62 protein-coding genes (1 of these 62 cut by a window edge) are annotated in these 55,045 nt (G+C 53.7%); 18 read left to right on the top strand and 44 right to left on the bottom strand.

Annotated features, from left to right (window positions below; all coding sequences use genetic code 11):
- Positions 1-546, top strand: the 3' end of a protein-coding gene (gene pbpC, locus BTE54_RS07600) for a penicillin-binding protein 1C (RefSeq protein ID WP_198939102.1). 1,533 nt of this gene lie to the left of the window's left edge; only the last 546 of its 2,079 coding nucleotides appear in the window; its start codon lies off the left edge, out of view; it ends in the stop codon at positions 544-546.
- 125 nt (positions 547-671) lie between these two features.
- On the opposite strand, the gene BTE54_RS07595 is transcribed toward pbpC, so the two are convergent.
- Positions 672-968: a hypothetical protein gene (locus BTE54_RS07595; protein WP_078052013.1), complete on the bottom strand. Its 297-nt coding sequence runs from the start codon at positions 966-968 to the stop codon at positions 672-674.
- Between the two features lie 455 nt (positions 969-1,423).
- Between BTE54_RS07595 and BTE54_RS24615 the strand changes: the two genes are divergently transcribed.
- Both BTE54_RS24615 and BTE54_RS07590 read left to right on the top strand, forming a co-directional pair.
- On the top strand, positions 1,424-1,801 hold the full coding sequence (locus BTE54_RS24615; protein ID WP_143240701.1) for a hypothetical protein: 378 nt from the start codon (positions 1,424-1,426) through the stop codon (positions 1,799-1,801).
- Positions 1,802-1,841: 40 nt separating this feature from the next.
- Positions 1,842-2,306: a lysozyme gene (locus tag BTE54_RS07590; RefSeq protein WP_078052012.1), complete on the top strand. Its 465-nt coding sequence runs from the start codon at positions 1,842-1,844 to the stop codon at positions 2,304-2,306.
- Positions 2,307-2,325: 19 nt separating this feature from the next.
- Here BTE54_RS07590 and BTE54_RS07585 read toward each other — a convergent pair whose 3' ends face one another.
- The 8 genes from BTE54_RS07585 to BTE54_RS07555 form a co-directional block, all read right to left on the bottom strand.
- Positions 2,326-2,703, bottom strand: coding sequence for a hypothetical protein (locus BTE54_RS07585; RefSeq protein WP_078052011.1), 378 nt, complete (start codon positions 2,701-2,703; stop codon positions 2,326-2,328).
- A gap of 47 nt (positions 2,704-2,750) precedes the next feature.
- Entirely contained in the window at positions 2,751-3,200 is a 450-nt protein-coding gene (locus BTE54_RS07580) for a hypothetical protein (RefSeq protein WP_078052212.1), read from the bottom strand.
- Positions 3,201-3,301: 101 nt separating this feature from the next.
- Positions 3,302-4,624, bottom strand: coding sequence for a hypothetical protein (locus tag BTE54_RS24610; protein ID WP_143240700.1), 1,323 nt, complete (start codon positions 4,622-4,624; stop codon positions 3,302-3,304).
- Between the two features lie 39 nt (positions 4,625-4,663).
- Positions 4,664-6,787: a hypothetical protein gene (locus tag BTE54_RS07575; protein WP_078052010.1), complete on the bottom strand. Its 2,124-nt coding sequence runs from the start codon at positions 6,785-6,787 to the stop codon at positions 4,664-4,666.
- Between the two features lie 3 nt (positions 6,788-6,790).
- The gene (locus BTE54_RS07570; RefSeq protein WP_078052009.1) at positions 6,791-7,645 is read right to left on the bottom strand and encodes a hypothetical protein; all 855 of its coding nucleotides are present in this window, start codon (positions 7,643-7,645) and stop codon (positions 6,791-6,793) included.
- Entirely contained in the window at positions 7,645-8,991 is a 1,347-nt protein-coding gene (locus BTE54_RS07565; RefSeq protein WP_078052008.1) for a hypothetical protein, read from the bottom strand. Before BTE54_RS07565 ends, BTE54_RS07570 begins: the two co-directional genes overlap by 1 nt.
- Positions 8,992-8,993: 2 nt before the next feature.
- Positions 8,994-10,388 carry a hypothetical protein gene (locus BTE54_RS07560; protein ID WP_198939101.1) on the bottom strand — a complete coding sequence of 465 codons (1,395 nt, stop codon included), beginning with the start codon at positions 10,386-10,388 and terminating at the stop codon, positions 8,994-8,996.
- A 3-nt stretch (positions 10,389-10,391) separates the two neighbouring features.
- Positions 10,392-10,781, bottom strand: coding sequence for a hypothetical protein (locus BTE54_RS07555; RefSeq protein ID WP_078052007.1), 390 nt, complete (start codon positions 10,779-10,781; stop codon positions 10,392-10,394).
- 54 nt (positions 10,782-10,835) lie between these two features.
- Between BTE54_RS07555 and BTE54_RS24955 the strand changes: the two genes are divergently transcribed.
- Positions 10,836-11,009 carry a hypothetical protein gene (locus BTE54_RS24955; protein ID WP_158080266.1) on the top strand — a complete coding sequence of 58 codons (174 nt, stop codon included), beginning with the start codon at positions 10,836-10,838 and terminating at the stop codon, positions 11,007-11,009.
- Positions 11,010-11,082: 73 nt separating this feature from the next.
- On the opposite strand, the gene BTE54_RS07545 is transcribed toward BTE54_RS24955, so the two are convergent.
- The 11 genes from BTE54_RS07545 to BTE54_RS07495 all read right to left on the bottom strand — a co-directional run bounded on the left by BTE54_RS07545 (position 11,083) and on the right by BTE54_RS07495 (position 20,245).
- The gene (locus tag BTE54_RS07545) at positions 11,083-12,594 is read right to left on the bottom strand and encodes a hypothetical protein (protein WP_245316570.1); all 1,512 of its coding nucleotides are present in this window, start codon (positions 12,592-12,594) and stop codon (positions 11,083-11,085) included.
- Positions 12,588-13,148, bottom strand: a complete 561-nt coding sequence (locus BTE54_RS07540; protein WP_078052005.1) for a hypothetical protein — start codon at positions 13,146-13,148, stop codon at positions 12,588-12,590. Before BTE54_RS07540 ends, BTE54_RS07545 begins: the two co-directional genes overlap by 7 nt.
- 1 nt (position 13,149) lies before the next feature.
- Positions 13,150-13,485, bottom strand: a complete 336-nt coding sequence (locus BTE54_RS07535; RefSeq protein ID WP_078052004.1) for a hypothetical protein — start codon at positions 13,483-13,485, stop codon at positions 13,150-13,152.
- A 116-nt stretch (positions 13,486-13,601) separates the two neighbouring features.
- The gene (locus BTE54_RS07530; protein ID WP_198939100.1) at positions 13,602-14,528 is read right to left on the bottom strand and encodes a DUF5309 domain-containing protein; all 927 of its coding nucleotides are present in this window, start codon (positions 14,526-14,528) and stop codon (positions 13,602-13,604) included.
- An 18-nt stretch (positions 14,529-14,546) separates the two neighbouring features.
- Positions 14,547-15,467, bottom strand: coding sequence for a hypothetical protein (locus BTE54_RS07525; RefSeq protein WP_078052002.1), 921 nt, complete (start codon positions 15,465-15,467; stop codon positions 14,547-14,549).
- 38 nt (positions 15,468-15,505) lie between these two features.
- Positions 15,506-15,751 carry a hypothetical protein gene (locus BTE54_RS07520; RefSeq protein WP_078052001.1) on the bottom strand — a complete coding sequence of 82 codons (246 nt, stop codon included), beginning with the start codon at positions 15,749-15,751 and terminating at the stop codon, positions 15,506-15,508.
- Positions 15,738-17,780: a portal protein gene (locus BTE54_RS07515; protein ID WP_078052000.1), complete on the bottom strand. Its 2,043-nt coding sequence runs from the start codon at positions 17,778-17,780 to the stop codon at positions 15,738-15,740. The genes BTE54_RS07520 and BTE54_RS07515 overlap by 14 nt, the downstream gene beginning before the upstream one ends.
- A 30-nt stretch (positions 17,781-17,810) precedes the next feature.
- Positions 17,811-19,232 (bottom strand): hypothetical protein, encoded by a 1,422-nt coding sequence (locus BTE54_RS07510; protein ID WP_078051999.1) that lies wholly within the window; start codon positions 19,230-19,232, stop codon positions 17,811-17,813.
- Between the two features lie 24 nt (positions 19,233-19,256).
- Entirely contained in the window at positions 19,257-19,640 is a 384-nt protein-coding gene (locus tag BTE54_RS07505; protein ID WP_078051998.1) for a hypothetical protein, read from the bottom strand.
- Positions 19,633-20,019 (bottom strand): hypothetical protein, encoded by a 387-nt coding sequence (locus BTE54_RS07500; protein WP_078051997.1) that lies wholly within the window; start codon positions 20,017-20,019, stop codon positions 19,633-19,635. Before BTE54_RS07500 ends, BTE54_RS07505 begins: the two co-directional genes overlap by 8 nt.
- Positions 20,012-20,245 carry a hypothetical protein gene (locus tag BTE54_RS07495; protein ID WP_078051996.1) on the bottom strand — a complete coding sequence of 78 codons (234 nt, stop codon included), beginning with the start codon at positions 20,243-20,245 and terminating at the stop codon, positions 20,012-20,014. Before BTE54_RS07495 ends, BTE54_RS07500 begins: the two co-directional genes overlap by 8 nt.
- Before the next feature lie 62 nt (positions 20,246-20,307).
- On the opposite strand from BTE54_RS07495, the gene BTE54_RS07490 reads away from it, so the two are divergent.
- Positions 20,308-20,655, top strand: coding sequence for a hypothetical protein (locus tag BTE54_RS07490; protein WP_143240699.1), 348 nt, complete (start codon positions 20,308-20,310; stop codon positions 20,653-20,655).
- Positions 20,656-20,658: 3 nt separating this feature from the next.
- Here the strand turns inward: BTE54_RS07490 and BTE54_RS07485 are convergent, their stop codons facing one another.
- The 3 genes from BTE54_RS07485 to BTE54_RS07475 form a co-directional block, all read right to left on the bottom strand.
- Positions 20,659-21,048, bottom strand: a complete 390-nt coding sequence (locus BTE54_RS07485; RefSeq protein ID WP_143240698.1) for a hypothetical protein — start codon at positions 21,046-21,048, stop codon at positions 20,659-20,661.
- A gap of 27 nt (positions 21,049-21,075) precedes the next feature.
- Positions 21,076-21,603 (bottom strand): hypothetical protein, encoded by a 528-nt coding sequence (locus BTE54_RS07480; RefSeq protein WP_078051993.1) that lies wholly within the window; start codon positions 21,601-21,603, stop codon positions 21,076-21,078.
- A 195-nt stretch (positions 21,604-21,798) separates the two neighbouring features.
- Complete coding sequence (locus BTE54_RS07475) at positions 21,799-23,226, bottom strand: hypothetical protein (protein WP_078051992.1); 1,428 nt, start codon at positions 23,224-23,226, stop codon at positions 21,799-21,801.
- Between the two features lie 1,331 nt (positions 23,227-24,557).
- Between BTE54_RS07475 and BTE54_RS07470 the strand changes: the two genes are divergently transcribed.
- Positions 24,558-25,130: a recombinase family protein gene (locus BTE54_RS07470; RefSeq protein ID WP_078051991.1), complete on the top strand. Its 573-nt coding sequence runs from the start codon at positions 24,558-24,560 to the stop codon at positions 25,128-25,130.
- 105 nt (positions 25,131-25,235) lie between these two features.
- Here BTE54_RS07470 and BTE54_RS07465 read toward each other — a convergent pair whose 3' ends face one another.
- The 10 genes from BTE54_RS07465 to BTE54_RS07425 form a co-directional block, all read right to left on the bottom strand.
- On the bottom strand, positions 25,236-26,117 hold the full coding sequence (locus tag BTE54_RS07465) for a hypothetical protein (RefSeq protein WP_078051990.1): 882 nt from the start codon (positions 26,115-26,117) through the stop codon (positions 25,236-25,238).
- Between the two features lie 27 nt (positions 26,118-26,144).
- The gene (locus BTE54_RS07460) at positions 26,145-26,870 is read right to left on the bottom strand and encodes a hypothetical protein (protein WP_143240697.1); all 726 of its coding nucleotides are present in this window, start codon (positions 26,868-26,870) and stop codon (positions 26,145-26,147) included.
- Between the two features lie 33 nt (positions 26,871-26,903).
- Positions 26,904-28,373 (bottom strand): P-loop NTPase fold protein, encoded by a 1,470-nt coding sequence (locus BTE54_RS07455; protein ID WP_158080265.1) that lies wholly within the window; start codon positions 28,371-28,373, stop codon positions 26,904-26,906.
- Between the two features lie 37 nt (positions 28,374-28,410).
- Entirely contained in the window at positions 28,411-28,587 is a 177-nt protein-coding gene (locus tag BTE54_RS24950; protein WP_158080264.1) for a hypothetical protein, read from the bottom strand.
- A 507-nt stretch (positions 28,588-29,094) separates the two neighbouring features.
- The gene (locus BTE54_RS07450; RefSeq protein WP_078051987.1) at positions 29,095-29,574 is read right to left on the bottom strand and encodes a hypothetical protein; all 480 of its coding nucleotides are present in this window, start codon (positions 29,572-29,574) and stop codon (positions 29,095-29,097) included.
- Between the two features lie 119 nt (positions 29,575-29,693).
- Positions 29,694-29,930 (bottom strand): hypothetical protein, encoded by a 237-nt coding sequence (locus tag BTE54_RS07445; protein ID WP_078051986.1) that lies wholly within the window; start codon positions 29,928-29,930, stop codon positions 29,694-29,696.
- 6 nt (positions 29,931-29,936) lie between these two features.
- Complete coding sequence (locus BTE54_RS07440; protein WP_078051985.1) at positions 29,937-30,227, bottom strand: hypothetical protein; 291 nt, start codon at positions 30,225-30,227, stop codon at positions 29,937-29,939.
- A gap of 11 nt (positions 30,228-30,238) precedes the next feature.
- Positions 30,239-30,418, bottom strand: a complete 180-nt coding sequence (locus BTE54_RS07435; protein ID WP_078051984.1) for a hypothetical protein — start codon at positions 30,416-30,418, stop codon at positions 30,239-30,241.
- A gap of 252 nt (positions 30,419-30,670) precedes the next feature.
- Positions 30,671-32,011, bottom strand: coding sequence for a DUF6538 domain-containing protein (locus BTE54_RS07430; RefSeq protein ID WP_158080263.1), 1,341 nt, complete (start codon positions 32,009-32,011; stop codon positions 30,671-30,673).
- Positions 32,012-32,805: 794 nt separating this feature from the next.
- Complete coding sequence (locus BTE54_RS07425) at positions 32,806-33,969, bottom strand: M20 aminoacylase family protein (RefSeq protein ID WP_078051982.1); 1,164 nt, start codon at positions 33,967-33,969, stop codon at positions 32,806-32,808.
- Positions 33,970-34,193: 224 nt separating this feature from the next.
- Here BTE54_RS07425 and BTE54_RS07420 point away from each other — a divergent pair, with 224 nt between their 5' ends.
- Both BTE54_RS07420 and BTE54_RS07415 read left to right on the top strand, forming a co-directional pair.
- Positions 34,194-35,249 carry a D-alanyl-D-alanine carboxypeptidase family protein gene (locus BTE54_RS07420; RefSeq protein ID WP_161988025.1) on the top strand — a complete coding sequence of 352 codons (1,056 nt, stop codon included), beginning with the start codon at positions 34,194-34,196 and terminating at the stop codon, positions 35,247-35,249.
- Between the two features lie 190 nt (positions 35,250-35,439).
- Complete coding sequence (locus tag BTE54_RS07415; protein WP_078051980.1) at positions 35,440-36,582, top strand: GTP-binding protein; 1,143 nt, start codon at positions 35,440-35,442, stop codon at positions 36,580-36,582.
- 240 nt (positions 36,583-36,822) lie between these two features.
- On the opposite strand, the gene BTE54_RS07410 is transcribed toward BTE54_RS07415, so the two are convergent.
- The 5 genes from BTE54_RS07410 to BTE54_RS07390 form a co-directional block, all read right to left on the bottom strand.
- Positions 36,823-37,059: a sulfurtransferase TusA family protein gene (locus tag BTE54_RS07410; RefSeq protein ID WP_065656312.1), complete on the bottom strand. Its 237-nt coding sequence runs from the start codon at positions 37,057-37,059 to the stop codon at positions 36,823-36,825.
- On the bottom strand, positions 37,056-38,354 hold the full coding sequence (locus BTE54_RS07405) for a murein L,D-transpeptidase family protein (protein ID WP_121490434.1): 1,299 nt from the start codon (positions 38,352-38,354) through the stop codon (positions 37,056-37,058). The genes BTE54_RS07410 and BTE54_RS07405 overlap by 4 nt, the downstream gene beginning before the upstream one ends.
- Positions 38,355-38,648: 294 nt before the next feature.
- A complete protein-coding gene (locus BTE54_RS07400) occupies positions 38,649-39,602 on the bottom strand; it encodes an acetyl-CoA carboxylase carboxyltransferase subunit alpha (protein WP_078051979.1) in 954 nt (317 codons plus the stop codon).
- Positions 39,603-39,664: 62 nt separating this feature from the next.
- Positions 39,665-40,657: a site-specific tyrosine recombinase XerD gene (locus tag BTE54_RS07395; protein ID WP_078051978.1), complete on the bottom strand. Its 993-nt coding sequence runs from the start codon at positions 40,655-40,657 to the stop codon at positions 39,665-39,667.
- Positions 40,654-40,827, bottom strand: a complete 174-nt coding sequence (locus BTE54_RS07390) for a hypothetical protein (RefSeq protein ID WP_035239639.1) — start codon at positions 40,825-40,827, stop codon at positions 40,654-40,656. Before BTE54_RS07390 ends, BTE54_RS07395 begins: the two co-directional genes overlap by 4 nt.
- A gap of 188 nt (positions 40,828-41,015) precedes the next feature.
- Here BTE54_RS07390 and BTE54_RS07380 point away from each other — a divergent pair, with 188 nt between their 5' ends.
- Positions 41,016-41,597 carry a shikimate kinase gene (locus tag BTE54_RS07380; RefSeq protein WP_035262338.1) on the top strand — a complete coding sequence of 194 codons (582 nt, stop codon included), beginning with the start codon at positions 41,016-41,018 and terminating at the stop codon, positions 41,595-41,597.
- A 5-nt stretch (positions 41,598-41,602) separates the two neighbouring features.
- A complete protein-coding gene (aroB, locus tag BTE54_RS07375; protein ID WP_078051976.1) occupies positions 41,603-42,736 on the top strand; it encodes a 3-dehydroquinate synthase in 1,134 nt (377 codons plus the stop codon).
- Between the two features lie 224 nt (positions 42,737-42,960).
- On the opposite strand, the gene BTE54_RS07370 is transcribed toward aroB, so the two are convergent.
- Entirely contained in the window at positions 42,961-43,242 is a 282-nt protein-coding gene (locus BTE54_RS07370) for a BolA family protein (RefSeq protein WP_078051975.1), read from the bottom strand.
- A 114-nt stretch (positions 43,243-43,356) separates the two neighbouring features.
- On the opposite strand from BTE54_RS07370, the gene BTE54_RS07365 reads away from it, so the two are divergent.
- From BTE54_RS07365 to BTE54_RS07350, 4 genes are all read left to right on the top strand, one after another.
- Positions 43,357-43,992 carry a J domain-containing protein gene (locus BTE54_RS07365; RefSeq protein ID WP_059755848.1) on the top strand — a complete coding sequence of 212 codons (636 nt, stop codon included), beginning with the start codon at positions 43,357-43,359 and terminating at the stop codon, positions 43,990-43,992.
- Between the two features lie 68 nt (positions 43,993-44,060).
- Positions 44,061-45,050: a cobaltochelatase subunit CobS gene (gene cobS, locus BTE54_RS07360; protein ID WP_004445672.1), complete on the top strand. Its 990-nt coding sequence runs from the start codon at positions 44,061-44,063 to the stop codon at positions 45,048-45,050.
- 107 nt (positions 45,051-45,157) lie between these two features.
- Entirely contained in the window at positions 45,158-47,062 is a 1,905-nt protein-coding gene (gene cobT / locus BTE54_RS07355; RefSeq protein ID WP_078051974.1) for a cobaltochelatase subunit CobT, read from the top strand.
- 37 nt (positions 47,063-47,099) lie between these two features.
- Positions 47,100-48,077: an esterase-like activity of phytase family protein gene (locus BTE54_RS07350; RefSeq protein ID WP_198939109.1), complete on the top strand. Its 978-nt coding sequence runs from the start codon at positions 47,100-47,102 to the stop codon at positions 48,075-48,077.
- A gap of 2 nt (positions 48,078-48,079) precedes the next feature.
- Here the strand turns inward: BTE54_RS07350 and BTE54_RS07345 are convergent, their stop codons facing one another.
- The 3 genes from BTE54_RS07345 to rpmB form a co-directional block, all read right to left on the bottom strand.
- Positions 48,080-48,418: a pentapeptide repeat-containing protein gene (locus tag BTE54_RS07345; protein WP_026364030.1), complete on the bottom strand. Its 339-nt coding sequence runs from the start codon at positions 48,416-48,418 to the stop codon at positions 48,080-48,082.
- Positions 48,419-48,508: 90 nt separating this feature from the next.
- Positions 48,509-49,153 carry a queuosine precursor transporter gene (locus BTE54_RS07340; protein WP_059755523.1) on the bottom strand — a complete coding sequence of 215 codons (645 nt, stop codon included), beginning with the start codon at positions 49,151-49,153 and terminating at the stop codon, positions 48,509-48,511.
- A gap of 162 nt (positions 49,154-49,315) precedes the next feature.
- Positions 49,316-49,606 (bottom strand): 50S ribosomal protein L28, encoded by a 291-nt coding sequence (gene rpmB, locus BTE54_RS07335; protein ID WP_003509888.1) that lies wholly within the window; start codon positions 49,604-49,606, stop codon positions 49,316-49,318.
- A gap of 252 nt (positions 49,607-49,858) precedes the next feature.
- Here rpmB and BTE54_RS07330 point away from each other — a divergent pair, with 252 nt between their 5' ends.
- Entirely contained in the window at positions 49,859-50,632 is a 774-nt protein-coding gene (locus tag BTE54_RS07330) for a DUF3108 domain-containing protein (protein ID WP_078051972.1), read from the top strand.
- A gap of 5 nt (positions 50,633-50,637) precedes the next feature.
- Here the strand turns inward: BTE54_RS07330 and BTE54_RS07325 are convergent, their stop codons facing one another.
- Positions 50,638-51,078 (bottom strand): cupin domain-containing protein, encoded by a 441-nt coding sequence (locus BTE54_RS07325; protein WP_162691912.1) that lies wholly within the window; start codon positions 51,076-51,078, stop codon positions 50,638-50,640.
- The gene (gene gloB / locus BTE54_RS07320) at positions 51,078-51,848 is read right to left on the bottom strand and encodes a hydroxyacylglutathione hydrolase (protein WP_078051971.1); all 771 of its coding nucleotides are present in this window, start codon (positions 51,846-51,848) and stop codon (positions 51,078-51,080) included. Before gloB ends, BTE54_RS07325 begins: the two co-directional genes overlap by 1 nt.
- A gap of 105 nt (positions 51,849-51,953) precedes the next feature.
- On the opposite strand from gloB, the gene BTE54_RS07315 reads away from it, so the two are divergent.
- The 3 genes from BTE54_RS07315 to BTE54_RS07305 all read left to right on the top strand — a co-directional run bounded on the left by BTE54_RS07315 (position 51,954) and on the right by BTE54_RS07305 (position 54,835).
- Positions 51,954-52,715 (top strand): class I SAM-dependent methyltransferase, encoded by a 762-nt coding sequence (locus BTE54_RS07315; protein ID WP_078051970.1) that lies wholly within the window; start codon positions 51,954-51,956, stop codon positions 52,713-52,715.
- Between the two features lie 84 nt (positions 52,716-52,799).
- A complete protein-coding gene (hisC, locus tag BTE54_RS07310; RefSeq protein WP_078051969.1) occupies positions 52,800-53,906 on the top strand; it encodes a histidinol-phosphate transaminase in 1,107 nt (368 codons plus the stop codon).
- Positions 53,906-54,835 (top strand): prephenate/arogenate dehydrogenase family protein, encoded by a 930-nt coding sequence (locus BTE54_RS07305; protein ID WP_078051968.1) that lies wholly within the window; start codon positions 53,906-53,908, stop codon positions 54,833-54,835. The genes hisC and BTE54_RS07305 overlap by 1 nt, the downstream gene beginning before the upstream one ends.
- The last annotated feature ends 210 nt before the right edge of the window (positions 54,836-55,045 follow it).

Genomic DNA, 55,045 nt, shown 5'->3' with positions numbered 1-55,045 from the left:
TACAAGACCGGCACCAGCTATGGCTATCGCGATGCCTGGTCGGTGGGGTATGACGGGCGGCATGTGGTGGGCGTCTGGGTCGGCCGGGCCGACAATGGCGCGGTGCCGGGCATTGCCGGTTATGCGACGGCCGCCCCGATCCTGTTCGAGGCTTTCGAAAAATCCGGCATGGCGATCACGCCGATGCCGGCCGCACCTTCGGGTGTCGCGCGGGTCGCGGTCAATGACCTCCCCGCCAACCAGCGGCGTTTTACCACGACGGCCAGCGGCCTGCTTTCTGCTTCAAGACGTGAAAGCGCCCCGCGCATCGTTTACCCGCCGGAGGGCGCGCGCGTGGAGCTTTCCGGCCAGTCGGGCATCTCGCCGCTGGTATTGAAGCTGCAGGGCGGGCGGGCACCCTTCCGCTGGCTCGCCAATGGTTTGCCTTTGCCGAACGCTTCCCATCGCCGCAACAGCGAATGGCGGCCGGAAGGCCAGGGGTTTTCCACACTGACGGTTATCGACGCCGACGGCCGCGCCTCGAGCGTGCGGGTTTTCGTCGAATAGCAGGGATGTCCAACTCCACGAGGGGTTGCCCCGGGCTTGCGCCTCGAGCGTCTCGTCAGTTCTTTTTCGCCGTCTTGCCAAAGATATGCAGCAAGCGATTGTACAAGATTGACGACGAAGCTCTATTACGCCACATCGAGTGAATGGCGGTGGATCCGCTCCTGAAGCGAAGCCACAACGGCTTGTAGAAATTCCCGGCGCCTGGGATTGGTCGTTGCCGTCAGTGTCACCTGTAGCCGGCTTGTGATGTTGTTCAGAAAGCCAACGTGATTAAAACTATCGGCGGCGATATTGATCTCCACCTCGTCCATGTAATGCGCCAGATGCGGTTCCAATACGAGATTTGCATCCGTCTGGTAGCAGGCAGCCATCTGTTCTCCAAGCGTGGACATCTGCACATATGGACCATATTCGTCGATCATCAAATCTCCTTCCTCTAGCGCAACTAATTTTGACAGGCGCTTCATCATCACAGATAGGAAATAGGAAGCAATTGCCCGCTTTCAACGTTCCCTTTTGAAGCTTTTAATTTCTCGTGTTCGTGAAGGATGTCACTAAGACTCCGGTCGAAGTAGAGACCTGCCAAACGGCTATCAGCCGCGCTGGGCCGCGCTCAAACTATAACATTGTTTTTGCTGCGTTTTGCAGGAAATTGGCGTCCACGAGAAACGCCAATCCTGTTTTGAGATATCGAATTACTCAATAAAATCAATTATTTCTGTCGGGCTGTCAATAGCCGTAATGTAGCAGTCCGTCATTTTTCTTGTAGCATTTTTTGATGCAGCACTGACTGAAGATTGTAGTCGCTCGGTGCGGTGAAATCCAGAAATCCGTAATTTTCTAAATACTCCTGAATTCAAAAACAGGAGATTTACTAATGGATTTAAACAATTACTTTGATGAACTTAACAGCAAGAAGCACGGTTTCAGCAAGTCTGAAGATTTCGAGAAATATTCCCTCTATCGTTGCTACATCAATATCCTTGCTCGTTGCCGCAATGAAAACCACCCGCGCTATGCCGATTATGGTGGAAGAGGCATTCTCTGTCATTTTGAGAGTTTTGAAGCGTTCGCCCGGGAAGTCGGTCTTCGTCCGTCCTCCGGTCACTCCATCGAGCGTATCGACAACGAGCGCGGATACGAACCCGGCAATGTTCGTTGGGCAACTGACGCGGAACAGTCTCGTAATCGCCGTGCACCACGTCCTTACAAGAAGCGGACGAAGCCAACGGTAAGAAAGCCTACCCTTCACTAAGCGGGAAAATCGGGGGTGTTCCTGTTCGTCTACATAATGGATGAACAACAAAACATCCCCAAAAGCTCTTCAGATCATCAAGGCGGCTGAAGGCTGTAAACTCAAAGCCTATCTCTGTCCCGCAAACATTCCGACCATCGGATACGGACATACCAAGACAGTCACTTTGGCTGATGTGAAGCGCGGGAAGCCAATCACCCAAAACGAAGCTGATCGACTGCTTGCCCTTGATTTAGCTGAATTTGAGAAAGGCGTGGCAAGGCTGGTCAAAGTGCCAATGACGGACAACCAGTTCGGCGCGCTCGTATCGTTCGCGTTCAATCTCGGGCTTGGAGCCTTATCAAGCTCACCCCTTCTCAAGAAGATCAACGGAAAAGCGCCGATTACAGAGATCGGGAAGTCGTGGCTTCAATGGGACAAGGCAAGGGTGAAAGGTGTTCTCACACCCTTGCGCGGTTTGACCATTCGAAGGAAGGCAGAATTTGACCTGTTCAAATCAGGCTAACTCTAATCGTCATTCGCAATCAGAACTTCATGTTCAGCAACTCAGGAAAATTATAGTACCGCAAGCGCTTGTCACGGCAGCGGTAGTCATTCTTTGAGGAGTCCACGCCCAAATTCTTGTACACGGCTACGCCAATATACGACCAATCGGGATTGGAACGTTCTGCTGTACGTGTGCAAAAAGCGTAAATCTGCTTTTTAGGATCGAGCAGCACTACACTCGAAATCTCGGCTTTCGTAAAATCACCGGCTTTGATAGTTCCGCGCATGGCTTCCAGATAGTCACGTTTAATCAGTCTGGACGGTGGACGTTGCGAATCCAAAACAGATTGTGGCGCTGGAGTTTGGCAACCAGCCAATGCCATCGCCGCTGCACAGAGTAGTAAAGTCGTCTTCATTCAATTCCCCCAAAAGGTAAGGCTGAGTTCGGTCTTTTTCGAAACGACTAAATCTTACCATTCTTTTTGATCACTTCAGCAGCATTGAATGCGCCCTTGGCTCCAGCTTCGTTCGCATGGAACATCACCACCGTTACGCCGATCTGTGCTGTCGGCGCATACATCGGCGTGCTGAAGGAGTTCGCACTGTACGTGCCGTAAGCGGTATTGCCGTAGACGTTCGCAGAAGCATTGCCATACGTATTCGTATTCATTCCAACGAAACGAGACCCCTGCGCAGTGGCGACCTGATCAAGCCTGAAATGGGTGTATCCGCGTTTTACAGTGGCTTCAGCCGCCTTTTTCATGGTGATGGCACCGGCAGCACTCGTGAAAATCAAACCACTCGCATTCGTGTCCAATCGCACCGCATTTGGTGCGAGCGGCATTTCACTCGTGGTCGCACAGCTTGAGAGCATCGCGCAAAGCACGACGCCAGCAACAAAAATCTTCTTCATAGTTCCCCCAAGTAATAGACGAAGCCACAGTATTTGCTTCGCGGGCAAACGCAATTGAATCGGAAGATCGACCACAACTTTAATTATCAAGACGGTTATTTTCAGAGAATTCGCATGTAGACGTTGACGCCGATATTTCGCACGCGTGTTTCGTCGCCACCAGTCGCATTGGTCGTGAAGACGTGCGCGTGTTGACCTCCGCCCAGAGTGCGACGACCGCCAATGTTCTGGTTGTAATAACCGTCCTGCACGCCGGGTACTTTATTGCCTCCCGGGTCGTTCGACCACAGCGACGAAGGCAGTTCGTGCTCGTGCCATCCCGATTCCGCAGTCGTTCCCGTATGTACGTGCGATACGATTTGACCGTCCTGTAGAGTGCCGGGAGAACCGGGACGAAGCGAACGTCTTTCCGTATTGATGAGATTTATAATCTGACCATGAAAAGGCGAACTGGGCAGATTGATGCGCCCAGTGGACGTAATATTGGGAGCAGTGCCAGTCAATGTCTCATCAATGATCATCGTGCCATTATATGCGGATGCACCAGCCGATAGCAGGATGTACTTATATGCCTTGTTTGTGGAAGGCGGCACAAATCCTGACACGCCCATATTAGCATAAATCAATGTACCAAGAGGCTGACAAGCCCACGGATCGGAGAAGCGGTCGATAATCGCTTGTAGACCGGTATCGACATAGGCAGTCGTTGATACTTGAGTCGAATTATTACCTTGTGCCGCCGTTGGTGCGGTTGGCGATCCGGTTAATGCAGGTGAAACCAAATTCGCTTTCAAATCCAATGCTGTTTGGACAGGTGTGGAAACGGGAAGAGCGGCGGGAGCATATCCGCCAACAGTGGTAGCGTTTCCATTGATATTGATTGGGAACGTGTCACCGAAATCCGTGCTATCCGCTTGCATAAGAAGCCTGTTGCCAGAACTCATGCCCAGAGAAATCTTGGCGCTTCCTTGATTAGTGCCGCCACCCTGTTCAACCGGCGTGAAGGCGAGACTTACCAACTCAAAAGCCGTGCCGTTGTAGACAACTTCGACCATGCGCCCGGACACAATTTGACCAGCGATCAAGGGAGAACCGTCAACACCAGATACTATTGCCTTTGTTCCAAGTTGGTTGATGTTCAAAGTCGCTGCGCCAGTGTTCGTCGCATGCGCCCAAAAGCGATAGACAATGCCTTTCGAATATCCGGCTGGTGTCGCCTCAAATGTGAGAACATAGGCGTTGCCGGTTCCCGAAGAGGTGTAAACAGGATTTGCTTGATTATAAAAACGCTTCAACGATCCACGAATTGAGCGGATAATTGGAGCAACGGCAGAAGGGCTATATCCGCCTTGTACGCCGTTCGGGGAAGGCTGAGTGTTGTCGGCATCAAGCTCTTTCCAATCGGGAGAAATTAAATCTGTCATGAGCTTTTCGCCCTCTTATTATTATTGATTTTATTTAGATTATTGGTCGTCTTCGTAGCCAAGATCGCGGAAGTAATCGGCAATGGCAGTTGCAACAGCCTGATCAGAAGTGCGTTTGCGGATTTCCATGAGCTTCTTCATGTGCCCCTGCATTCCGCCTTTCTGCATCTCTGCCTTGGGAATATCTGCAAGCCATGCGACCGTTTCCGGGTTCTTGAAAAGCGCCATGCGACTGTTGGTGAAAAGCTTGTTCGCTCCAGCTTTTGCGGCACCCTTTGCCGCTCCGATGGCAAGTGCGGACATCGGCTCAACACCCGCCGCCATGCCGAGCGCGGAAGTCAGCACGTTGTTTTTGTCCAACGGATTGATGTTGTCGAGCATCTGCTTATGCGTCTGACTATTCGAATGGTTGGCACCCCGAGCATACTGCTTCATGTTGTTTGAGATACGAGCAAGCCTGTCCAAATCCTGTCGGTATTGCTGGTTCTTCGTGCCCTTAAAGATGGCGTCTTTCGCTTCGGGAGACATCTTGGACCACTTGTTCAGGAACATGGTCGAATTGAATTGCTCCACCCCTTCAACATCCGTGGACTTGCCAAGCTGTTCGATGCTGCTGGAAACAACATCAGCCCAAGCGTCTTTGCCGCCTTCGGATTTCTCAACAGTTCTACGAATTTGCGCGATACGGTTTCCACCGCGATTGGTCGTCTCGGTCGCGAATTGCCAAATCTTGTCGGTATCCGGAGCTTGGATGATTTTATCGGCAGCACTGCCTTTGCCGAAGCCCTTCACCGGGTCCATGTGCCGCCTGTACTGATTATTGGCTTTGCGCCATGCTTGGGCAGCATCTTCACCAGAAGCGAGGGCGGTCTTTTCCATGTCGGCAGTCAATGCGCCGTACAAACCGTTGAGATGCTTTGAGAGAACCTTGTCGTCCGTGTCTTTCGCCCGTTGACCAATAATCGTTCGAGCTTTCTGAAGCTGATCGAAGGTCATGCCGTTCTGCGCGTCTTCCAGAATGGCGGTCGCATCATCAATCACGCTGTCCGTCTGCGAACCGATTGCGCGTTTGTCGAAACTGCCCATGGCATCGCGATCCGACTTCAGCTTCTGCAAGAAGGAGGACGTATTGTCGATGACGGCTGGAGAAGTCACCTTCTCGCCAACACGGTCGTACAATTGGTTGGAACGTTGGAAGCCAGCTTGTTTCGCAAGCTTTGCCTGCTCTTTTAGAAGTTCACCAAGTTCCGCCTGCGTTTTGGCAGTTCCTGTTCCCGAAACAATCCGGTCGAATTCGCCGTCCATCGCCTGATGAGCATCGTCAATGCGCTTCTGAATCTCGTCACCGTTTCGAAGCGAAGATAGCGCATGTTCAAATTTCGATGTGCGCGGATTTCCGTTGACCATGCCGGGAAGTGGATTATCAGCGCCGATAGCGTTCAGGTCTGCCAATCTCGATTGAGCTTTAGCAACATCATCAACTTCACCGACCAGCATCTTCTTGTAGGCGTTTTTACCAGCTTTCCAGCCAGCACCAACCGCACGACCGGCACCTTCGCCAGCCGCACCCATCGCGAACGTTTTGCCCATATCGATAGCTTGTTCAGAACCGGTTCGAGTGTCTTCATTGCCGAACATCCAGTTCAAGCCGCGCTGGACACCTTCACGACCTGCGACAGAACCGCCGCCAGCACCAGTTACTGCGCCACTAAAGGCACCAACACCTGTTCCAATCACAGGAACGGCAGAACCAACAGCACCGCCGCCGATACCACCGAGAACACCACCAACAGCGCCGCCAACCGTTTCACCGATTTCAGGAGTGATAGACGCAAAGTCGCCAAGAGACGGAAACCAGCTTTCCGTATTGTAAAGCCGCGTCCTGCCTTTCTCATCTGTGAAAATGAAGTTGTCGTCGCCATAGGGTTTTGCATCGGGATATGTCTTTTGAATCGCCTTCAGTCGGTCTTCGGGCTTATCGAGTGCACCAACCTCCATACGGACATTCCAAGGTGCATCGCCTGCGTCGTCAGAGATATCGCGAGGATCGGGACCGGCATTTTCGAATACGTTGGTGCCGCTATCTTTCTCGATGATCTTGCGCTTCCAATCGGGAATGGCACCGCCATCACGTTCAATAATTTTCTTCTTCCAATCGTCCATATCTTAAAGCGTGAAGCCTCCAAGCCCGGAGAGACCGCCCCGGCGTTTGCGTTGTTCTGGCAATGAAGAAAGAATGGCGATTTCTACGGGGCTTCCGCCACCGATCCTACCGCCTTGTGCCCTTGCTGTTGCCTGTATTTGGCTATTTAGCGCGGCATCCTGTTCTGCGAGGGTCTTGGCGAAATCACCGATCGGGCTGAAACCCTTCGTCACTTTATCGGTGTCCATGCCAAGAATTTTGTCACCGATCTGAACGTCAGAACCAGTCAGATTATTGTATGCATCGATCAGAACACCATTACGGCTTTTCGACTCTTCCGCCTTTTGAGCAAGAGCAAGTGTTTCAGTGCCGGGAATTTGCTTTGGCACTGATGCAGGATCGGCGGCAGCAATAACTTCCGAGACGATATCGGGCTTGGCTTGGGAGGGAGCGCCATTGTAGGCAGCTTTCAACCATTCCGGCGCATTGTCACCTTTGCCACCGGCACCCCAAACACCCGGCGAACCCATACCGATATGCATTGAACCTTGCTGCATATAACCGGGACCGGCACCGAAACCGGTAATGCCGTTTGCTTTGCCTTCGCTGACAATCTGCTGAAAGATCGGGCGATCCTGATCGTTTGCCCAATCCAGCTTCTTGCCGTCTTTATAGAAGAAAACATCAGCCGCGCCGCCGTGATCGTGCCGGGTTGAGCCGACGCGATTACCGCCTTCCTCGATTCCTGGCTGTCCACCTGAAAAAACTTCGGCAGTGACACGCATGTTTTCCAGATAGCCAAGCCGTTTCAGAAGCTCTTCGGAAAGCTCACGATTGCGAGTAGCACCCTGATTGGCATAGCGGATGTAATTGACCATCAGCGCTTCCTCCGAACCATATCAGCCGGATCGTCACTGAAGCGGTAGGCTGCACCAGCCGGAACAGCATCATATGCAGCTTCGGAACCAACGACGACTGTTTCAACAGCCGAACGCTTTTCAGGAACAGCAATGCCGCCCTTGAGAAATGCGCGTTGCTTCTCGTTTTCGGGCGTATCAGGATAAATGGCATCTACCCGAGAACTGTAAGTGGCGATCTTGTCTTTCGCGACCTTTTCCTGAATTTCGAGCAGGCGAAGGATGGAGCCTTCATCAAGGCTGATATTGCCGCCTGCCGCCTTTTCTGCGAACGCACGGTCGCTATCCGAGATATTGGCGGAACCGACAATATCCTTGATCATCGCACCGACCATGGGAGCAACAGCCGACTGGAAGGTTTCCGTGTTCTGGATTTCCTTGGTGTCAGCCACGCCAAGCAATGCGCCGACCTTCTGGAGATATAGCCGCTTATCAGCCATGGCACCGGTAATGGCTCCTGATCTGATCGCGTTCTGCGCTTCGAAGTTCGATTTCAGACCAGCGACGGCGGAAGTCGCGCCTTTCCGTTCGTCAATGAACTCTTCGAAAATCTTCCCGTCTTTAGGAGCCGTATTGACGTTGATATTGGTGTCGTTCTTTTTTGTGAATTCGTATTTGCGGAAATCGGGGTTTTCGACGCCGAACTGATAATCTTTCTGATCGGAGGTAATCTCGGCATTCTGCCCAACAGCCGAACCGAGGCTTTCCGCCTTTTTTGTATCGAAGACGCTCTTTCCATAGCCATCCGCCAGTCGATAGGAACCGTCTTCTCCAAGGACCATTCCATTGTCTGCGGCATGCTGCTGCAACTTTTGGATTTGCCCCTGCGTCTCCCGTGCGCCAGCGTCATCACCATTGGCAATCTGCATCTGATGGAGCGCAAAAAGCGCCTCAATCGAATAGCCGTTCTCGGAAGGCGAACCATATTTTTCAATGAAGGTAGAAGCGCGATTCTGCGCGTCCTGTACATTCTGAAGCTTCACCTGATTTGCCCGGTTGGTAATTCCTTTCGTCTGACGATCAGCAATGCCGTCCATGTTGGCATTGTATGCACCCACGCCATTGCCGAGACCTTGCCCAACAATCTGGAGAAGGTTTGTAGGCTTCTCAGAAGGACCGCCAGCCGCCATCATCGCAGCGCCACCAAGCAAAAGGCTTTGGGCGAGCGACTGACGCTTGTCGGCATCTTCCGGCAGGAACTGAGACAGGAGGTTTTCCTTCTTCGCCTGTTCAGGAGTGAGAACGGCTTTCAGGTCGTCTTCACCATTGGGTTTCTTTTTGAAAAGGAAATCAAATACGCCAGCCATAATTACGCTACCTCCATGAGCTTGTTTACATCGACATGGAGCTTCCCTTCGATTTCGATTGCAGCATCCGTCTTGCGATTAACTTCTTCCGCGATAGGTCCATACCAACGCTGCTGATCGGGGTCGTTCTTGTACGTGAATTCGTAAATCGCGATGCGATCACCATTCGTCAGCGGCATGAATCCAACATGCTTGTGCAGGATTTTCTCAGACGCTTGGCAAAGTGCGAACAACCCGGCGAGCGACGACAAGCCGCCAAGAATTTGACCGCCAGTATTCGAATAGACCGGCGTCTGTGATGTCTGGCTATTGTAGCCGCCACCATTGAGCAGGTTGATGAAGTTCGCAGCATTCATAATCGGCTGCTGTTGCTGTTGATCCCAAGAACCAATTTCAGCCGCCTTGAGAGCATCCAGACGTGAATCCTGACTTGCCCCAACATTCGCCAGTTGCTGAGATGGCAGGTACTGGTTCTGATAGGTCTGACCAGCCATGTTGGCGGCATTGAGCTTCTGCGAAGCCAGACTGGAGTCCGCTGCAACAGAAGCATTCGCCGCGTTCAGCTTTTGGTCATTCAAGCCAAGCATGTTGGAAATCGAGTTCTGATAGTTGTTGCTCAGCGCGTTCATGCCGGAAAGCTGGTAGGAACGATCATTCGCTTGCTGGTTCTGGTTATTGGCGATGTCCTGATTATAGAGCGAGCCATAGGCATTCGCTGCATTCATCTGGTTCGAGACATCCTGATTGTACTGGTTGCCGTACATGTCAGTCGCAACCTTCGCCATTTCATTGGCGGCGGTAGTTTCCGCATTATTCCGTTGAGTAGCGTAAGCGCCGGAACCCATACGACCAATCGCAGCCGCCTGACTGTCAATGCCGGGATTGGTGATGTTCTTCAGCTTGTTGGCAATCTGGTCTTGCTGGTTCGAAACCATCTGAGAAAGATACGGATTGTTGCCGATATTCGCTCCGGAAGCAGTCTTTTGAAGATACTGCATCGCCGGGTTGTTCGAAGTCTGACCGCTTGCAAATTGTCCATTGGCAATATTGGAAGCAATCATATTGGTCGGATTTGGTGCAAAATTACTCGTATTCTGAAGCTGAGAATAAGTGTTCTGCGCTTGCTGATTTCCAGCGCTATTCATCACCGAATTGACGGCGTTCGTTGCGTTCGTCAGCGTGGACGTATTGCCGTTTCTGGCAATGTTTTCCGCCTGACTTAAAGCGTCTTTCGTTGCCTGAGATTGATCAGCAATGAGCGAGCCTTGATATGCTTGGGGAGCGCCAGACTTATAGAGATTGTCGAGAGTCGCATACTGATCAAGCAGATACTGTTTTGACCCGCTCCATGGCTCCGTGGAAGTCGTTGTGGTTGTTGTCTTGGGAGTTGACGCCATTGATTAAAGCCTCTTTATGAATTCTTCTTCTTGTTTTTCGAAGCCGTATTTCAGGATTAGTTTATGCCATTCAGGGCGGGGAGTTCCGACCAGTTTTGTAAATCCTTGATCTTTCAGGAACCGACAAAGAACGACTTGGCAGTGCATGATTTCTTTCAAGGACTTGTTCTTTTCACCACCCAAAAGCAGAACGTTTGCGATCCATTCCCCTTCATATTTGCAAAGTTCAAGCACACATGCGGAGCGATCAGCCGTGACAAGATGCCATTCGGATTTGCGCAGCCTTTCAAGCATTTCGTCTTCATCGAAAACCGCTGGAGTTCGTCCAAAAGCAGACAGCAGCCAACTTCTAACCCGCGCATATTCTTCTTCGCTGAAACCCATCTGCATCATACGTTGAACACCACGTAATCGAATGTTCTGGCAGTCGTTGCAGAAGCATGAGTTATGACGAATGAGCCGCCATTTATTGCGGAAATATATGTTGATCCAAAAGCAGAGGCGGCAGCAGTCGTTCTTGGCTGGAGGAAGATTTTACTCTGGCTGTTGACCTTGGGATTCGTAACCATTGTCGAAGTGGTCGAATTCGTCAAAGTCACAGAGCCGGTATTATCAAACTGACTGGCAATTTGATTTACAACGCTTGTGATCTGTCTTGTATTCGTATGATCGTAGACTCTTTCCATTACGCTATTTAGCGTTTTCCCGCCGTCTGCCCGTCGATCTGAACAGCAAATGCAGTCTTCCAATCACCAGAAATTCTGACGCGGAAACGCTGAAAACGTGACTTTTCACGGAAATAAGCAAAGCCGGTTTCTGAGCTTGTATCTTTCAAATCTGACCACTGGATTGGATCGGAAAGGAGCTTGCGAGTACCGACCTGAATCCGAGCCGTTCCATTGCCTTCAAACAATGGTCTTGTTCTGGAAATGGATGCGATATCCGCACCTGTTTGATTGGGTAGAACTTTCGAAAGCTGATATTCCGGCGTCTCAATCGATAGTTCGAGCGTCTGACCCGAGAATGAATAGACAGCCCCTTCATTGCTCATTGCCCAAAGCATAGACTTGCCACCTGACCATATGGGATCGTCAAAAGAGGCAGGAACATTGTCCAGCGTTCCATACGTATCCAACTGGTCAATCGTCCATGGCAGAGAAATTGAATTGAAGATCATGTCCGCTGTCGCATCAGCCGTTGACCATTCGCCGGTCTGATAATTGAAGATCAGCATCATATCAGGATGCCCGTTCGGGGAATTGACCGAGCAGAACGACCAATAAATTAGGGTCTCTCGGGGATCGGCGGCAACTGACATGAGGTGCAGTTTGTCGGGATCGGCATTTTGCAGAAACCACTTGTCCATTCTGCCGGAACCGATTGGGGTGAGACCACCACCGCTAAGAAGGTAAAAGCCATCTTCGGATAGGAAGAAATGTCGCCCTTCAACCGAAATTACGGACTCCGCCACTGAACAGCCTTTTCCAACTACGCGGTCTGTGAAGCTGAAAACGTAGGGCGCACCGATATATTGCATCTGAACGATACCGCGCTGGAGCAGTATCCAGCACTGATCATCCGTAACGATACCCATGATGGAGCCGTAGCCGTGGACATCCTGAAAATCGGATTGCGTGGAAGGATTGAAGGTCCAATCCGAAGGAGCCTCTATGCCGCTCCAGCGGATGCGATAGGGCACAGCGCCGTCAAGGGCGTCATATGTGTTCCCAAGGATCGTGAAGCCCTTGTGAGTGGCGATATGTTTGCCTTTTACCAGCGTCGTCAGCTTGGCGAACTGGATATCCTGATTCATATCGATGAATTGGGGTTCATCACTGAAGTTGGTGAAGAGTTGCAGGCTTCCGAATTCGACCGATTTCCAGCGTTCTTTGCCGGTTGTCAGATAGCCGCCTGATCGGGAGATGTTCGTCCACTGGCGGGTGGAGGGCGAGAGTTTGTAAAGTGCCGTGGCATCGCCGCCATAGACCTTCGCATCACCAGATGCATTCTGACCAATAGCAGTGCCGAGCGGGCGCGAAGCCATTGCCGTATCAGAATACAGCGATGCAGCTTTCATCGGGAAGAACGTGACACCACCGGCAAACGAACCGCGCCCGGGCGTTCCATTATGGGCACGAACAACGCCGGGATTGTTGAGCGCGGGAAGATCGGGGGTCCAAGACGTGAAAGGCTGGTCGATTACCATGTTGGACCACCAAGCGTGATAGAGCCGGTCATGCGTCCGCGCCTGTCATCTTCCGCCAGAACGCTAAGAGCTTCGTTCAAAGCACTCTGTTCAGACGCGATACCTTCGGCGTCCTTTTCCCAACGGTAGAATTCCCTAAGGACGGCTGAAATGTAGACGTTCTGGAAATTATCGAAGAGCCAGTTGGAATTGGTCTCGGTCAACGGCGTAAAGGCTGAATAGTAGGTAAGCTTGACCGTATCTTCGGCTTGACCGGCGAAGATCAGCTTTTCGGAGATGCGATAATAGCCAACCTCGTCACAAGTCAGCGTGGCACTGTTGATGGAAACAGGTTTGTATCGCTTCGCAATGCCGGTAATGGCGCGAATTTCGATGAAGTCGGCAGGCAAATCGGCAATGTCGTCGGTGATGGAAAGGACAATGGTCTTTTCGGATCGGTAATGGCGAACAATCGGGCGAAGATGGCTTTCAGCACGAAGAATGAAACTGTTGATCGGTGCATCGTCACGGATCGTGTAGCTTTTGATAAGCGTAAGAAACTCTTGATAGGTCATATCAGAGCCTCCAATTGTTCACGCGAAACTTTGCATAATCAGCGTCATTGAGACGGCGCTTCATCGCTTCAGAATCGTCGGTAATGCCTTCGCGTTTCCAATCGAAATACAATCCAATCGGAATGCCAGCGACTTTCACGACATCGGAATGCTTACCAGTCTGATTGAAATCGGCAGCTTCTGAAGCGTTTGCATCGAGCATTGCCTGAATGTTTTTGTAATCGGTTTTGATAATGATTTTGTCGCCGTCGCGGATCAACGTGACCGTATAATCGGGAGTATCTTCCCATACGATTGAGCCGGATTGGATCAGATCACCAGCTTGAAAATTGTCCATCAAGTATGCCTCTAAAATGTCTATTGACGTATTTAGCGACGGCTTGAATTTGAGAGATTTTGCATAAAAAAAGAGCCTCCGGAGAGGCTCTAATTCGTTCCTTGAATTTATGATTATTAGCCGTTCAAGTCAGCGATCTTGGCATTGCCCTTTTCATTGAGGCATTCCAGCGTCGTTTCGGTGACGAGCATATAGCGTTCGCTATCGCCAGTCTTGCCGAGTTCCTTCTTTTCGACGCCACGAAGGACAGCCGAATTCCAAAGAGCCGGATCGTAAGCAATGACGGTCGAAGTGGACATGAAACGATGCGGAAGGATCGTGACCGTACCGAAATCCGAAACGTAAAGGTCTACAGCCTGATTGACGGTCTTCTTATCTGCGTTCTGCTGCTTGGTCGAACCACCGTTGAAGGTCGAAATCTTCGACTTGAGAACACCCGGCGCAATTACCGTGTTCGGATCGCCGCCAGCTTCCCAAATCTTCTGGAGAGCGGAAATGAACAGTGCTTCGGTGAGAGGGCGAGCCGTACCAGCCGTAGGAGCATTGACGACACCACCGGAAAAACCGGTCGATACGCCGTTCGCACCATGCAGAGCGTTCGTAGAGATGAAAGCTTCAGCACCACCGAGCTTGCGGACGCCTACAGCCACAGAGCCGTTGCCAGAGACATAAGCAGCTTCTTGGTCTCGCTTCAGTTCTTTCCCTTTCTTGGCGATCTGGCGAGCAAGTTCATCCTTCGCGCCTGCCGTGTTCACGGCGTTCAGCGTGGAACTCAGGCGAATGTCCTTCTGGAAAATCTGCGTGACGTTCGAAATACGAACAGGACCATTGAGGGTCGTATCAGTTGCATCGGCACCTTCAGCAATCGCGTTGTCCTTGTTGGCAGCGGCGAGTTCATCCTGAAGCCATTCGTGCTTGACAGCGGTTGCCTTAGTCTTGCCAATTGAGGAAATAAACGGAGTCTCTTCCGGCGAAATCATTGAAATGACGTTGCTCAAATCTTCGCGTACATGGGAGACATTAGTCGTGGTTAAAGTGGGCATTTTCTTACCTTCTTGTTCTTAGAGTAAATTTTTGATGAGGGCTGCGGCGTCCGCAACACTACGAGATTGGTTGAATTTTTCGAAAGATTGACGATCATAATCAGCAGCCGTCTTTCGCGAATTTTCCTTCGCGGAAATAACCGGCTTCTTCGCGATCTTTTCGACTACCTGCGGAATTGCCTTCTGTGCTTTTTCAGCCTGAACAACTCGGTACAGTAGATCGATAATTCGGAAGTCAGCGATGCTCTTGATTTCCTGCTCGTTAAAGCCAGTGTCCAAAAGCAATCCAGTGATGTCACTGAAAACTTCGTCAGCCTTGTTTTTATCCTTCAGATCAGGGTACTTTTCGAAGAAGCGATTGCTCGTTTCCTGAATTGCGGACCTATGCTGTTCTTCCTCATATGCGGCTGCTTTCTGCTTCAAGGCAGTTTCAGCTTCATAAATTTGGCGAACGGCGTATTCACGCTTTTCCCATTGGGCTTTCTGTCGGACATATTCCGCCGGGTCATTTTCTGCGAGCCAATCGAAATCGGGATATTCCATCTGTCGGAACTCGATTGAAACTTGCTGTTTCAGGGCTTCAATCCCTGCCAATGCTTCAGATCGAAGGGAGTTAATGTCCCTTTGGTTTTCCTGATAGAACTTCCGTTGTTCGGCAATTTCCTGCGTCTTTTTCGTATAGTCGGCTTGTCTCATATAAGAGGACCGAATTTCGCTAAGACTTACCTGATTACCATCGATATCGAAATATTGCTCTTCCGGCGTCTCGTCAGTTTCTGGAGCTTCAAGAGCTTCATCCACTTCCGGTAATTCAACGTTCTCGTCTGGTTTGCTCTCATCAAAAGAGTCCTCAGATACGTCGAGAGTTTGACTGATAAGATCAGCCGCTTCATTAATGTTTAATGCAGTTCCTTCCGGATTGTTGCTTTCAATTTCCATCTATTTAGTAATTCCTAAAGTGTTTTTGGTTCGAATATTTAGTATTCTTCATCTTTCTGCGATTGCGCTTCGAACTTTGCGACTTCAACGTATTTATCGAGCCTTTGATTGATCAGCTTGAAGCCATGGCTGAGTTGGTGAACGCCATCTAGTTCTTCCGCTTGCCCCAATTTCGTGTTCATGAACGCTTCGAAAATTTCGGCTTCAATGCACTTCATCAGATCGCGGAAATCTTCGTTTTCCTTCAAGCGAAGTGCCGCATTTGCTTTCTCAATATTGTTCATTTGGAACCTCAATCATTATCTGCGGAATGTCGCTTATCGGGGTGTCTGGCTGTGAATATTTCTTGTCCAATTCCATCAGCTTCAGGAGGTAATTTTGCTCCTGCTGTTTGCTCTTCAATTCCATCTCTTCACGGAATTCGGCTTGCTGCTGTTGGAGTTGAGCAACCAGTTTCTGCATTTCGAAATTGCGATCAGCTTCATCAGATTGCGCCTTCAACTGAGCCTTGACCTTTTCCATCTCAATGAGACCGGCATTTGGATCGACAGGCGGCTGTGCAGGCGGAGGCGGAGGAAGCGTGGAAGGATCGACAAAGAACAGGCTGCTGTTCTTGAATCCTGCGGTCTCGGCAAGCTTCGAAAGGGTATTGTAGATATTCTGAGCATTCGCGATTGGAAGACCAGCCTGCATCGCCTGCATCTGTTGTGCCAAAAGATTATTCAAGGCTGCTGCGCTTTGGTCTCTGCTCATGACGCCGAAGGCAACGGAAGTCGTCACATCCAGTTCGGGCGTGAATTCGTCAATCGGCACGAAGTTGTTTGTCAGTCGGGCAATGAACTCCTGCGCCTCTTCCGGTTTCTGAAGAAGCTGATCGATCACGATGCGAATCATGTACGCGTAACCAGTATCAGCAAAATAGCGGCTGATCATTTCGACCAGAAGCTGACTGGAGTTGTTGCGGGAATTGACCGCTGTGGCAGTGGCGTTCTGAAGATCGCTGGCATTGAGCGAGACCATTTGCGGTCCAACACCGGTCGTGAAATCCAGACTATTCGATAGATTGGCAATCACCGGCATCGCATCGCCGCCAGCGAAAGGCGGAATAGAATAGCTGATGCCTGCCTGTGGATCGTTTGAGCGAACGATGGAGCCGGGGTGAACGTTCAGAAGGTCGTCCAGATTGACGGCATCCGGGTTCACGATCTTTGTCGGATTTATGTGGCTGTGCAGATCGTCAATGATAGCGCGGTTCAACCGGGTGATCAGGATATGATCATCGCCAATCTTGTCAGCAATACCCATGCTGAAGAGGGTGTCCGCCTGCGGGAACGGGACAAACGGTGCATACGGATAAAAACGCGTGGTCTCTTCGTAATCGAGCAGGACAGGCTTTTCGATGCCACCGGCAAGGGTGAAGCGATAGTGGCGAGCCTTCTTGTCGATCTTCATTTTGCAGTAGACGACAAAGACTTCGACATCATCACCGCTTACGCCCTGATCGCCATCAAGGTCTTTCGAGCGTTCCAAGGCAATTCCATCACTCTTGCTCGATGCCAGAGCGATCTTGGACACCTTGCCGGCGTCATAGCCCATTTCAAGAAGGGCAGCTTTCGACACGATCTTTCGATGTCCCTGAAGTTTGGCAGCAATACCGCCGGTTTCGGGATCGATCTTCGCGTCTCGGGAAATGATGAAATCTTCGGGAGCCACAGACAGGACGTTGAAAATGGGATTACGGCGAACGGCTCTGATTTTCAGGTCTCGAACCGACATACCAGCTTCGTTCAGGTACGGTTTGGAAGCTTCCTCAATGACGATCTGACCGGCTTCCTCCTGCTGATCGAATGCCAAAAGCTGTGCGTCTGGAATGCCCTTAAATGTGCGGGGAAGACCTTCAATGGTCTCGGTTGTGAATTCGGCGGTGATGATGCCTAAACCACAAATAAAACCGTTCTGGAGCCATGGCTGAAGAAACGAAAGATGGCTGTTCTTCGTCTTCAAAATCCAGTTCACCACGGACGTTTGCTGACGTGCAACCGCTTCGTCTTCCGGTCCGAATGGCAGGAATTCGCAGACATTTTCCGGGCTATCGAAGATGCGGATCATGCTGGCAACGGACCAGTCAACGCGCTGCTGAACTTCAGACGAAACCCATTTCGAGCGACCTTTGATTTTGTCGTCACCGGGTAGATAGGCGCGCTTATAGTATTTCAGCGCCGTTTCATGCTTGGTCGCGATATTCGAATTGCTGAAATTTACAGCGTCTTTCAGCTTAACCGCGATGTTGTTTTGAATAGCCTGTTCGTCCATTAATCCTTTCTCTTTTAAGGCTATTTAGCGTCACTGGTAGCTCTGGAGGTTCGTGTACTCGATTGGCTTTGACCAAGAGTATTTGCTTTGAAAACGAGAGGGATTGACGCTAAAAGTGATTGCCAAAGCATCGGCATAGTCGGGCGAACGACCGAGCCTTTTCTTGATTGCCTTCTTCTCTTCAAGTTTGATCTTGCCCGAGCCATCATCATAAGTCGGCGTGACAAGCTCTTCGATAAGCCGCTGATGATTGGTAATGGAGACATTCTCTGTCTGAAACCATTCGCGCATTTCAAACCAAATCTGGTCTCTGACACGATGATAGCGATCTGGATTGCGCGTAGGCGTTCCGGCGAAAATGCAGGAATGAACGGGAAGACCGAAGTCTTTCAGGTTGCTGTAAACGCCATGACCAAGACCGGTCGCATCAACGGCAATGATGGATGGTCGAAGGTTCTTCGGGGTGGACTGATAAAGGTCTCTGACTTTGTAAGCCAACTGTGTCGGATCAAGTCCGCGCCATTCCTCAAAGCCCAACAGCAAATTGTCATGGCGCATCGCCAGAACGGAACTGTCCTTACCAGCGCCAGCCGGATCAAGACCCCATATGACAGGCGCATTCGTTGCAGGAACGACTTCCGTGTTGAGAACGGCTGTTTCAATCCATTCCCGACTGATCAGCCCGTCAATATCGGAAAGCGGAAACTCGCCAAGGACCATGACGCGATATTCACGGCTGAGTGGACCGCCATAGTTCCGTGCAAGCTGTTCGAATGTTTTGGGATCGAAATGCGGGCTATCCTTCATCTGCCCGTGGACTTGCGTCCATTCATCTCGGATGTCTGGATCGCAGTGGGTTCGCCAGAAGAAGCCGCTTGCCTTCGAAGGGTTCGATACGAGACAGAGCTTCGCGTTCGGATCGGTAAGAATGTTCAGCAGCGCGCCAGTGAAAACGGCGTCGTCAATGCCGGATGCCTCATCCACGATTACGAAGTTGTTGTGGGCATGGATACCGCGAGCATTGTCGGGCTTGTCGCCACTTGCCAGACGATATTCGGCAAAACAGGAACTCGGATTGACCGTGCGGCTGATGCGCGTTGCCTGAACGTCAAAGCTCTCTTTGAAGATCGGAGACATCTTCCCATGGAGAACCTGGAGTTCCTTCCAGATACCGCCGCGTAGCTGCGGCTCCGATGGTCCGAAGATCGAAACCTGAACCTGATCGTGGGTGATCAATGCCCACCAAGTCACAATGGCTTCTGCATGCGTCTTGCCGAAACCGACACCGCCGCGAAAGGTAATGGTGCGCTTGGTACGGAAGGCTTCGCAGAATTCAATCTGTTTCAGGGTGAGGGTAGAGCCAAAAACCTGAAGCGCGAAAACGGCGATGTCTTCGCGGTAAACGTCTATAAGTGCTGCTAATTCGTGTAAATTATCGTCTTTATTTGCCATCCGATATTTAGCGGAATGGCAAACTCAATCAGACTTTCGGTTGAGGAAACGAAGCAGGAATTCCCGCAAATCCTCTTTCATCTTTGCCGGGTTTTTCGCATAGTCCTTGGCAATCAAAAGCAAGGCTTCAGCGAAATACATGCCGAGAAGACCTACGCCAAACGCCACTGAATTCAGCGTCTGTGGATCAGCAATCGAGAACAGGTAGGCAATCAGGGGCGTGACGTAGGCGGCAATGATGCTGCCGATGAATCCACCGAACAGATTCTGCCAGAGCGTTCCAGTTTTCGCCACGAAGGATCGCACGACCGATCCGAAGAACCCTGCAATGATGTGGCTGGTCTGGAAGCCATTGCTTGCCAAGAACAGTGAAATGGCAGCAATCGCCGCGACTATCCAATCAATCATCGTCGTCGGTGTCTTCTTCCGGCGTGATGTCGATCATCTTTTCCTTGGCACCGGGTAGCATCCGCGAATTGATTTCCGCGAGCATGCCAGCAATCGAATGGGAGTGGTTCACGTTCACGTTCGTATCTGCCTTTGCCTTTGGAATGATTGCGCTCAACAGCCACTCGGCGGCTTTGAATCGAACGCCGTCGCTGGTGTTCGGATTACTCATCAAAGCGATCATGTTTTCTAGCGCTTCAGGCGTGGCATCCATGATGCTGTTCCGAAGCTCTTCGGGAAACTTTTTGCGTCCACTGCCTTTTGGTGGCGGGTTGCCTTTTTGAAAACCTATCTTCTTCAACCGCTCCTTGTTTTCCTCCGCCTTGCTCCATTCACTCATTTATGGCTCTGCCTCCAAATGTTTTGAGAAAGGCAAGCGCATCATCTTCATAGGTGAAATCGACCGTGAAAAATCCTTCATCGACTGCTAAATTAAAGTCTTCTGAAATTAGTTCACGGATTTTAGAACCGAACTTGGAATCGATCCATTCGGCATAAATGTTGTCTTCCTTTGCCTGTTTAATTGCCGCGTCATATCCGCGAGGAAGATGAAAAATAACTTGCATGCTTTGCCTTAATCTGAAATTCGTCTTTCAGATATTTAGCGAAACAATGATTGGAGCCGGAAATGACAACTTTCTTGGAATATTCGAAGAGCTACGAAGTCAAAGAAAATGAGGCGGTAAACACTTTTTTGACTGCACTTCTAAAGCAGAAGAAGGCTTTTGAATTAGGAGAAGTTAACCGTCGCAGTTGGGTAAAAGAGGAAAATGGCGGTTTCCATATCAAGCTTGGAAAACTCGCAAAAACTTATCGAGTGGAAACCGAAGCTGATGTGAAGGACTTCCTTCATAGGGCGGCAGTAGGTGCACAGACAGAGGCGGATTTCAAAGCTTTGGTCGAAGAAGCATATGGCTCTTCGGATGCAGTCGAGGAAAACAAACCAAAGCGCGGTCGTAAGCCGAAGAACGCCTGATTATTATTTCGGCTGAGTTGTAGCCTTTAACCTTTCGATAGACAGGGCGAATTCTTCGTTCGCCCGTTCTTCGCTCAATGCATCCAATTGGTCGATTGCCGACCATTCCTTGGCAAAGCTGTCTTCAATCACTCGGTTGCGCTTGTTCAGGGCAATGATCGACTTGGACAGCGTTTCAGCATCCAGTTTCATTTGCGTGATGGTCTTTTCATTCAGGGAAACTGTAAGGCTGAGCGTCGAATTTTCAGCCGTTAATGACGCGATCTGGCTAGAGGCGATCTTGTAATAGATGCCGAAAGCCGCGATCAGGGCAAGGAATAGGGTGATTGCGCCGATAATGGCATAGGATTTCAGTTGAGCGAACATGCCAGTATTTAGCCCGCGCAGCTTCACACGCTAAGTCGATCAAACACCGTTAGTCTAAGCGTCGTCTTTCCGAGCTAACGCTTTTGGCAGTTTCCGGTTTACGATATCGTCAAATTGGTCCATCAGTTTGATAGCGTTGCCCGCACCGGGGTCATCCCCCATAAATGAGCAAATTCGGATGGCAAGCGCGTATGGTGTCGCATCACCTTTTTCATCGCCATCGAGCGCTATGGTCGCATCATGGAGCTTTTCGAGATGGGCTTTGATTTGCTTCGGGGTGTCATTGTGAGCAACTGAATTACGAAGGTCATTAAACCGAACTAGCGCATGGGCAAGTTTGTCACCGCTATCGTCTGTACCGCGCCATGAAGCTCGAACAACCGCAATCTTATGAGTGTAGCCCAATCGACCGTCAGCAAGCTTTTCCGCGTGAGGAAGCGAACGAGCAAGGAATTCGTCCATCTCCAGTTCAAGCGCAGCGTGATAGGTCAGGACATCCACCGTGAGCTGATCGGGTTGCTTCTGACCGGACGCTGTGACGCGAAGAATGCCTTCGAGACTGTCATAACCCACTTTACCCATCAATTGCCCCCATTTTGCGCTTCGAACCTCACGCTCACGCCATTTCTAATGCAACCACACGGCTGTAGTTTGTCAACGCGGGCAATGAAGCCCCGCCCGAGAAGCTGTGAGCATAAAAAATTTCTGGATGACCTGATAAAAAAAAGAGGAAGTGCAGCGGGGGGGGTGCGAGTCACCCCCTCACGTTCCACTGGATTATGGATGTGCGACCTGTTCAGCGGCAGCGGCTTTCTTCGCACGGCTTCTTTGTGTCCGTTCCCTTTGGTCCTGCTTTCGCTCTTCCGGCGTCATGTCTTTACGCTTAGTACGAGTGCGAATGATTGGGTTCAATGCTTTAACCTCCATTCTTGTAGAGGGCTTGGTAACGCCGAACAGGTTGCGCAGATAGTTGGCGGTGCGTAGATCAAGCACGATGAACACAAGCTCTTGCGGCTTGCTTCCATGGTCTCTTACCGAGCTACGGGTAAGCATCTGGAAGACCATCTCACAACTTTGCGCGATATGAAGTTCTTCCTTCGATATGCCAGTCACCGCGTTCCAGATACGTTCATCCAATTTCGAAGGATTGAGCGGCGCAAGATGAAGGCAGACATGACGATCCATGAAGGCATTCAACCCCACTGGATTGGGTGGCACCATCTCTGAATTGTTGAGGGGCCATGTGAAACTGGACTTGGCTGATAGCGTCACGAGATGATCAACTGCACCATATTCGGCAAGAAACACACCAGCCGTCGCATCCGCGAACTTCTGATACCCAACCTTCTCCAAGCCCGACATCGAAACGTCTTGGTCCAGTAAATGACGAAAGGTGATGTTTGCTGCCTTGTGGCTGAAGTCGTCGTAGCGTTCTCCCTTGATCGATGGATGAGGCACGAAATTCACGCGGTCTTTCCATGCGTGATAAAGCTTCGATTGGAAGAAGTTGGCACCCATAAATGTGGTGGTCTTGTTGTGGCGCAATGCAGACGGTTGGAGCCATGCATAGATGTTCAATATGCCGTCTTCTTCGTCATTGTTCTCTTCGATGTTGGCGACGAAGTTCTGATATTCAGCCTTTGAGACGAGAACCAAATAATCTTCGCTGCTGATCCTCTTTGCAATTTCGCGCAGATGCGGCAAAGCCTGAAAGGATGAATCGTGAGACATGCCATTTTCAACGATGTCTTCGACGGCTTCGGTAAGAACAAGCTCGATGAAGCCTTCATACTGGCTTGTTCTGGATTTCTTGATGATGGAGACGACAAATTCGCGAGCGGTCTTCACTTTCTCTTTCAGGACAAATTTCTCAACTGGCGAGAAGAACTCATCAATGAATAGGTGATGACCAGCGGTCGCTTCAAGTGCGAGCTTTGCCACGTTGTGATTGATAATGGCAATGCTGTCTCGCTTTTCCTCACAGTGCTTTACAAGCGATTGAGTGCAGTTTCCATGTCCGGTTTCTTGCGAAATTACTTTGGATTTAACGCCGATTGCAGCAAGATCATGGTGCTGCTCGAAGGACAAAAGGTTTGTCGGTGTGGCGATAATGGCTGGTTCGTTCAGCGTCTTCAGATATCGATGTAGACTGTGAGTTTTTCCGGCACCGGGTAGAGCATCGGCATAGTAAATTGTGGGTTTCATTTTCCTTTCCTGAGTTGTTTGTTTCGACAATAAAAAAGGGATTTAGCACCCGGTCCAAGCGCGCTAAATCCCTTCAAAATCATTCATACAGGAAATGGAAATGCGTAAACCGTTCAATATGACCCTTGGAATAGAAGCCATTGGACCGGTTTCGTTTTCCATCTGTATTTAGACAGCGAAGAAGCTGGAATGGCGATATTTTATTGCTTTGTTTCGCCCTAAACGTAATTTTATTGCGTTGTGAAAGGCAGGATAAAAACGGACACCACTCAAGTACCGGCTGGGCGTCACCAACCACCACTCAAGTACCGGAAAGGTAAAAGGAGGACTCAATATTAAACGAATGAAAATCAATTATCTTGGAAAGGAAAGATCATATTCAATGATTTTAACCACCTGTTTCCTGCGAAGCGGCGAGCCGTAGGCGAGCATCTATGCTTGGTAGGAAAACTTCTTATTCCTAGCATTTCATATGTAAGAAAGATCATATTCAAAACCATATTCTATGGACGCCGTAGGCGGACATGATCGCGTAGCGATCCACCTAAGTTTGGTAGGAAATGATTGGATTTGTTGAAGTAATAATCTTTCCTCATGAAATTCAATGAGACCTAGCCAATTATAATATTCGATCTAGTAAGCCGCTGCGCGGCATGTCCACCTACGGCGTCCATCACATATGTCTTCTGAAATGGTTGAATATGATGAGGTAATAATCTTTCCTTCCAGTTTACAAGAAGTCTAATGTTTCCTTATGGAATAAGAAGTTTTCCTAGCAAACTTAGGTGGATCGCTACGCGATCATGTCCGCCTACGGCGTCCATCGAATATGGTTTTTAATAAGCTGGAAATAATCTATTCCCACCAATAACCATCAGTTAAATGTCACAAATCCTCTTAGATATATAAGAAGAAATGTTACAATTCATTGCGAAGCAATGACGTACTTGAGTGGTGGTTGGTGACATCAAATCACCCCTTTTCAACCAGTTATTAAAAGCCTTTCCGAAAACCAATACCTTCACGAATTTCCTTAAATCTAGCATTTCAAAACCCCTGTAAAATAAGGCTTTCCGGCTGATTTAAAAACGTCTTTTTCAACGGAACGTACAAAGTTACCCCTACTGGAAAATAAAAACGCGTTTGTTTTAGGGAAATCAGCAAAACCCCTTATTTCTCAGTGGTTGTAGCGTTTTTGCTTTCCTTTTCGCCAGCCTGTTCAAAAACGTCCGATTTCGATCACGTCAATTTACCCTGTTCAAAAACGTCTTGACTCGCCTTTTGAACACATTCATATTTTGCACGCCTATTTTGAACACTTGAGATGTCCAATGAGCCGCACTTTCGCATATGTCCGTGTTTCCAAAAGCGAACAGACGACAGAAAACCAGATCAGAGAGATTACCGATAAGGGTTTCGACGTAAAACCGCATAGGATCGTCTCAGAGACGATTTCCGGTTCCACACCAGCCGCACAAAGACCCGGCTTCCAAAAGCTCCTGAACAAGCTGGAGAACGGTGACAAGCTGATCGTGTCTAAGCTGGATCGTCTTGGGAGAGATGCCGTCGATGTCCAAACCACAATGCAGCACCTTTCCGATATTGGAGTTGAAGTCCATTGCATCGCCTTGGCTGGCTTCGATCTGAACACGGCTGTCGGTAAAATGATGCTTAATGTCATCGGTGCCTTCGCTCAGTTTGAACGCGATCTTCTTATCGAAAGAACAAAAGCAGGGCTGGACAGGGCAAAGGCGCAAGGGAAGACGCTTGGACGACCAAAGAGCCTCACTGACAAACAGAAGGAAGAGATACGTCAAGCGCTCGCCAATGGTGAAACTATTTCGGGATTGGCTCGCAAAATGAAATCGAGCCGCGCCACGATAATGAGGGCAAGCACCAACTAGCTATTGTTCGAAATTGTTGAACAATATGGATGTATTGTTCTATAATGGTGGAATATGGCGGAAAAGTGGGGCTGCACAGCTCGCGGGCTGGATTCGTGGTCGTTCTCAGGAGGGGTTTACTCTTTCACCTCTTCGAATCCTGTACCTCTGCACCAACGGTGACACCACTTCGCGGAACGCTGATTCAGACAGTTGAATGCTCCGATCATTCATCATGGTACGTGCCATGTCCAAGAGAGCGTACAAGTCTTCGGGTTTTTCCAAATCGAAGTCGTTCATATGCAATAGGGATTCGACGATATTTTCCAAGACTCTTGTCGCGTGAAGTTCATCAATGGTGCGAGAACGTGAAGAATTCACCGCCGGTTGCTTGGATGTCAAAAGACTGACTTGTGCTTGGAGAGCTTTCAATTGTTCGATAATAAATTGCTCTGAACTAACCGTTTTGGTGTCGATACCAGCCAACTTGAATTTGCCGAAATGCCCAAGGAACGGCGAGTAAGAGTCGTCCTTCTCTTTCTTTGCAATGCTGCTCTTTATCGCGATAGAAAGCTTTTTCTTAAAATCGCGAACGTCGTCAAAACGCAAATCTGCTCGGTAGTTGATATGCTCAATGGGCGACGTGTCGAAACTATAATCTGTCTGATCGTCTTTGATTACGATTGTCGGTTTATCGAATGCCAGCCTCAGTCCGAGTTCGAACATGACGTTGGCGTTCTTTCCGCTCACATCACAAACTACGATTGGATCGTCGTATAGGTTCTGTACGATCCGTGCATGAATTACACCGATGTCTTCACTCTCGCTGACAAGCCGTGGCTCATAGCCAGCTTCCTTAATCGCTTCATCAAGGATAATGCGTACTCGGTCCCAATGAGACTTTTCATACTGTCCCATTGCGGCAATAGGCATGATAATCCCGCACGATGGAAGGATTTTCTCTTTGCCTACACCTTCAGCTTTTGGGCTTTGTAGCTTCGAGTTCATTTCACTTCCTCGCTCTTGTATTCATCATCATTTGTCACTAACTCGCATGGAATCAGAGAACTTTTCTGTACGTTCAACAGGTGAAAAAAACTGCTCTCTAAGCCACCTAGATGTTTGTTTGTATTCCATCTCAACTTCTGGACTACGATAGATTTCAAAAAGTCCCCTAGAGTCGCTAAAACCGTGGGTAATTTCTGTGTCCCACAACTCTTGCATACGATAAATCGCCTCGGAAATTTCGTGGAACCAACGCTCTATGTCTTTTCCAAAAACGAAGGTGGACTTTTGCAGAAGTTCAAGAAATTCGGAATATGCTGGTTCTTTAAATCTGCGTTTTTCGTGCTTTGCTCCGAACGCGATAAATTCTTCGTAGATTTTGTATCGCTCTTGAAAAAGGCTCAAGCGATAGGTTTTTTTAGCGGTCTCTTCTGCCAGCGTGTGTTGTTGCTGAAGCAAATCGGATTGTTCGTTGATGGTTTTCAATTGCGCATCAACCACCTTCTGGTTCTCAGCGAATTGATCACGGGTTTCAGTCAATTCCTGTCTTTGCGTGAGAACTGCCGCTACGAGCCAAATGAATGCAAGAGGTGAAAAGACACCCGCGAGAAAATCACCGATTTCGTTCAGGTTCGGTGACGATAAAAAGACCCATATTTTAGAAAGTTCGACCTTCCAGACAATGAACGTAACGTATGCAATCGTGACAACGAAAGCGACGATAAGCCAATTTATCCGGTTCCAGAGCTTCTTCATGATTATCAATTCATACCGTGTTCAGCGACTGTTTTATTTTTGGTCGAGATCGAGGTCGGATTGGATAAATCGACCCGCCATTTTGATCCGGTTCGCATAGGAAGCGAAGGCTGGTCTTCTGTGCCTCCGTTGACCATTTCGAAATTCTTGATCAAGGATTTCGTATCCGATCTGAGAAATATGGCTAAGGGCGTTCCACTGAGCGTTGTTATGTAAATTGACCTTATCTCTAGAAGCTGCTGACAGAGGTTTTTCCAAATAACCGCTTACTATTCCATAGAGTTCTCTAATATTGTGCCCTTCAATTGCGAGAGCTAAAAGTGAACCCTTACCTCGGAAAGACCCGTCAATCGACTCTTTGCTGTCCAATGGGTTCCCCTTCAAAAATGCGACAATCATCGGAAATATTAACACCGTCTCTACTGGAAACGGTTCATCCCACGTCGAGCAAATCACAGAAAGTAAATCGATAGCCTTCTCGATTTGACGGATTTCCATGCCGGACTGCGTACAGACTTTCGAAATATATGTGGCTTCGTCAACTTCAATGGACATTGTCCGTTTGTCATCCGCCATGCCTGACGCGTTCAGAAGGAATTTTACCATTTCTAGGCGGTCTGGTGCCGCAAGCATGTAAGAGCGATCAAAAAACCTTGCCAAATAATGGCGGCTATCGAACTCATTTCCGTAAACGGCTTTGATTGAATTCGCCAATTGCGTTGTGTCAGTGGCTAGAACGAACACAACATTCTCAACCTCGAACAAGTGCTTGATCCGCTCTAGCATTTCGATGGCGTAAGTCGGACGACAGCGGTCCAGCTCGTCAATTAGAATGAAAAACGGTGGCTTAAAATCTACCCCTGACAGGGTCTTCACGGCGTTTCCCAAGCTCGCTTGGAAATTGTCGAGGCTGACTTTCGCTTCGTTGAACTGCGCCAGCTTAAGCTCGGCAAACTTGTCGATTTGTGCCTGAGTGAATTTAATCACTTCACCTGTTGCGTCATCCACCACTGCTTCGACTTCGACTTTTCCGGAGACGATCTCCTTTGCTGTTTCGGCAAGCTCTCCGGCAGCTTCACCGACGACGTAAGTCGTCGCTCGTTTTGCGATGCCTTTGCCGATGAGAAGGGACATCTTTCCCACGTTACGACGGAAGTTTTCTGTAGCGGTTTTGATCCTCTTTCTTGCAGAACGATCCTTTGACTGAAAATTTGTCAGAAACCGATCGAATTCAGCAACAACGGCTGTCAACGGATCGTCCGAAAAGTCGTCTCGCCATGCGTCGATCATAATTGCTGGATGTCCAGCTTCTTTGAGGTCGGCAAATAGCCCCTTCATAAAAAAGGTTTTGCCTTCACCCCACGTCGCATCAATATTGAGGACATATGATCCGGTTTTGCCGCGTCCAATTCTCTCCGCAACTCGCTGCTGGAGAAACTTGATGATGTATGCCGACTCTTCAGCCCGCCCAAGTTTATCGTGGTTCTCGGTCCAATATGACAAGTTCAGCCCGCCTGATATGTAATCTACTTACCGCGAACTAAATCATGCGTTGAGTTTGGCTTGCAATACTATTTTTGCGAGGAATGTCACGTTTGTCGAGATATGCCCAGATCACTGCCAACGCACATAGCGCGATGATCGACGCAAGGACAACGGACAGCATGCCTTGCGCGGTAACTTCGAGTCCCAGGAATTTTATGGTGATCTTGGGCATTAGGCGCACCTTTCCATTAAAAAAACAAATGAAGGTGCTGCTTGCTGCTTCGCATAGTGAGAACCGGCGGAGATTCGTCAATGATATTGTTGCAACATTATTTCAACCACAACAGCTAGTGTTTCCCACTTGTGGAAAATGGGGATGCATATTGGACATTTATTTTCTGTAAGCCGCCAGCCCCATAGCCAAGAGGGCAAGAATGAAAATGAGGACGACCGCGACGAGACCAGATGCACTGGCTTCGAAGAAGAGAAATCTGACAGTTAGTTGCTGATCCATAGGGGCGCACCTTTCCATTAAGGAACGAAATCGGTGCTGCTTGCTGCTTCGCAGTATCGTGAGTTTAAAGTGAACGGTCAACTTAAGACGTGAACAAACCGCCTGATCCACAGGATGGCTCAATCAAAACGCCAGTTCCCATTAACCTGCGCTCCATCTCAGCCAGCTTTTCCAGATCGCGTTTGGTCAGCTTCAGCATCTCTCTGGTGAGGCTCTTAGCGTCCTTCAGAATGGCTTCGAATTCAGCAAATCGTTGATGGTCCATGGTCTTCGTCCTCCTGTTATGTTGACAGGAGTATTTAGGTTTTTGACGTGTTTGCGCGACACCCGGCACATGATCCAGTCGTTGAAATAGGCAGGGTCCAAAAGGACATCATGATCGAACTGCGCCTTCGCCTCAAAGTAACCACACTCTGAAGAGGATCGGCAGAGATGGAGGATTTCGCGCCTGAAGCCGTTTGGACCATGCGTGGCGACCAGTTCTTTTAGGGTGGTATTACTGCCGTAGTAGGCTTGCCAGTCGCTCTCTGTGATCTTCGTGCGTTTGCGGGACTTCCCTTTCAGCGGGGGAAGAGTGCGTTTTGACCGGAAGGCTTTTCGTCCTATGTATTTTCGACCAGTTGCAATCTCGGTGATGAGATAGACGAAGCCGTAATGGTCATTGATGTCAGCGGACGTGAATTCCTTTCCTTGATAGAGCCACATGAAAAATATCCCGATTAAACGGGTATTTATGCGAGCAACAAAAAAGGCTTCGGGAAGGAGAGAACCCGAAGCCTTTTGAGCGGAGAATAATCCATGCTGACTGAATTGCAGGATCGTTCCTATTTAGCTGTTTCTTGCGCTTGAGATTTGAGCGACCGAATATAAGCGTCACCCTCATCGAGATAGCGCTGCACCAGCGCCGCTTCTTCTTCATCAGTCAAAACCCGATTTCGGTTTGCCCATGCCCATATGCGTTTCACCCATATTACTACAATGAAGAAAACTGCCATGAATAATATCCATGCGAGTATCGCGCCACCCAAACAAGCAGCCAATATGAGAGCTAATTCTGTCATAGAGTCTTACTCCCTTTCCTTGATCAGTTTCTCCGCTTCAAGGAGCATTGCAGAGGCTTCACTGTTGTACTGAAGAATTTGCTTTCTGGCATTGATTGCCCTAGCGTCATCAAATGGAAGGTTTCCAGAGGTGTCACACAGGTTTCCGGCTGCTTCCGCAGCTTTTTGCGCATGGTTGACCACTGATGAGATTCCAGCGTCACCCACCTTCTCTTTTAGTTTTTTGCACTCATCCCAAATTGCAGCAGCTTGGTCGCGGTTTGCACGGATGAAACGGCTGTGCTGTTCTTGATCCATTATTTTCTCCCTCAGATGTCGATGATTAGATTGAGTTCATCTTGAACCCGCTTCTTCCCCTTAGCGTGCGCAATTGCCGCGTCGATGAAGCCTTTTTCTTTCGCGATACGAATTAGCCAATCACTATGATTGGCTAATTCGTTCCGTAGTTTTTCGCTCTTAACGAGCTTTTCAAATGTAAATTTGGTCATAAAAAATCTTTCAAATAAGTAACCCAATTTCGTTTTGGATTCGGTTTTTATTGCGGGCATGAATGATCGCGGTGTCATAGTATCCTTTCGCCTTAAGTTCAGAGATAAGCCGGTCGTAAAGAAGAAAAAATTCCTCCCGCACGGTTTTGTGTTTAATTATATTTTCGAATGTAAATTCCTTCATTCTGCATATCCGTTTTGGGATATGACTCTGTTTCATAATGTATTTTGGCTGTTGCCTTCACGGTCAAGTCATACGCTGTTTGAGTTATGGGTTGCTTCGTCTGGAATAGCCTTTTGGAGAGCATCCAGTTTGTTTTCGAGGTCATATCCTGCGCCGTACCTCATCGTCATGCCAGCGCTGGAATGCCCCATAATGCTGTTCTTGAGAGTGTCATTGCAGCCAGAGTTTCGCAGCCGATCTGCCATAAGATGGCGGTAGCTGTAAAAGCTCTTGTCCGGGGTGATAGTGCGAATGAGTTTGTTCACCATCGCAGAGAAAGCTTCTGGTCCCGTATCGTGATTGTAGCGAGGGAAGCCTTTCGGATATTTCTTCAGAGCTTTCACCGCCGCTGGAAGTAGCGGGATATCCCGTACACGGCTTTGAGCTTTCGCTTTCTGTCGTAAAGCGTTTGGCTGGATCGAAATGTAAGGGATCGGCGCATCAAGGTAGATGTCATCCGCCGTTAGAAAAGCGATCTCTTTGCACGTTGCGCCGGTCAATTCACCAAGCAGCGCGATGCATTTCAGTTCGTCGTTCGCCTTGCTGCCTTGAATCTTCCTTCGAAGCTGCACGACTTCAGCTTCTGTAAAGGTGTCGCGTTTGCCATCTTGTGTTTTGAATTTAAGACCGTCGAACGGGTTTAGGTGCGCCCGTTCGGGTGCAACCTCTTGCAATGCTTCTTTGACGACGACCTTTAGCCACATGAATTTTTTGTTCGCCGTCGCCGGGGTAATCTTGCCTTCCTTTTTTGTTGCTGCCTTGAACCGCTTTGACAATTTGAGCTTGTAGTCGCGAGCGACCGTTGCAGAGATGTCAAGCACGTCCAAGTCGCCGATTTCTTCGATAAAATTACTGACGGCTTCCCGGTACTTCATCCATTTTTTATCGGATTCTCTCTTATTGCCCGAATGCAACTCGTCGCTATGGAGGTTGATGTACCGCTCCAGCGCTTGGGAAACTGTCATTGCCGGTTTTGTGGCAACCCCGCCAAGAGCAGCTACTTCGGCATGATCGGGAGACTTGATGATGTTCAGCATCTTCAGATGTCCTGCCATCATAGATATTGAATCACGTACCAGCGCCAACTCAACTTCAAAGGCTGGCTGGTACTTGATTCCTAGCCTATCCGAGACTTTTGAAAGCTCATCGAATGACGGTCGTTCAATATCCGCGATATCGGTTTCGCTGAACAGATTTCGATAGTGAGTCATGAGCGCTGCTGCTTTTACAGCAGCTTCATTCTCGGATCGGGTTTTCAGTGAGCGCCAGAACTCCCGCCTCTTGAATTTTCGTCGTTGGGCAATGGGTACGGCGATCCTGAAATAATATACGCCTTTACGATTGAATATGTATTTTACGTCGAGCAGCATTACCATGACCTCCCAATATGAATAAAAAACACCTCCTTCGACAGAACATCGGTGAATTGATTTGTTTTAAAAATATAATTGATTTCCGCACGGGTGAATGAAAGCGAATATATGACGCCTCCACGAATGCGGGTGTCCATACTAATTGCATAATACTTTGATATTGTCAATAGCATCTTGCTTGATATGCTTCTAGGACGCGGAGAGTAACTTTCCGTTTTGGAAACATATTGGGTTTTACGCTTGCTGATACTTCGATAGCACAAGAGACCCCGCTTAGGGACAAGCATAGGGCTGCGCGGAAGCGGGTTTGTAGCAAACCCACCTGAATAATGTAGCAAAATAGGGCTGAAAGCCCATAATGCGTTGATTTTAATAGAAAAAATGGTGTCCACGAGAGGATTCGAACCTCCGACCCCAGGATTCATACCGCTTCGGCTTTCGCCGCCGTCCCGCCATTTGCCGGCAAGACGTTCGTGGTCTGGACTGTCCCTTCACCATGGGCCTTGCGGCCTTTAGGTGCTGCCCATCCAGTCTCTACACCTTCACCGGATTTCTCCGGAGCTTGGCTCGGGATTGGCATGCTGGAAGACCAGCGAAGCTTTCCCCGACTTTGAGCAGATCGATTGCGTCGTTTCCGGGCGCAACCCCCAATTTGACTTAGGAATCCTGTGCTCTATCCTGCTGAGCTACGTGGACACTGAATTGCTCTTTAACCTGACCATGCCTGCGGATCAACCGCGTTCTTCATCGCGGTCGATCTCTTCCTCGGCTTTCTTCGCGTCAGTCGGCAATCAGCTCGTCAGACGCTGTTCGGCCAGTTTCACCCAGTAGGAAATGCCGTAAGCGATGGCCTCGTCGTTGAAATCATAACCGGGATTGTGAAGTCCGGCCGAATCGCCGTTGCCGATGAAGATGAAGCATCCCGGTCGTTCCTTCAGCATGAAGGAGAAATCCTCTCCCGCCATGGAAGGATCGACATCGGGGTCGACATTCGGTTCGCCTGCCACATCTCGCGCCACATGGATGGCGTGGTCGGTCTCGGCGGCGTGGTTGAAGGTCACCGGGCAATAACGCTCATAGACGACTTCCGCTTCCGCGCCGTTGGCAAGGGCAATACCTTCCGCCATTTGCTTGATGCGATCCTGCGCCAGATCGCGCACAGTTTCATCGAGGCTGCGCACCGTGCCGGCGATCAATGCTTCGTTGGGGATGATGTTGTGGCTGGAACCGGCCTGAAAGCGGGTGACGGAGACGACTACCGAGCGGATGGGGTCGGCATTGCGTGAGGCGATCATCTGCAGGTTGCCGACGATCTGCGCGCCGATGGTGATCGGATCGACGGTGCGGTGCGGCTGTGCCGCGTGGCCGCCACGGCCCTTGACGGTGATGGAGAACTTGTCCGGTGCCGCCATGATGCCGCCCTTGCGGATGGCGAAGGCGCCGAGCGGAATGCCCGGCATGTTGTGCATGCCGTAGACCTCGTTAATGCCGAAACGCTCCATCAGGCCGTCCTCGACCATGGCGAGAGCGCCGGCGCCGCCTTCTTCCGCCGGCTGGAAGATGACGGCGATGGAGCCCGCAAAATTGCGGGTCTCGGTGAGATATTTGGCCGCGCCAAGCAGCATGGCCGTGTGTCCGTCATGGCCGCAGGCATGCATGGCGCCCGCGGTTTTGGAGGCCCAGGGCTTGCCGGTTTCCTCTAAAATTGGGAGAGCGTCCATATCCGCACGAAAGCCGATGGTGCGATTGCCCGGAAGATTGCCCCTGATGATCCCGACCACACCCGTGCGGCCGAGACCGGTCACGATTTCGTCAACGCCGAAAGATTTCAGCTTCTCCGCAACGAAGGCCGCGGTGTTGTCGACATCATATAAAATCTCGGGATTTTCATGCAGGTGACGCCGCCATTCGCTGACTTCCTGCTGGAGTTCGGCGGCTCTGTTCAAAATCGGCATTCGTTCATTCCTGGGTTCATCGGTGCGGCGTGTCGTAAAATCCTATCCTCCGTGGTGGATAGTGCGCCGCATAATTGACGTAATCAATGTACTTTGCCATTGCTAGGACATATATGGTGAATATTGCCATTCCCCGACCGAAGACGGGAATTCGAGGACAAGCCTTGCCACAGACTTTTAAATCGCCAAACGCCGCCAGACGGCTTTCCGCAGCCGTTGCCATCATGACCGCAGGCCTCGTTGCCGCAGCACCCGTGGCAAATGCCAATCCGAAAATGGTGGTCGATGTCAAAACCGGCAAGGTGATTTCCCATCAGGAAGCCTTCCGCAAGTGGTATCCCGCTTCGCTCACCAAGCTGATGACCGCCTATATCGCCTTTTCGCAGATGAAGGCCGGCAAGATCAGCCCGCAGACGGAAGTGGTGATGAGCAAGAAGGCCGCCGATCAGCCGGCCTCGAAAATGTATTTCAAGCCCGGCCAGAAGCTGACGATGGACAGCGCCTTGAAGCTGCTGCTCATCAAATCCGCCAATGACATCGCCGTGGCGATTGCCGAGACCATCGGCGGCACCAGCGATAATTTCGTGGCGCAGATGAATGCGCAGGCGCAGCGGCTGGGCATGAGTTCCACCCGTTACATCAACGCCAATGGCCTGCCCGGCAAGGGACAATATACGACCGCCCGGGATCTGGCGCTGCTGGCGCTGATCATCAAGCGCGAGTTTCCGGAATATGCCCATTATTTCTCGCTGGAAGGCGTCAGCACCGGCAAGAAGAACTACGCCAATTTCAACATGCTGGTCGGCCGTTTCGATGGCGCGGATGGCATGAAGACCGGCTTCATCTGTGCCTCCGGCTTCAACCAGGTGTCGTCGGCCGTGCGTAATGGCCGCTCGGTCATCACGGTTGTGCTGGGCGCGGACAGCCTTGCCGGACGCACCGATCAATCGGCCGATCTGTTGCAGATGGGGCTGACGGCGCCTTCGGGCCAAGGCGTTTCGCTCGCCGCGCTGGCGCCCTATGGCGATACTGGCGATGTGAACGATATCAGCGCCGAAATCTGCAACCCGAAGGCTGCCAAGGTGCGCAGCGAAAGCCGCGATGAGGCTGGCCGCATGGTCATCCATTCGCCCTATGTGCAGGAAATGACCCGCCCGCCGGAATATTCCTTCGCCGGTCTCATTCCGGGCAGCGAGACGGTGGCGGTGAATGCCACCAAGGGAGCTGGCAAGGGCGAACTCGCCAACGTGCCGATCCCGATCCCACGCCCGACATTTTGATGATCGATGAATGCCGAGGCCGAGCCTCGCGGTCGCAATGCGGTTTGTGTATTCGCAGGTCGATGATGTTATGATATTACAGTGTCGCTCGCGGCTTCCAGGCGCGGGCGATTTCTTTTAGCTGCAAGCGGCTCCGGGTTTCGTGTCGTCCAGTGATCTGCCGGAGCGGCCATCAACATACAGGCAAGTCATGTCTCGCGATCGCATCCCGGTTTCCATCATCACCGGATTTCTCGGCGCCGGAAAATCGACGCTGCTCAACCGGCTCCTCAAGGATCCGGCGATGAGCGATGCGGCGATCATCATCAATGAATTCGGGGATGTCAGCATCGATCACATGCTGGTCGAAAGTGCTGGTGAGGGCATCATCGAGCTGGCGGAGGGCTGCCTGTGCTGCACGGTGCGCGGCGAGCTGGTGGATACGCTGGCGGAACTGATGGACGGCATCCAGACAGGCAAGTTGAAGCCGGTAAAACGGATAGTGATCGAGACCACGGGCCTTGCCGATCCCGCCCCCGTTATGCAGTCGGTCATGGGCAACCCGGTCATCGCGCAGAATTTCGTGCTGAACGGCATGATTACGGTGGTGGATGCCGTCAACGGCCTTTCCACGCTCGACAATCATCAGGAGGCGGTGAAACAGGCCGCCGTGGCTGACCGTCTGGTGATGACCAAGCGCACGCTTGCGGATGCTGCCACGATTTCCGCGCTGACAGCCCGTCTACAAGCGCTCAATCCGCGCGCGACCATCGAGGATGGCGACAAAACCGAGTGGAGCGCTACGGGGCTTCTCGACAACGGCCTTTACGATGCCGGCAGCAAGAATGCCGATGTCGGCCGCTGGCTGGGCGAAGAGGCGGTACACGATCACCACGATCATGATCACGGTCACGACCATCACCACCATCATGGCGATCACGACGACCACCATCATCATCACGATGTGAATCGGCACGATGCGTCTATCCGTTCCTTCTCGATCATTCACGATCAGCCGGTCAGCCCGATGGCGATCGACATGTTCGTGGATCTGCTGCGCTCGGCACATGGAGAAAAGCTCCTGCGCATGAAGGCCATCGTCAAGTTGTCGGATAATCCGGCCCGGCCGCTGGTGCTGCATGGGGTGCAGAATATTTTCCACACGCCGGAGCGCCTCGCGGCGTGGCCGGACCCGGCTGATCAGCGAACCCGCATGGTGCTGATCACGAAGGATTTGCCGGAGGCTTTCGTGCAGGACCTGTTCGCAGCCTTCACAAGCGCACCGGGCATCGACCGGCCGGACAGGCAGGCGATGACAGATAATCCGCTGGCGGTTTCGGGGTTGCGGTTTTAGATCACGCGACGCCGTTGAAATCAGTGGGTGGGGTTACCCCCCTCTGCCCTGCCGGGCATCTCCCCCTCAAGGGGGGAGATCGACAAGCGGCTTGCTTCGAACATCTTTATCGATGCAGTAGCCCGGAGTGCAGAGCTTGTGAGAAAACGAGCGGTCGCCACAACTGATCTCCCCCCTTGAGGGGGAGATGCCCGGCAGGGCAGAGGGGGGTAAGCCCGGAGCATAAGCGTTGAACCTCGGTTACACGCCCTTCACAATGCGAAACCGATGCCCCTTATCCAGCGCAGTAGTTTCCACCAGCCTATGCCCATCCTCATTGCACATATGCGTAATATCGATCACCGCCAGCGGATCGGTCGTCTCGACGGTCAGAACATCACCCGCCTTCAGGGTTGCGAGTTTCTTGCGGCTTCTCAAAACCGGAAGGGGGCATTTAAGCCCCCTCAAATCATAAACGATCTCGGCCGTGTCGCTCATTCCTTGGCCCAGAACTTCCAGAACGGCTTCTTTTCCGGCGCTTCGGGAGCAGGTGCTGCGGAATAGGCAAGCGGGTTCATGGCCGGAACCGGGATGCTTGGGGCAGCAGCTCCGGTCTGGCCGGCTGCTGCGGGGGTAGCCGAGGCAACCATCGTCGGTGCCGCCGGGGCCGGGTTCGATTGCGGTGCCGTGGCGGGCTGGACAGCCGAAGGCCGTGGGCCGCGCAGGGAAGAAGCGGTTGCGGTCGTGGCCGGAGAGGAGGTGGTCACCTGCTGCGCCTTTTTCTCCATCAGCGCGGCATATTCCGTTTCCTTCATCAGCTTGCCAGCCTTCAGCGCCGAGCCGGTCGGGGCATAGGCGGGCTCGCGGCCCTTGCGCTTTTCGGCGACCAGCGCCTTGCGCTCGGCTTCGCTCGGGTCGTACCAGGCCATGCCGTCATATTTCTTCATCGCCTTTTCATAGGCGAGATCGTAGGTCTTCTCGTAGCTCGAAAGCGCGCTGACGAGCGCCGGCGGTGTGCTCATGGCCGGGCATTGGGCGGACGCATTGAAGCTGCCGCCTTCCGTCTGCTGGTTGAAGACATATTTCTTCTCGCAGACATTCACTTCCGGCGGGCGCTTTGTCACTTCGAAATTGTCGTAACCGACCTTCAGCATCTTCCAGAATTCGAGATGTTCGCTCTGGCGATGGCGGGCCATGTTTTCCGCCGTCATTCGGAACGGGAAGGCCTGCAGCTGCACTGTCTTCTGGCCGCCCTTGAAGGCGTCACGGGCAAAACCGTAAATTTCAAGAATCTGCGCATCCGTCATCGAATAACAGCCGGAGGACGAGCAGGCTCCATGGATCATCAGATTGGTGCCGTTGCGGCCATTGGCGGCATCGTAACGGTTCGGGAAACCGGTATTGATGGCGAGATAATATTTCGAGTTCGGATTGAGATGCGCGGGCGTCAGGTTGTAGAAACCTTCCGGCGCCTGCCGGTCGCCTTCCTTCACCTTCGGGCCGAGTTTGCCGGACCATGCGCAAATCTCGTAGCTGGCAATCTTCTCGAAACGGTTGTCGCGCCTGGCTTTCCAGATTTCCAAGGCACCTTCTTCCTTGAAGATGCGGATCATGATCGGCGAGGTGCGGTCCATGCCCCTTTTGTCGATCTCGGCCAGAATGGCCGGAGACAGCGGGTAATCGACCTTGTTCTTGACGTGGGAGACGTCGCGTTCAACGGTTTCGAGCGTATCGTTACAGCCGGCAAGAACGAGCGCGGTGCAGGCAAGAAGTGCAAAATGTGTCAAACGCATGATCTGATCCGAAAGACGATGGCACGAAGCGGCGGCAGTTCTACACCGTCCCGTGTGTATTTTAAATACGGTATTAACCGTTTACATCTTCTTAACTCAAATCGGATCCGCCCCGCGGCCGCCGATACATCTTTTGATGTGACCGGACTATGGCCGAGTTGGGGCGATATTCAAGGAAAATAAGACCCGAGTCAGATTGTTTCGGCTTTTCTTCGAACCGCCAAAACAATCTGACTCCTTCTTTTGACGCATTTTCCGGACGTAAAACCGCTGCGCACTTTTACTGGAAATGCTCTAGAGGTTCCGGCCGATATCCAGGAACTTCTGGCGGCGTTCAGCGCGCAGCTGTGTGCCGGAACGCTGGGAGAGATCGGTCAGCGCCTTGGCGATGACATCGCCGGTCGCACCGATCACGGTTTCCGGAGCACGGTGTGCGCCGCCGATCGGCTCCGGAATGATTCCGTCGATGACGCCGAGCGATTTCAGATCTTCCGAGGTGATCTTCATGTTGGTCGCGGCTTCCTTGGCGCGGGTCGAATCGCGCCAGAGGATGGAAGCGGCGCCTTCCGGCGAGATCACCGAGTAGATGGCGTGTTCGAGCATGTAGACGCGGTTGCCGGTGGCGATGGCGATTGCGCCGCCCGAGCCGCCTTCGCCGATGACGACGGAGACGATCGGCACCTTCACGTTGAGGCACATTTCCGTCGAGCGGGCGATGGCTTCGGCCTGGCCGCGTTCTTCCGCGCCGACGCCGGGATAGGCGCCTGCGGTATCGATGAGGGTGATCACCGGCAGCGAGAAACGGTCGGCCAGTTCCAGCACGCGGATTGCCTTGCGGTAACCTTCCGGGCGCGGGCTGCCGAAATTATGCTTCAGGCGGCTTTTGGTGTCGTTGCCCTTTTCCTGGCCGATGATGGCGACGGGCTGACCGTTGAAGCGGCCGAGGCCGGCCTGAATGGCGGCGTCTTCGGCAAATTTGCGGTCGCCGGCCAGCGGCGTGAAATCGGTGAACAGCGCCTTGGCGTAATCGACGAAATGCGGACGCTGCGGATGGCGCGCGACCTGCGTTTTCTGCCAGGCGTTGAGCTTGGAATAGATGTCCTGCATCGCGTCGTTGACGCGCGATTCCAGACGGTTGATCTCCTCCGAGGTGTCTATGCTCTCGTCTTCATCGGCAAGCTTCTTCAGCTCGATGATCTTGCCCTCAAGGTCCGAGATAGGTTTTTCGAAGTCGAGATAATTGTGCATGAGATCCGTTTCCGATCGTTTTGCGCAAGGTTTGACCGGATTATCCGGCGGTTCCGGTCGCTCTAATCAAGGTTTTTGCCCTGTTTGGCAAGGGGGTGATGTGTTTGTACCAGCTCTTGCAAGCGTTCTTCCAGCACATGTGTATAGATTTGTGTCGTGGAAATGTCGGAATGGCCGAGCAGTTCCTGCACCGCGCGTAAATCCGCGCCGTTCTGCAGAAGGTGGCTGGCAAAGGCATGGCGCAGCACATGCGGCGATATCGCAGACGGGGCCAGGCCCGCACGGATGGCGATGTCCTTGAGGTCGCGGGCAAAGACCTGGCGGGGCAGGTGGCCTTCCTTGCCGTTGGAAGGAAACAGCCACGGGCTTTCCAGCGTCTCCGGTTTTTTCTGCGAAGCGGCCGCCCTGCTTTTCTCCGATGCGACCGCCTTTCTGGCAGCCTCGTATTTTTCCATCGCCTCGATGGCGGCGCGGGAAAGAAGAACCATGCGGTCCTTGTTGCCCTTGCCGCGTATCATCAGGAAGCGGCCTTCCTGACGCAGCACCTTGACCGGCAGCGAGACAAGCTCACTGACACGCATGCCGGTGGCATAAAGCAGTTCGAGCAGCAGATGCATGCGGATGCGCGCCATCTGGCCGGGACCGGATGTGGCGGCTTCCTGCGCGGCAAGGCTAAGAAGCCGGTTCACATCGGCGACGCTCATCGTTTTCGGTAAGCCGAGACCTTTTCTCGGCGCATCGATGATGCCGGTCGGGTCGTCGCCGCGCAGCCCTTCCGAATAGAGAAAACGATAGAATTGTCGCATGGTGGAAAGACGTCGCGCCTGTGAGGTTGCGGCAAAACCCTGAGCGGAAAGATGGGTCAGATAGGCGGAAAGGTCAGGCGTCTGCGCTTCCGTCAGGGTCTGGCCGCGACGGCCGAGAAATTCGCGCAGGTCAGCAAGGTCGCGCTCATAGGAAGAGAGCGTGTTGGGGGCAGCCCCGCGTTCGGCGCTCATCATTTCCAGAAAACTTTCCAGCCGCGCGCCGTCGCGCCCTCCTGCCGGTCCGCTCATGGGGTGCGCCTTGCCGGTTCGGTAGACGGCGGGTTCAGCCGCTCGGAAGGGATGCGTACCGTCACTTCGCGGTCGCGCGGTTTGACGACCATGACGAGCAGCACCATGCCGCCATAGATCAGCCCCGCGATGGTCGCCAGTATCATCGTGAAGCGGAAGAGGGTGGGCATGGCGGCTCCGTGCAGGTGGCGGTCGAAACGTTTATGCGGTGCGGCGAAAGCGGCGACAAGATCAAAATGCCCGCTCCGCTCCATGCCGCATGCGGCGATGATTGTGATTCACCGCAATTCAGTCAGCAATTTGGCTTGACGCTTCGTAAACATTTGCAGATATCCATGCCAAACGGGCTTTCAAATCTATGAATGAAACGAATTTATCCGTCCCGGCCACACTCGGGGAGCAAGCGCGGGCAAAGCTCGGACGGCGCAACATCGTCTTCGTCGGGCTGATGGGGGCTGGAAAGTCGGCGGTGGGCCGCATGGTAGCCCAGCAGCTCAGGGTTCCGTTCATCGATACGGATGTCGAAATCGAGCGCGTTTCGCGCATGACGATATCGGAACTTTTCGCCACCTATGGCGAAGAAGAATTCCGGGCGCTGGAAACGCGGGTCATCAAGCGGCTGCTTCGAGGCGGCCCCAAGGTCATCTCCACCGGCGGCGGCGCCTTCATCAACGACAATACCCGCCGGCACATCACGCGCGGCGGCATTTCATTGTGGCTGAAGGCCGATCTCGAGGTGTTGTGGGAGAGGGTCAACAAGCGCGACCACCGCCCGCTTCTCAAGACCGAAAACCCCAAAGCCACGCTGGCGGCCCTGATGGAGAAGCGCTATCCGATCTATGCGGAAGCGGATCTGACCATCGAATCCCGCGATGTCCGCAAGGAAATCATCGTGACAGAAGTGCTGGCCGCCATAGCCGGCATCGAACAGAAAGACTGATCCCCATGACGCCTTCCGAAATCCACGCCGATGAACGTCTCGTGCATGTGCCGCTCGGCGAGCGCGCCTATGACATTCTGATCGGGCCGGGCCTCATCGGCCGTGCGGGCGGCGAAATTTCGGCGCGGCTGAAGGGCCGGCGCGCGGCCATCATAACCGATGAACATGTCGCGCCGCTCTATCTCGAAGGCCTGATGGACGGGCTGCAGACGGATGGCATCGAAGCGGTTTCGCTGACTCTGCCTGCCGGCGAAAAGACCAAGAGCTTCGAGCATCTGGTCACCGTCTGCGATGCGGTTCTGGCAGCAAGAGTAGAGCGTAACGATGCGGTGATCGCGCTTGGTGGGGGCGTGATCGGCGATCTCGCGGGTTTCGCAGCCGGCATCGTGCGCCGTGGCGTGCGCTTCGTGCAGATACCGACCTCGCTTCTGGCGCAGGTCGATTCCTCTGTCGGCGGGAAGACGGGCATCAACAGCCGCCATGGCAAGAACCTCGTGGGCGTGTTCCACCAGCCCGATCTGGTGCTGGCGGATACGGCCGTGCTCGATACGCTGAGCCCGCGGGAATTCCGCGCCGGTTATGCCGAAGTGGTGAAGTACGGGCTGATCGACAAGCCGGATTTCTTCTTCTGGCTGGAAAAGAACTGGGATGAAATCCGCACCGGCGGCCCCGCCCGCATTCAGGCGATTGCGACGAGCTGCCAGGCGAAAGCCGATGTGGTGGTGGCCGACGAGAAAGAAAACGGCGTGCGCGCCCTTCTGAACCTCGGCCATACATTCGGCCATGCGCTGGAGGCGGCGACCAATTACGACAGCAAGCGGCTGGTGCATGGCGAAGGCGTCGCCATCGGCATGGTGCTGGCGCACCAGTTCTCCGCCCGCCTCAACCTCGCAAGCCCGGACGATGCCGCCCGCGTCGAAGCGCATCTGAAGGCCGTCGGCCTGCCAACGACGATGAAGGATATCCCCGGCGAGTTGCCGCCGGTGGAAACGCTGATGGCGGCAATCGCGCAGGACAAGAAGGTCAAGGGCGGCAAGCTCACCTTCATCCTCACCCACGGCATCGGCCAGTCCTTCGTGGCCGATGATGTTGCGGCGTCCGAGGTGCAGTCCTTCCTGTCGGAAAAACATCCGGGGTGAGATGTTGAGCGATACGGTGAGGGCGCCACCTCATCGCCTCGCTTCACTCCGGCACTTCTCCCCGGCGGGGAGAAGAACAAGCCATGATGGCAATGCCATACGAGACAGCGTTGGTTCAGCTTAGATTGAGGTCAGAGCTTTGAGCACGGTGCTGCCGCCCTGTTTCTTCTCCCCGCCGGGGAGAAGGTGGCCCGCAGGGCCGGATGAGAGGGCTTGCTCGAGGTTTAAAACCGCACCGCTTCCCCCGGCGCCGCCGCCTCAATCGCCAGTGCATGCAGGCCGGCATCGAGTTCCGGCTTCAAAAGCGCGTTGATCGCCCGGTGGCGCTCGACGCGAGACTTGCCGGAAAAGCTTTCCGACACTATCTGAACACGCATATGCGTCTCGCCCGTGCCTGTGATATCCGGCTGGTGGCCGGCATGCATCAGGCTTTCATCGACGACCCTCAGGCGCTCCGGAGAAAAGCTTTCCCGAAGCTTCGTTTCTATGCGTTCTCGCAGGGACATGCGACGGGCTCCATTCTCGTTGGCTGGTCTTGAAGGGGGCTACCTAAAAGCCAGCAACATTCCGCTTTGTCAATTCTTGTTGTGCGGCTTTTCGCACCCCATAATCAGGGCATCATGAAACTGGATTCGAAATATTTCGATCGCATCCGCACGCGCCGGAAAAGGGAGAGGGAACCTGAGGTTCAGGCCCCGACCTGCCAGTGGGACGGATGCGACAAGCCGGGTATTCACCGGGCACCCGTCGGCCGCAATGCCGAGGGGCAATTCTTCCTGTTCTGTTTTGAGCATGTGAAGGAATACAACAAGGGCTATAATTATTTTTCCGGCCTGTCCGACAGCGAGATCGCCCGTTACCAGAAGGAAGCGATCACCGGCCATCGCCCGACCTGGACGGTGGGCGTCAACAAGACGGCGCGCGACAGCCCGCTGCATTCCACGCTGCGTTCCGGCACGGCAAGCGGGAACGCCCGTATCCGCGATCCTTTCGGCTTTGCCGGCGGTTTTGCGGGCGGCGCAAGGGCAGGCGGCACCCGCATGCAGCAGGACCGCAAATTGAAGACGCTGGAGGCAAAAGCCTTCGATACGCTCGGTCTTTCTTCCACCGCAAAGCAGGAAGACATAAAAAGGCGCTACAAGGAGCTTGTCAAAAAGCACCATCCTGATGCTAATGGTGGCGATCGTGGTTCGGAAGAGCGTTTTCGGGCTGTTGTTCAAGCATATCAATTGTTAAAGCAGTCAGGTTTCTGCTAAGCCAACTTATGTGTTTACCGCCTGATTGATGATGTGGCCGGGTGGCTGCCGCCCGCCTTGGAGACGTGATGAGCAAAATCGACCTTGATATTTCCAACCTGCCCGACACGACGGTGTCCGTGCGGGAGGTTTTCGGCATTGATACGGATCTGCGGGTTCCCGCCTATTCCCAGGGCGACGCCTATGTGCCTGACCTCGATCCCGACTATCTTTTCGATCGCGACACGACGCTTGCGATCCTTGCCGGTTTTGCTCACAACCGACGTGTCATGGTATCCGGTTTCCACGGCACGGGTAAATCCACCCATATCGAGCAGGTGGCTGCCCGCCTGAACTGGCCCTGCGTGCGCGTCAACCTCGACAGCCATGTCAGCCGTATCGACCTCGTCGGCAAGGACGCCATCGTCCTGAAGGACGGCAAGCAGGTCACCGAATTCAAGGACGGCATTCTGCCCTGGGCCTACCAGCACAATGTGGCGCTCGTCTTCGACGAATATGATGCCGGCCGCCCGGATGTCATGTTCGTCATCCAGCGCGTGCTGGAATCCTCCGGCCGCCTGACCCTGCTCGACCAGAGCCGCGTCATCCGTCCTCACCCGGCCTTCCGCATTTTCGCAACCGCCAACACCATCGGCCTTGGCGATACGACCGGCCTTTACCACGGCACGCAGCAGATCAACCAGGCGCAGATGGACCGCTGGTCCATCGTCACCACGCTGAACTACCTGCCGCATGAGCAGGAAGTGAACATCATCGCCGCCAAGGTGAAGAGCTTCGACAATCCGAAGGGCCGTGAAACCGTCTCCAAGATGGTGCGCGTGGCCGATCTCACCCGTTCGGCTTTCATCAATGGCGATCTTTCCACGGTCATGAGCCCGCGTACCGTCATCACCTGGGCGGAAAATGCGGAAATCTTCGGCGATCTCGCCTTTGCCTTCCGCGTAACCTTCCTCAACAAGTGTGACGAGCTGGAGCGCACGCTGGTGGCTGAGCAATATCAGCGGGCTTTCGGCGTCGAGCTGAAGGAAAGCGCTGCGAACATCGTTCTCAGCGCCTGATAGTCCCCGGCTTGTCCGGGGAAGATCACCGATGACTTGAAGACGCCGGTGGCGCGCGCGATCTTCCAATCGCGTGCCGCAGGCGCCGACAAATGACAGGAAAGACAATGGCAGGGCGCGGCGACAATTCCAGAGCAAAACCGGGTACGGCGGTCGATACGGAGCCGTTGCGTCAGGCGATTGCCGGATGCGTGCGATCCGTCGCCGGCGATGCCGAAGTCGAGGTCGTTTTCGCCAATGAGCGGCCGGGTCTCGCCGGCGAGCGCATGCGCCTGCCGGAAATTTCCAAGAAGCCGACTGCGCAGGAAATTGCGATTACCCGTGGTCTCGGTGATTCCATGGCGCTGCGTCTTGCCTGCCATGATGCCGATACCCACGCCGTGATGTCGCCGCAGGGCGCCGAAGCGCGGCTGATCTTCGATGCTGTCGAACAGGCGCGCGTGGAATCCATCGGCGCGCTGCGCATGCCGGGCATGGCCTCCAACATCCATGCCATGAACACGGAAAAATACGCCAAGGCCAATTTCGCCGGCATCAACAACAAGGACGATGCGCCGCTTGCCGAAGCCGTTGCGCTGCTGGTGCGCGAGAAGCTGACGGGTGAGAAACCGCCGGAAAGCGCCGGCAAGGTTGTCGATCTGTGGCGCGATTTCATCGAGGACAAGGCGGCCGGCGACCTCAAGGATCTCTCCAGCGTCATCACCGACCAGAAGGCGTTTTCGCGGCTGGTGCGCAAGATGCTGACCTCCATGCAGATGGCGGAAGATTTCGGCGACGAGGATAACGAGCCAGAGAGCCAGGAAGCGGAATCCAACGAGGATCAGCCGCGCACCAACGAGACCGAAGAAGAGCAGGTCGAGGAAGAGGCCGGCTCGGACGCGACGCCTGCCGATGAAAACGAGGCCTCGCAGGAGGAAATGGAAGAAGGCGAGATGGACGGCGCCGAGATGTCGGACGAGGAAATGTCCGACGATCTCGACGAGGATTCCGAAACGCCCGGCGAGACCCGCCGTCCCAACAGCCCCTTCGACGATTTCAACGAGAAGGTCGATTACCGCATCTTCACCCAGGAATTCGACGAGGAAATTCACGCCGAGGAACTGTGCGACGAGGCCGAGCTTGATCGTCTGCGCGCGTTTCTCGACAAGCAGCTCGCCCATCTTCAGGGCGCCGTCGGGCGCTTAGCGAACCGCCTGCAGCGCCGCCTGATGGCGCAGCAGAACCGTTCCTGGGACTTCGATCTGGAAGAGGGCTATCTCGATCCGGCCCGTCTTGTCAGGCTCATCATCGATCCCATGCAGCCGCTTTCCTTCAAGAAGGAGCGCGACACCAAGTTCCGCGATACTGTGGTTTCGCTCGTCATCGACAATTCCGGTTCGATGCGCGGCCGTCCCATTACCGTGGCTGCCACCTGCGCCGATATTCTGGCGCGCACGCTGGAGCGCTCGGGCGTGAAGGTGGAGATTCTGGGCTTCACCACCAAGGCCTGGAAGGGCGGGCAATCGCGCGAACAGTGGCTTGCCAATGGCAAGCCGGCGTCGCCCGGCCGTCTCAACGATCTGCGCCACATCATCTACAAGTCGGCGGACGCTCCGTGGCGGCGTTCGCGGCGCAATCTCGGCCTGATGATGCGCGAGGGCCTGCTGAAGGAAAATATCGACGGCGAAGCGCTGATGTGGGCGCATAATCGCCTGATCGGCCGCCCCGAGCAGCGCAAGATCATGATGATGATCTCGGATGGTGCGCCGGTGGACGATTCGACCCTGTCGGTCAATCCGGGCAATTATCTGGAGCGGCACCTGCGCGCCGTGATCGAGCAGATCGAAACGCGCTCGCCGGTGGAACTGCTGGCTATCGGTATCGGCCACGACGTGACGCGCTATTATCGCCGCGCCGTGACCATCGTAGATGCGGACGAGCTGGCCGGCGCGATGACCGAGCAGCTTGCGGCGCTCTTCGAGGATACGAGCGGCGCTTCCGGTTCGTCCCGCAGGGTTCGCCGTGCGGGATAAGCGGGGCCGGGCTTCTTCCGCCTGCAAAACGCTTGCGATGGCCGCCATTCTGGCGGCCGCATCGTTGTGTCCGGTTTCCATCGGCGCTTCCACCATCGATGTGCCGGTGAGCGTGCGTTTGCTCTCCTCTTTCGAAGTCGGCACCAGCGAAAAACGTTTCGGCAAGCTGGAATTTATCAATGGCATGGTGATGAGCGCGCCGGAAAAGCTGTTCGGGGCGATATCCTCCATCCGTTTCCGTCCCAATGGGGAGGATTTCGTTGCGGTGCTCGATACCGGCCATTGGCTGACCGGCAGGGTCTTGCGTGACGCTCGCGGTGCTTTGTCCTGGCTTGCCGATGTCCGCATCACCCCCATGCTGGACATGAGCGGGCGCGAACCGCCGCGCAAGATGGAGATGGATGCGGAAGGGCTGGCGCTGCGCGACGGCAAGGTTTTCGTCAGTTACGAGCAGCGCCACAGGATCGATATCTATCCCGATCCGGGCTTCGCCACCGCAAAGCCGCTAGACCGCCTACCATATCTCATCCCCAGCAACGAGTTGCGCCATAATGGCGGCCTGGAGGCTCTCGCGGTATCGCCCGCCGATTCGCCGCTCGCCGGCGCTCTGGTCGTGGTGGCTGAAAAAAGTATCGACACGGACGGCAATCTTCTCGCCGCCATACTGGAAGGTCCGCGCAAGGGCACATTCGCCGTTACGCATCATCCGTCATTCGACGTGACGGACGGCGCATTCCTGCCCAATGGCGACCTGCTGCTTCTTGAGCGCCGCTTCAATTTCGCCGAAGGCGTGGGCATGCGCATCCGTCGCATCCGTGGGGCCGATATCCGGCCGGGTGCTGTGGTGGATGGCGAAATTCTCATGGAAGCCGGCATGGCCTACCAGATCGACAATATGGAAGGCATGGATGTGGTAAAGGGGCCGGACGGCTCGACGCGCCTCATCATCGTTTCCGATGACAATCACTCGTTCCTCCAGCGCAACCTGATGCTGGAATTCAAGCTGGTGGAATAAAATCAGGCCTGCTGCTGCTGTGCCGCCTTGTAGGCTGCCATCAGGTCCTCGACGGGAATGCCGTCGATCTTCATGCCGGTCATCCGGCATGACGTTATCTGCGCACCGGACAGGTTGGAGTTGCTGAGTTTCAGACCGGAAAAATTGACGTCATCGATCGACCAGCCGGACATGTTGTTATCCGTGAACGACGCGCCTGACAAATTGATATTGTTGAAGCTCGCCCCGGAAAGATTGACATTGTCGAAGACCGTGCCGGATAGATTGACGTCGTTGAAGGTTGAGCCTGAAAGCGTGGCGCTGGCGGCCTCCACGATGTCTATAACGTCCTTTATCTGCATGTCGACCTGCCTCCGCGCTGTGCCACGGACGACAGACTGCAATGCTGGCGGCTGGCTTGCAAGCGCGATTTGATCCGCGCTTGCCTGGCCTCAAACGCGGCCCGTTTTGACGGCGCCCGGCATCGGCTTCAGCGTGTTCATCAGAGCGCCGTAAGGCAACAACATGATGAGGCCGACGAGAACCTTCACCGAGAGATCACCCAGCGCCCAGGAAATCCAACGGGGCGCTTCCACGGCGAAGACACCGAGAATGGGAGCGTTTTCGATGGCGAAGGCATCGTTGGGGCCGACGAAGGAGAAGCTTGCGGCAAAGGCGATGGAGAAGAACAGTGCGGTATCCAGCACCGATCCCAGCATGGAGCCGGCAAGCGGCGCGTGCCACCAGCGCTGGCGGCGCAGGCGGTTGAAAACGGAAATATCCAGCAGCTGGCCGATCAGATAGGCGGTGCCGGAAGCGACCGCGATGCGCGGAATGGATGTCCAGAAGGACAGCGTGACCCCGACGACGAAGCCGGCAAGCACGACGCGGCGCGCGATGGAGGGGCCGAACTGGCGGTTGGTCAGGTCCGTGACGAGGAAGGCGATCGGATAGGTGAAGGCGCCCCAGGTCAGAAGGTCGCCGAGATTGACGCCGAACAACGAGCCGGAAAGCGGGTATTGCACCAGAATATTGGAAGCGACGACGACGAGCGTCATCAGCAGAACATAGATGAGCGTATAGCGCAGATAGGGCATTTTTTTATCCTGGGTGATGCCACCAGTTGGAGCCAAGCATCGGAGGAAAACGTCTCAAACGGTTTTCGCAAAACCCGATGCAACTAAAATCTGGAACAAACAAAAGGCTTGAGCGGCAAAGCCATTCAAGCCTTCTGAATTCAGATGATGTCGAAACCGCTATTAAGCAGCTTCGGCCGTCTTCTTGGCGATCTGGCGGCGGAGGAGACGAGCGCGCATGCTCAGTTCGTTTTCGCCGGACTTCAGAAGGAAGGCATCGAGGCCGCCACGGTGTTCAACGGAGCGCAGAGCGGCTGCGGAAACACGCAGGCGGAAACGCTGGCCGAGAGCATCGGAGATCAACGTGACCTGGCAGAGGTTCGGAAGGAACCGGCGCTTGGTCTTGTTGTTGGCGTGGCTGACGTTGTTGCCCGTCTGGACGCCCTTGCCGGTCAATTCGCATACACGGGACATGGGTACACCTATTTCGTTTCGTCTGTTTCACCACTGGCTCGCCACCGGCAAAACCGGGGTGGCAATCCAACTGGCCATGATTGGAAAGTTGCGGTTCTATAGTCAGACGAGACTTAACAGTCAAGCCGCTCGCGATCAAATGAAAGGAAATTCCGGCGTTTTCAACCGGCATCCGCTTTTTTATTGCCACAAGTCAGCGTATATGATCGCCCGATAAGGCCGCTTCCGCGCCTCTTTTAAGGTGATATCGAAATGATTGCCAGAGGAAAAAGCATTTTCGTGGCCGCGACAATGGCGTTAACGGGCGTCTCCCCCTCGCTCGCCGCCGAAGCGCGCCACACAAGCGAATACAGCATCAATCTCGGCATTTTGCCGATTGCCAAAGCGAGTTTCTCGACTCGCATGGACGGACCGAATTATTCGATTTCCGGCTCCTTCAGCGCCGCCGGCCTTGCCAGCATCCTCAAGGATATTTCCGGCAAGACGACCGTTTCCGGCGCCAAGCGCGGCCACCGGCTGCAGGCCAACGAATATTCGCTGGTCTATAAGGACGGCAAGCGGGTGCGCACCTATGACGTCGTCTATCGCAACGGCAACGTCACATCGACGACGGTGAAGCCTGAGCCGAAAGCCCGGCCGGACAACTGGGTGGACGTGAAGGACCGCGACCTGCGCTCGGTTCTCGATCCGATCTCCGGCCTCATCATTCCCGCGGGCGGCCGCATCTGCCCGACTCGCCTGCCGATCTATGACGGCGAATCGAGACTCGATCTGGTTTTGAGCTCCAGCGGCACCAAGCCGTTCAAGACCAACGGCTTTAATGGCGACGCCATCGTCTGCAAGGCGCGGTATGTGCCGAAGTCGGGCTATCGGCAGGGGCGCAAGGACATCGAATATTTGAAATCCATCTCCATGGAGATCTGGTTCGCCAAGTCGAACAACATGGATGTCTATGCGCCTGTTTATGCGATCATTCCGACCCGGGTGGGGCAGGTTTACATCACCGCCACGAAATACGGTGGCTGAGGCAATTACGGCGCATCGCCCGGCGACCAGCCGGGCTCTGCCATAACGAAGCTCGAAAAGGCAAAGCCCGGCGAGACGGTGCAGCCGACGAGCGTGAAGTCCCCGAGGCTTTCGGCCGATTGCCAGCAATTGGCGGGAACGATGACCTGCGGGCGCTCGCCTTCAAGAATGGCGGGGCCGAGCGTGAAGGTCTGCACTTCCCGGCCGTCCTGCGAAAGATGCAATGCGATGGGCGCGCCGGCATAATAGTGCCAGACCTCCACCGCATCGGTGACCCGGTGCCAGTGCGAGCGGTCGCCCTTTTCCAGAAGATAATAGATCGCCGTCGAATGGCCGCGCTCACCGCCCGCCTTATCGCGGAACGTCTGGTGGTAAAAACCGCCCTCGGGATGCGGCTCCAGCCCCAGTTCGCGAATGATCGCCTGCGCCGATATATCCGTTCCCATCAGAAATTGTCCTTGCGTGTGCGGATTTCCGCGAAAACATCGGCATCGGTGGCGCTTTCAAGGCCAAGATATTTTCGAATACCGGCATCGGCCACCCGCATATAGGGATTGGTCTGTTTTTCGAGCCCGATGGTGGTGGGAATGGTGAATTCATTCGCCTGCCGCGCCTTCTCGACGTGGGCCGCGCGCTCACTCAGCACAGCATTCTCCGGGTCGACGGTGAGGGCAAAACGGGCGTTCGTCAGCGTATATTCATGGCCGAAATAAACCTTGGTCTCATCCGGCAGCGCCATGAGTTTCTGAAAGGAATGCCACATATCCGCCGCCGGACGTTCGAACAGGCGGCCGCAACCCATCGCAAACAGCGTATCGGCGGCAAACAGCAGCCCGTCATCGGGCAGATAATAACAGATATGTCCCGCCGTATGGCCGGGCGTGCCGATGACCTGTACGCGGCGGCCGGCGAATTCGAATTCGTCGCCATCGGCCTGCGAACGGTCGAGGCCGGGTATCGCAACCGCTTCGTCGTAGGGGCCGTGAATTTCGCAGCGGAACTTGTCTTTCAGGGCCAGATTGGCTTCCACATGGTCCTGATGGTGGTGGGTGGTGAAGATATGGGTGAGCTTCCAGCCGTGGCCGTCGAGCGCCTGCAGGATAGGTCCTTCTTCCGGTGCGTCTATGGTGGCTGTCGCGCCGCTTTCGGGATCGTGCAGGAGAACCCCGAAATTGTCGCTGCGGCAAAGAAAGACGTCTATTTCCAAAGGTTTCATCTTATCCTCTCCATTTGCCGGCCAAAACCGGCGCATCGCCCGCCTGACCTTCTATGTAAGGGCAGACGCCTTGAAGTCCAACCGCCTGATGCTACATTCTCGCCCATGAATACCGATATCGTCGATCTGCGCGAATTCTATCACTCTCCGCTTGGCCGCTCGGCCGAGCAGGCGATCACCATGGCGCTTTCGACGCTATGGCCGCCTTTGCCGGAAGAGCGGCTGGTCGGGCTCGGCTATGCCGTGCCGTTTCTGGAGCGGTTTCGTCGCGATACGGAGCGCACCTTCGCCTTCATGCCGGCGGGGCAGGGGGCGGTGAACTGGCCGGCGGGCGAACTGTCTTCCACGGCGCTGGTTTTCGATGAGGAATTGCCGCTGCCTGATGCGTCGATAGACCGGGTCTTGATGGTGCATGCGCTGGAATTTGCCGAAAATCCGCGTGAAAGCCTGAAGGAACTGTGGCGGGTGTTGGCGCCCGGCGGCCGTCTGGTGATCGTGGTGCCGAACCGGCGCGGCGTCTGGGCGCGCATGGAGCACACGCCCTTCGGTTCCGGAAGGCCCTATTCGCGCGGACAGCTGACGGCGCTTTTGCGCGAAACCAATTTCACGCCGGGCGCCACCGCCGAGGCGCTGTTCTTCCCGCCCACCACCAGCCGGCCGATACTGAAATTCCGCCGTTATCTTGAACATACCGGCCGCCGGCTGTGGCCGCTTTTTTCCGGTGTCATCGTGGTGGAAGCCCAGAAGCGTCTCTATCAGGGATTGCCCGTCACCCAGCGCGCCTCGCGTCGCGTTTTTGTGCCCGTGCTGGCCCCGCAGGGGGTGCCCACCACCCGCACTGCCGCAGGCCAAGGAAAGCCGCGCTGACCCTCGACAAAGCGCCCATTCCGGTCTAATGCCTCCGGCATTGCTTTTGCCGGGTTCTCCGGCGCTTTTCCAAAGGTCGATCAAATGAGTGCAGAGCTTAGCCAACCTGTTCCGCGTCCGGGTATTCTGGATATCGCCGCTTATGTTCCGGGCAAGGAACATGTGGACGGCGTCGCGAAGGTTTATAAGCTCTCCTCCAACGAAACGCCGCTTGGGCCGAGCCCGAAGGCGATAGAGGCTTTCGGCACGGCTGCCAGCCATCTGGAAATCTATCCGGACGGTCAGGCGATCGCGCTGCGCCAGGCGATTGCCGACGTGCATGGTCTCAACATCGCGAATATCATGTGCGGCAACGGTTCGGACGAGCTTCTCGGCCTGCTTTGCCACGTTTATCTGGGCGCCGGCGATGAGGCGATCATCACCGAACACGGTTTCCTCGTTTACAAGATCCAGATCATGGGCGCGGGCGCGACTCCGGTGACGGTGAAGGAAAAGGATTGCGCGGTGGATGTGGATGCGATCCTCGCCGCCGTGACGCCGAAGACCAAGATGGTTTTCGTCGCCAATCCGGGCAATCCCACTGGCACCTATGTTCCCGTCGCGGAAATCCGCCGCCTGCAGGCCGGCCTGCCGAAACATGTCGTGCTGGTGCTGGATGCGGCCTATGCCGAATATGTTCGCAAGAACGACTATGAGGCCGGGCTGGAGCTGGTTTCCGGCAACCGCAACGTGGTGATGACGCGAACCTTCTCCAAGGTATACGGCCTTGCCGCCCTGCGCGTCGGCTGGATGTACGGCCCTGCCGCTGTCATCGATGCGCTGAACCGCGTGCGCGGCCCGTTCAACATGAGCGCGCCGGCCATCGCGGCGGGTGCTGCGGCCATCCGCGATCAGGCCTTCGTAGAGAAGGCCGTGGCGCACAACACGCTATGGATGGAAAAGCTGGTCACGACCTTTACCGGCCTCGGCCTCACCGTCACGCCATCGGTCACCAATTTCATCCTCATCCATTTCCCGGATCAGGACGGCAAGCGTGCGGCGGATGCGGACGAGTTCCTGAGCCGCCGCGGTTACATTCTGCGTGCGGTACGTGGTTACGGTTTCCCGAATGCGCTGAGAATGACCGTCGGTTCGGAGGAGGCCAATCTCGGCGTCATCGCGGCCCTCACCGAGTTCATGGGGCAGGCGTGATGGCTGAGATCATGTTTGAACGCATCGCGCTGATCGGCATCGGCCTGATTGGCTCGTCGATTGCCCGCGATGTCAAAGAGCTGGGTCTTGCCCGCCATGTGACGATTTCCACCCGCAGCGAAGACACGCTGAAACGGGCGGAAGAACTGGCGCTTGGCACGGATTACACCGTTTCGGCGGCGGAGGCGGTAAAGGATGCCGATCTCGTCATCGTCTCGGTGCCGGTCGGTGCTTCCGAGAGCGTTGCGCAGCAGATCGCGCCACATCTGAAGCCGGGCGCCATCGTTACCGATGTCGGCTCCACCAAGGCTTCGGTCATCGCACAGATGGCGCCGCATATGCCTGACAATGTGCATTTCATTCCCGGCCATCCGCTGGCGGGTACGGAAAAATCCGGCCCGGATGCCGGTTTTGCCGGTCTCTTCCGCGACCGCTGGTGCATCTTCACGCCACTGCCGGGCACGGATGCGGAGGCTCTGGAAAGGCTGAAGGATTTCTGGCGGGCGCTCGGCTCCCGCGTGGATGAGATGGATGCCGAACACCACGACAAGGTTCTGGCGATCGTGTCGCATCTGCCGCATATCATCGCTTACAATATCGTCGGCACGGCGGATGATCTGGAGACGGTGACCGAATCGGAAGTCATCAAATATTCCGCCTCCGGTTTCCGTGACTTCACCCGTCTCGCCGCCTCCGATCCCACCATGTGGCGCGATGTCTGCCTGCATAACAAGGATGCGATCCTTGAAATGCTGGCGCGGTTTTCCGAAGACTTGGCGTCCCTGCAAAGGGCGATCCGCTGGGGGGAGGGCGACAAGCTGTTCGAACTGTTTTCCCGCACCCGCGCCATCCGCCGTTCTATCGTGCAGGCGGGCCAGGATGTCGACGCACCGGACTTCGGCCGTCACGCGCTGGACCAGAAGAAATAAATCGCCGCTGGCGACAGTCATGGCCGGATTTGATCCGGCCATCAGGCCGCTGGCAAAGTGTCAGAGCTTTGCTTTCGTTATCCTTGGGCTTGTCCCAAGGATCTAAACACATCGACACAAACAACCGGATGCAGATCCTCGGGACAAGCCCACTGCTGTCCGGTTTAAATTTGGTGGACATGGCGCACGGTGTTGATTCTACTCGTATTC

The sequence above is a fragment of the Agrobacterium sp. YIC 4121 genome (assembly GCF_002008205.1).
In the GTDB taxonomy this organism is placed as follows: domain Bacteria; phylum Pseudomonadota; class Alphaproteobacteria; order Rhizobiales; family Rhizobiaceae; genus Agrobacterium; species Agrobacterium leguminum.
The sequence above is the reverse complement of the archived record's forward strand: the minus strand, read 5'-3'. Positions and strand labels throughout refer to the sequence as shown.

Excerpts from the sequence above, each read along its gene's own strand:
- BTE54_RS07595 (WP_078052013.1), bottom strand. The coding sequence starts at position 968 with ATGATCGACGAATATGGTCCATATGTGCAGATGTCCACGCTTGGAGAA.
- BTE54_RS24615 (WP_143240701.1), top strand. The coding sequence starts at position 1,424 with ATGGATTTAAACAATTACTTTGATGAACTTAACAGCAAGAAGCACGGT.
- BTE54_RS07590 (WP_078052012.1), top strand. The coding sequence starts at position 1,842 with ATGAACAACAAAACATCCCCAAAAGCTCTTCAGATCATCAAGGCGGCT.
- BTE54_RS07585 (WP_078052011.1), bottom strand. The coding sequence starts at position 2,703 with ATGAAGACGACTTTACTACTCTGTGCAGCGGCGATGGCATTGGCTGGT.
- BTE54_RS07580 (WP_078052212.1), bottom strand. The coding sequence starts at position 3,200 with ATGAAGAAGATTTTTGTTGCTGGCGTCGTGCTTTGCGCGATGCTCTCA.
- BTE54_RS24610 (WP_143240700.1), bottom strand. The coding sequence starts at position 4,624 with ATGACAGATTTAATTTCTCCCGATTGGAAAGAGCTTGATGCCGACAAC.
- BTE54_RS07575 (WP_078052010.1), bottom strand. The coding sequence starts at position 6,787 with ATGGACGATTGGAAGAAGAAAATTATTGAACGTGATGGCGGTGCCATT.
- BTE54_RS07570 (WP_078052009.1), bottom strand. The coding sequence starts at position 7,645 with ATGGTCAATTACATCCGCTATGCCAATCAGGGTGCTACTCGCAATCGT.
- BTE54_RS07565 (WP_078052008.1), bottom strand. The coding sequence starts at position 8,991 with ATGGCTGGCGTATTTGATTTCCTTTTCAAAAAGAAACCCAATGGTGAA.
- BTE54_RS07560 (WP_198939101.1), bottom strand. The coding sequence starts at position 10,388 with ATGGCGTCAACTCCCAAGACAACAACCACAACGACTTCCACGGAGCCA.
- BTE54_RS07555 (WP_078052007.1), bottom strand. The coding sequence starts at position 10,781 with ATGATGCAGATGGGTTTCAGCGAAGAAGAATATGCGCGGGTTAGAAGT.
- BTE54_RS24955 (WP_158080266.1), top strand. The coding sequence starts at position 10,836 with ATGACGAATGAGCCGCCATTTATTGCGGAAATATATGTTGATCCAAAA.
- BTE54_RS07545 (WP_245316570.1), bottom strand. The coding sequence starts at position 12,594 with ATGGTAATCGACCAGCCTTTCACGTCTTGGACCCCCGATCTTCCCGCG.
- BTE54_RS07540 (WP_078052005.1), bottom strand. The coding sequence starts at position 13,148 with ATGACCTATCAAGAGTTTCTTACGCTTATCAAAAGCTACACGATCCGT.
- BTE54_RS07535 (WP_078052004.1), bottom strand. The coding sequence starts at position 13,485 with ATGGACAATTTTCAAGCTGGTGATCTGATCCAATCCGGCTCAATCGTA.
- BTE54_RS07530 (WP_198939100.1), bottom strand. The coding sequence starts at position 14,528 with ATGCCCACTTTAACCACGACTAATGTCTCCCATGTACGCGAAGATTTG.
- BTE54_RS07525 (WP_078052002.1), bottom strand. The coding sequence starts at position 15,467 with ATGGAAATTGAAAGCAACAATCCGGAAGGAACTGCATTAAACATTAAT.
- BTE54_RS07520 (WP_078052001.1), bottom strand. The coding sequence starts at position 15,751 with ATGAACAATATTGAGAAAGCAAATGCGGCACTTCGCTTGAAGGAAAAC.
- BTE54_RS07515 (WP_078052000.1), bottom strand. The coding sequence starts at position 17,780 with ATGGACGAACAGGCTATTCAAAACAACATCGCGGTTAAGCTGAAAGAC.
- BTE54_RS07510 (WP_078051999.1), bottom strand. The coding sequence starts at position 19,232 with ATGGCAAATAAAGACGATAATTTACACGAATTAGCAGCACTTATAGAC.
- BTE54_RS07505 (WP_078051998.1), bottom strand. The coding sequence starts at position 19,640 with ATGATTGATTGGATAGTCGCGGCGATTGCTGCCATTTCACTGTTCTTG.
- BTE54_RS07500 (WP_078051997.1), bottom strand. The coding sequence starts at position 20,019 with ATGAGTGAATGGAGCAAGGCGGAGGAAAACAAGGAGCGGTTGAAGAAG.
- BTE54_RS07495 (WP_078051996.1), bottom strand. The coding sequence starts at position 20,245 with ATGCAAGTTATTTTTCATCTTCCTCGCGGATATGACGCGGCAATTAAA.
- BTE54_RS07490 (WP_143240699.1), top strand. The coding sequence starts at position 20,308 with ATGACAACTTTCTTGGAATATTCGAAGAGCTACGAAGTCAAAGAAAAT.
- BTE54_RS07480 (WP_078051993.1), bottom strand. The coding sequence starts at position 21,603 with ATGGGTAAAGTGGGTTATGACAGTCTCGAAGGCATTCTTCGCGTCACA.
- BTE54_RS07475 (WP_078051992.1), bottom strand. The coding sequence starts at position 23,226 with ATGAAACCCACAATTTACTATGCCGATGCTCTACCCGGTGCCGGAAAA.
- BTE54_RS07470 (WP_078051991.1), top strand. The coding sequence starts at position 24,558 with ATGAGCCGCACTTTCGCATATGTCCGTGTTTCCAAAAGCGAACAGACG.
- BTE54_RS07465 (WP_078051990.1), bottom strand. The coding sequence starts at position 26,117 with ATGAACTCGAAGCTACAAAGCCCAAAAGCTGAAGGTGTAGGCAAAGAG.
- BTE54_RS07460 (WP_143240697.1), bottom strand. The coding sequence starts at position 26,870 with ATGAAGAAGCTCTGGAACCGGATAAATTGGCTTATCGTCGCTTTCGTT.
- BTE54_RS24950 (WP_158080264.1), bottom strand. The coding sequence starts at position 28,587 with ATGCCCAAGATCACCATAAAATTCCTGGGACTCGAAGTTACCGCGCAA.
- BTE54_RS07450 (WP_078051987.1), bottom strand. The coding sequence starts at position 29,574 with ATGTGGCTCTATCAAGGAAAGGAATTCACGTCCGCTGACATCAATGAC.
- BTE54_RS07445 (WP_078051986.1), bottom strand. The coding sequence starts at position 29,930 with ATGACAGAATTAGCTCTCATATTGGCTGCTTGTTTGGGTGGCGCGATA.
- BTE54_RS07440 (WP_078051985.1), bottom strand. The coding sequence starts at position 30,227 with ATGGATCAAGAACAGCACAGCCGTTTCATCCGTGCAAACCGCGACCAA.
- BTE54_RS07435 (WP_078051984.1), bottom strand. The coding sequence starts at position 30,418 with ATGACCAAATTTACATTTGAAAAGCTCGTTAAGAGCGAAAAACTACGG.
- BTE54_RS07430 (WP_158080263.1), bottom strand. The coding sequence starts at position 32,011 with ATGCTGCTCGACGTAAAATACATATTCAATCGTAAAGGCGTATATTAT.
- BTE54_RS07425 (WP_078051982.1), bottom strand. The coding sequence starts at position 33,969 with ATGCCGATTTTGAACAGAGCCGCCGAACTCCAGCAGGAAGTCAGCGAA.
- BTE54_RS07420 (WP_161988025.1), top strand. The coding sequence starts at position 34,194 with ATGACCGCAGGCCTCGTTGCCGCAGCACCCGTGGCAAATGCCAATCCG.
- BTE54_RS07415 (WP_078051980.1), top strand. The coding sequence starts at position 35,440 with ATGTCTCGCGATCGCATCCCGGTTTCCATCATCACCGGATTTCTCGGC.
- BTE54_RS07410 (WP_065656312.1), bottom strand. The coding sequence starts at position 37,059 with ATGAGCGACACGGCCGAGATCGTTTATGATTTGAGGGGGCTTAAATGC.
- BTE54_RS07405 (WP_121490434.1), bottom strand. The coding sequence starts at position 38,354 with ATGCGTTTGACACATTTTGCACTTCTTGCCTGCACCGCGCTCGTTCTT.
- BTE54_RS07400 (WP_078051979.1), bottom strand. The coding sequence starts at position 39,602 with ATGCACAATTATCTCGACTTCGAAAAACCTATCTCGGACCTTGAGGGC.
- BTE54_RS07395 (WP_078051978.1), bottom strand. The coding sequence starts at position 40,657 with ATGAGCGGACCGGCAGGAGGGCGCGACGGCGCGCGGCTGGAAAGTTTT.
- BTE54_RS07390 (WP_035239639.1), bottom strand. The coding sequence starts at position 40,827 with ATGCCCACCCTCTTCCGCTTCACGATGATACTGGCGACCATCGCGGGG.
- BTE54_RS07380 (WP_035262338.1), top strand. The coding sequence starts at position 41,016 with ATGAATGAAACGAATTTATCCGTCCCGGCCACACTCGGGGAGCAAGCG.
- aroB (WP_078051976.1), top strand. The coding sequence starts at position 41,603 with ATGACGCCTTCCGAAATCCACGCCGATGAACGTCTCGTGCATGTGCCG.
- BTE54_RS07370 (WP_078051975.1), bottom strand. The coding sequence starts at position 43,242 with ATGTCCCTGCGAGAACGCATAGAAACGAAGCTTCGGGAAAGCTTTTCT.
- BTE54_RS07365 (WP_059755848.1), top strand. The coding sequence starts at position 43,357 with ATGAAACTGGATTCGAAATATTTCGATCGCATCCGCACGCGCCGGAAA.
- cobS (WP_004445672.1), top strand. The coding sequence starts at position 44,061 with ATGAGCAAAATCGACCTTGATATTTCCAACCTGCCCGACACGACGGTG.
- cobT (WP_078051974.1), top strand. The coding sequence starts at position 45,158 with ATGGCAGGGCGCGGCGACAATTCCAGAGCAAAACCGGGTACGGCGGTC.
- BTE54_RS07350 (WP_198939109.1), top strand. The coding sequence starts at position 47,100 with ATGGCCGCCATTCTGGCGGCCGCATCGTTGTGTCCGGTTTCCATCGGC.
- BTE54_RS07345 (WP_026364030.1), bottom strand. The coding sequence starts at position 48,418 with ATGCAGATAAAGGACGTTATAGACATCGTGGAGGCCGCCAGCGCCACG.
- BTE54_RS07340 (WP_059755523.1), bottom strand. The coding sequence starts at position 49,153 with ATGCCCTATCTGCGCTATACGCTCATCTATGTTCTGCTGATGACGCTC.
- rpmB (WP_003509888.1), bottom strand. The coding sequence starts at position 49,606 with ATGTCCCGTGTATGCGAATTGACCGGCAAGGGCGTCCAGACGGGCAAC.
- BTE54_RS07330 (WP_078051972.1), top strand. The coding sequence starts at position 49,859 with ATGATTGCCAGAGGAAAAAGCATTTTCGTGGCCGCGACAATGGCGTTA.
- BTE54_RS07325 (WP_162691912.1), bottom strand. The coding sequence starts at position 51,078 with ATGGGAACGGATATATCGGCGCAGGCGATCATTCGCGAACTGGGGCTG.
- gloB (WP_078051971.1), bottom strand. The coding sequence starts at position 51,848 with ATGAAACCTTTGGAAATAGACGTCTTTCTTTGCCGCAGCGACAATTTC.
- BTE54_RS07315 (WP_078051970.1), top strand. The coding sequence starts at position 51,954 with ATGAATACCGATATCGTCGATCTGCGCGAATTCTATCACTCTCCGCTT.
- hisC (WP_078051969.1), top strand. The coding sequence starts at position 52,800 with ATGAGTGCAGAGCTTAGCCAACCTGTTCCGCGTCCGGGTATTCTGGAT.
- BTE54_RS07305 (WP_078051968.1), top strand. The coding sequence starts at position 53,906 with ATGGCTGAGATCATGTTTGAACGCATCGCGCTGATCGGCATCGGCCTG.